The sequence below is a fragment of the Pseudomonas sp. GW821-FHT02A11 genome, from assembly GCF_059421985.1.
This window is the reverse complement of sequence record NZ_JBWKWB010000009.1, coordinates 171156-221662: the sequence shown is the minus strand read 5'-3', so window position 1 is coordinate 221662 and position 50507 is coordinate 171156. Positions and strand designations below refer to the sequence as shown.

General features: G+C 60.3%; 42 protein-coding genes and 1 pseudogene (1 of these 43 only partly in view). 22 read left to right on the top strand and 21 right to left on the bottom strand.

The window, feature by feature from the left end; all coding sequences use genetic code 11:
• Positions 1-516: 516 nt before the first annotated feature.
• The 6 genes from msrQ to AC07V9_RS15800 all read right to left on the bottom strand — a co-directional run bounded on the left by msrQ (position 517) and on the right by AC07V9_RS15800 (position 6539).
• On the bottom strand, positions 517-1137 hold the full coding sequence (gene msrQ / locus AC07V9_RS15825; RefSeq protein WP_495016605.1) for a protein-methionine-sulfoxide reductase heme-binding subunit MsrQ: 621 nt from the start codon (positions 1135-1137) through the stop codon (positions 517-519).
• Complete coding sequence (gene msrP / locus AC07V9_RS15820; RefSeq protein ID WP_495016604.1) at positions 1137-2153, bottom strand: protein-methionine-sulfoxide reductase catalytic subunit MsrP; 1017 nt, start codon at positions 2151-2153, stop codon at positions 1137-1139. The genes msrQ and msrP overlap by 1 nt, the downstream gene beginning before the upstream one ends.
• Positions 2154-2226: 73 nt before the next feature.
• Positions 2227-3075: a CDP-diacylglycerol--serine O-phosphatidyltransferase gene (gene pssA, locus AC07V9_RS15815; protein WP_495016603.1), complete on the bottom strand. Its 849-nt coding sequence runs from the start codon at positions 3073-3075 to the stop codon at positions 2227-2229.
• Positions 3076-3226: 151 nt separating this feature from the next.
• A complete protein-coding gene (gene ilvC / locus AC07V9_RS15810; protein ID WP_495016602.1) occupies positions 3227-4243 on the bottom strand; it encodes a ketol-acid reductoisomerase in 1017 nt (338 codons plus the stop codon).
• A 78-nt stretch (positions 4244-4321) separates the two neighbouring features.
• Positions 4322-4813, bottom strand: coding sequence for an acetolactate synthase small subunit (ilvN, locus tag AC07V9_RS15805; protein ID WP_093469284.1), 492 nt, complete (start codon positions 4811-4813; stop codon positions 4322-4324).
• Position 4814: 1 nt separating this feature from the next.
• Positions 4815-6539 carry an acetolactate synthase 3 large subunit gene (locus tag AC07V9_RS15800; protein ID WP_495016601.1) on the bottom strand — a complete coding sequence of 575 codons (1725 nt, stop codon included), beginning with the start codon at positions 6537-6539 and terminating at the stop codon, positions 4815-4817.
• Positions 6540-6947: 408 nt separating this feature from the next.
• Between AC07V9_RS15800 and AC07V9_RS15795 the strand changes: the two genes are divergently transcribed.
• A complete protein-coding gene (locus AC07V9_RS15795) occupies positions 6948-7373 on the top strand; it encodes a DUF4124 domain-containing protein (RefSeq protein WP_495016600.1) in 426 nt (141 codons plus the stop codon).
• 3 nt (positions 7374-7376) lie between these two features.
• Here the strand turns inward: AC07V9_RS15795 and AC07V9_RS15790 are convergent, their stop codons facing one another.
• From AC07V9_RS15790 to mrcB, 3 genes are read right to left on the bottom strand one after another with little or no spacing between them, the layout of a single operon-like run.
• Positions 7377-7706: a YqcC family protein gene (locus AC07V9_RS15790; protein ID WP_495016599.1), complete on the bottom strand. Its 330-nt coding sequence runs from the start codon at positions 7704-7706 to the stop codon at positions 7377-7379.
• On the bottom strand, positions 7699-8454 hold the full coding sequence (locus AC07V9_RS15785; RefSeq protein ID WP_495016598.1) for a tetratricopeptide repeat protein: 756 nt from the start codon (positions 8452-8454) through the stop codon (positions 7699-7701). The genes AC07V9_RS15790 and AC07V9_RS15785 overlap by 8 nt, the downstream gene beginning before the upstream one ends.
• Positions 8455-8470: 16 nt before the next feature.
• On the bottom strand, positions 8471-10792 hold the full coding sequence (gene mrcB, locus AC07V9_RS15780) for a penicillin-binding protein 1B (protein WP_495016597.1): 2322 nt from the start codon (positions 10790-10792) through the stop codon (positions 8471-8473).
• A 132-nt stretch (positions 10793-10924) separates the two neighbouring features.
• Between mrcB and AC07V9_RS15775 the strand changes: the two genes are divergently transcribed.
• The 3 genes from AC07V9_RS15775 (at position 10925) to AC07V9_RS15765 (ending at position 13430) form a co-directional block, all read left to right on the top strand.
• Positions 10925-12460: a bifunctional aminoglycoside phosphotransferase/ATP-binding protein gene (locus tag AC07V9_RS15775; RefSeq protein WP_495016596.1), complete on the top strand. Its 1536-nt coding sequence runs from the start codon at positions 10925-10927 to the stop codon at positions 12458-12460.
• Positions 12461-12571: 111 nt separating this feature from the next.
• A complete protein-coding gene (locus tag AC07V9_RS15770; RefSeq protein ID WP_495016595.1) occupies positions 12572-12916 on the top strand; it encodes a pentapeptide repeat-containing protein in 345 nt (114 codons plus the stop codon).
• A 241-nt stretch (positions 12917-13157) separates the two neighbouring features.
• Complete coding sequence (locus AC07V9_RS15765) at positions 13158-13430, top strand: TfoX/Sxy family protein (RefSeq protein ID WP_495016594.1); 273 nt, start codon at positions 13158-13160, stop codon at positions 13428-13430.
• Between the two features lie 201 nt (positions 13431-13631).
• Here AC07V9_RS15765 and deoC read toward each other — a convergent pair whose 3' ends face one another.
• The 5 genes from deoC to AC07V9_RS15740 form a co-directional block, all read right to left on the bottom strand.
• Positions 13632-14393: a deoxyribose-phosphate aldolase gene (gene deoC / locus AC07V9_RS15760; RefSeq protein WP_495016593.1), complete on the bottom strand. Its 762-nt coding sequence runs from the start codon at positions 14391-14393 to the stop codon at positions 13632-13634.
• Between the two features lie 149 nt (positions 14394-14542).
• A complete protein-coding gene (locus AC07V9_RS15755; RefSeq protein WP_495016592.1) occupies positions 14543-15442 on the bottom strand; it encodes a ChaN family lipoprotein in 900 nt (299 codons plus the stop codon).
• 13 nt (positions 15443-15455) lie between these two features.
• On the bottom strand, positions 15456-16223 hold the full coding sequence (locus tag AC07V9_RS15750) for a heme ABC transporter ATP-binding protein (RefSeq protein ID WP_495016591.1): 768 nt from the start codon (positions 16221-16223) through the stop codon (positions 15456-15458).
• A complete protein-coding gene (locus AC07V9_RS15745; RefSeq protein WP_495016613.1) occupies positions 16223-17206 on the bottom strand; it encodes a FecCD family ABC transporter permease in 984 nt (327 codons plus the stop codon). The genes AC07V9_RS15750 and AC07V9_RS15745 overlap by 1 nt, the downstream gene beginning before the upstream one ends.
• Before the next feature lie 50 nt (positions 17207-17256).
• The gene (locus AC07V9_RS15740; RefSeq protein ID WP_495016590.1) at positions 17257-18153 is read right to left on the bottom strand and encodes a heme/hemin ABC transporter substrate-binding protein; all 897 of its coding nucleotides are present in this window, start codon (positions 18151-18153) and stop codon (positions 17257-17259) included.
• Positions 18154-18303: 150 nt separating this feature from the next.
• Between AC07V9_RS15740 and AC07V9_RS15735 the strand changes: the two genes are divergently transcribed.
• Positions 18304-18633 carry a Rieske (2Fe-2S) protein gene (locus AC07V9_RS15735; RefSeq protein WP_495016612.1) on the top strand — a complete coding sequence of 110 codons (330 nt, stop codon included), beginning with the start codon at positions 18304-18306 and terminating at the stop codon, positions 18631-18633.
• On the opposite strand, the gene sfsA is transcribed toward AC07V9_RS15735, so the two are convergent.
• A complete protein-coding gene (gene sfsA, locus AC07V9_RS15730) occupies positions 18611-19354 on the bottom strand; it encodes a DNA/RNA nuclease SfsA (protein WP_495016589.1) in 744 nt (247 codons plus the stop codon). The genes AC07V9_RS15735 and sfsA overlap by 23 nt on opposite strands.
• A complete protein-coding gene (locus AC07V9_RS15725; protein WP_495016588.1) occupies positions 19354-20526 on the bottom strand; it encodes a pyridoxal phosphate-dependent aminotransferase in 1173 nt (390 codons plus the stop codon). The genes sfsA and AC07V9_RS15725 overlap by 1 nt, the downstream gene beginning before the upstream one ends.
• Before the next feature lie 351 nt (positions 20527-20877).
• Between AC07V9_RS15725 and dksA the strand changes: the two genes are divergently transcribed.
• The 11 genes and pseudogenes from dksA to pgi all read left to right on the top strand — a co-directional run bounded on the left by dksA (position 20878) and on the right by pgi (position 33776).
• A complete protein-coding gene (dksA, locus tag AC07V9_RS15720; protein ID WP_495016611.1) occupies positions 20878-21321 on the top strand; it encodes an RNA polymerase-binding protein DksA in 444 nt (147 codons plus the stop codon).
• Between the two features lie 176 nt (positions 21322-21497).
• Positions 21498-22385, top strand: coding sequence for a tRNA glutamyl-Q(34) synthetase GluQRS (gene gluQRS / locus AC07V9_RS15715; RefSeq protein WP_495016587.1), 888 nt, complete (start codon positions 21498-21500; stop codon positions 22383-22385).
• A gap of 126 nt (positions 22386-22511) precedes the next feature.
• Positions 22512-22688, top strand: coding sequence for a hypothetical protein (locus AC07V9_RS15710; protein WP_002552060.1), 177 nt, complete (start codon positions 22512-22514; stop codon positions 22686-22688).
• On the top strand, positions 22672-25626 hold the full coding sequence (locus AC07V9_RS15705) for a sensor histidine kinase (RefSeq protein WP_495016586.1): 2955 nt from the start codon (positions 22672-22674) through the stop codon (positions 25624-25626). The genes AC07V9_RS15710 and AC07V9_RS15705 overlap by 17 nt, the downstream gene beginning before the upstream one ends.
• 22 nt (positions 25627-25648) lie before the next feature.
• A complete protein-coding gene (locus AC07V9_RS15700; RefSeq protein ID WP_495016585.1) occupies positions 25649-27088 on the top strand; it encodes a sigma-54-dependent transcriptional regulator in 1440 nt (479 codons plus the stop codon).
• Positions 27089-27868: 780 nt separating this feature from the next.
• Positions 27869-29266, top strand: coding sequence for a polynucleotide adenylyltransferase PcnB (locus AC07V9_RS15695; RefSeq protein ID WP_495016584.1), 1398 nt, complete (start codon positions 27869-27871; stop codon positions 29264-29266).
• On the top strand, positions 29266-29754 hold the full coding sequence (folK, locus tag AC07V9_RS15690; protein WP_495016583.1) for a 2-amino-4-hydroxy-6-hydroxymethyldihydropteridine diphosphokinase: 489 nt from the start codon (positions 29266-29268) through the stop codon (positions 29752-29754). Before AC07V9_RS15695 ends, folK begins: the two co-directional genes overlap by 1 nt.
• Positions 29755-30148: 394 nt before the next feature.
• Complete coding sequence (gene panB / locus AC07V9_RS15685) at positions 30149-30949, top strand: 3-methyl-2-oxobutanoate hydroxymethyltransferase (protein ID WP_495016582.1); 801 nt, start codon at positions 30149-30151, stop codon at positions 30947-30949.
• Positions 30946-31797, top strand: coding sequence for a pantoate--beta-alanine ligase (gene panC, locus AC07V9_RS15680; RefSeq protein ID WP_495016581.1), 852 nt, complete (start codon positions 30946-30948; stop codon positions 31795-31797). The genes panB and panC overlap by 4 nt, the downstream gene beginning before the upstream one ends.
• Before the next feature lie 53 nt (positions 31798-31850).
• Positions 31851-31946, top strand: a pseudogene (locus AC07V9_RS15675) (aspartate 1-decarboxylase); the annotation flags it as partial.
• A 165-nt stretch (positions 31947-32111) separates the two neighbouring features.
• Positions 32112-33776, top strand: a complete 1665-nt coding sequence (pgi, locus tag AC07V9_RS15670) for a glucose-6-phosphate isomerase (RefSeq protein ID WP_495016580.1) — start codon at positions 32112-32114, stop codon at positions 33774-33776.
• A 79-nt stretch (positions 33777-33855) separates the two neighbouring features.
• On the opposite strand, the gene AC07V9_RS15665 is transcribed toward pgi, so the two are convergent.
• Positions 33856-34590, bottom strand: coding sequence for a hypothetical protein (locus tag AC07V9_RS15665; RefSeq protein ID WP_495016579.1), 735 nt, complete (start codon positions 34588-34590; stop codon positions 33856-33858).
• Positions 34591-34637: 47 nt separating this feature from the next.
• On the opposite strand from AC07V9_RS15665, the gene AC07V9_RS15660 reads away from it, so the two are divergent.
• Together AC07V9_RS15660 and AC07V9_RS15655 are read left to right on the top strand one after the other, a co-directional pair.
• Positions 34638-35507: an oxygenase MpaB family protein gene (locus AC07V9_RS15660; protein ID WP_495016578.1), complete on the top strand. Its 870-nt coding sequence runs from the start codon at positions 34638-34640 to the stop codon at positions 35505-35507.
• A 274-nt stretch (positions 35508-35781) separates the two neighbouring features.
• Positions 35782-36960, top strand: coding sequence for an acetyl-CoA C-acetyltransferase (locus AC07V9_RS15655; protein WP_495016577.1), 1179 nt, complete (start codon positions 35782-35784; stop codon positions 36958-36960).
• A 148-nt stretch (positions 36961-37108) separates the two neighbouring features.
• Here the strand turns inward: AC07V9_RS15655 and mgtA are convergent, their stop codons facing one another.
• On the bottom strand, positions 37109-39847 hold the full coding sequence (gene mgtA, locus AC07V9_RS15650) for a magnesium-translocating P-type ATPase (protein ID WP_495016576.1): 2739 nt from the start codon (positions 39845-39847) through the stop codon (positions 37109-37111).
• Between the two features lie 567 nt (positions 39848-40414).
• Between mgtA and AC07V9_RS15645 the strand changes: the two genes are divergently transcribed.
• The 3 genes from AC07V9_RS15645 (at position 40415) to AC07V9_RS15635 (ending at position 44817) form a co-directional block, all read left to right on the top strand.
• Positions 40415-41431, top strand: a complete 1017-nt coding sequence (locus AC07V9_RS15645) for a class I SAM-dependent rRNA methyltransferase (RefSeq protein ID WP_495016575.1) — start codon at positions 40415-40417, stop codon at positions 41429-41431.
• 113 nt (positions 41432-41544) lie between these two features.
• A complete protein-coding gene (locus tag AC07V9_RS15640) occupies positions 41545-44499 on the top strand; it encodes a DUF748 domain-containing protein (protein WP_495016574.1) in 2955 nt (984 codons plus the stop codon).
• 3 nt (positions 44500-44502) lie between these two features.
• Positions 44503-44817, top strand: a complete 315-nt coding sequence (locus tag AC07V9_RS15635) for a DUF2845 domain-containing protein (protein WP_495016610.1) — start codon at positions 44503-44505, stop codon at positions 44815-44817.
• 135 nt (positions 44818-44952) lie between these two features.
• On the opposite strand, the gene AC07V9_RS15630 is transcribed toward AC07V9_RS15635, so the two are convergent.
• The 3 genes from AC07V9_RS15630 to AC07V9_RS15620 are packed head-to-tail and all read right to left on the bottom strand — an operon-like array spanning position 44953 to position 49877.
• Positions 44953-46326: an HlyD family type I secretion periplasmic adaptor subunit gene (locus tag AC07V9_RS15630; protein ID WP_495016573.1), complete on the bottom strand. Its 1374-nt coding sequence runs from the start codon at positions 46324-46326 to the stop codon at positions 44953-44955.
• Positions 46316-48469, bottom strand: a complete 2154-nt coding sequence (locus tag AC07V9_RS15625; RefSeq protein WP_495016572.1) for a type I secretion system permease/ATPase — start codon at positions 48467-48469, stop codon at positions 46316-46318. The genes AC07V9_RS15630 and AC07V9_RS15625 overlap by 11 nt, the downstream gene beginning before the upstream one ends.
• A 58-nt stretch (positions 48470-48527) precedes the next feature.
• Positions 48528-49877, bottom strand: coding sequence for a TolC family outer membrane protein (locus AC07V9_RS15620; protein WP_495016571.1), 1350 nt, complete (start codon positions 49875-49877; stop codon positions 48528-48530).
• A gap of 401 nt (positions 49878-50278) precedes the next feature.
• Here AC07V9_RS15620 and AC07V9_RS15615 point away from each other — a divergent pair, with 401 nt between their 5' ends.
• Positions 50279-50507, top strand: the start of a protein-coding gene (locus AC07V9_RS15615) for a retention module-containing protein (protein ID WP_495016570.1). It continues 13931 nt past the right edge of the window; only the first 229 of its 14160 coding nucleotides appear in the window; it begins with the start codon at positions 50279-50281; its stop codon lies off the right edge, out of view.

Below are 50507 nucleotides of genomic sequence, written 5' to 3'. Positions count from 1 at the left end.
AACTCTTCAGTTCAATACTGCAATCGGGTTTTGAGAAAACCCTATAAACTTGGCTCAGCAATCGTTGGTTAAACCATGATTTCTCGTGGAGTAACGTGCGATGCTGATAATCAGTTGACTTCAGTCTTACAGCGCAAGCACCCACACGAATTGCTTGATTCAGTTGTTAAAGAGCGGTGGGTCAAGAGCGTTTCGTCTCAACCGAGGCGCGCATTCTACAGCAGCGTCTCATCTTGTCAAGCGGTTATTTTCAGAAGTTTTCAAAATTTCTTGATCAACTTCAACCACTTGCGCTTCGTTCGATGCTTCATCTCACGTCAGCGGGAGGCGAATTCTACAGCGTTACCACTTGCTGTCAACCACCTTTTTCACCGCTTGCGATCAGAGCGTTTCGACCGAAGCACCTCCTCGCTATCGCGAACCTGTAACTCATTGAATCTAAAGAAGTTTTAGGTTCCGACTGCGCCGGAAGTGGGGCGAATTATAGAGAGATTCGGAGGGGCGTCAAGCACTTATTTAAACTTTTGTTACAGCCCCTGCCCTTCTACTGGAAAGGCGCGGAATTCGCCTCGCAATTGCGGGGATTCTCAGCACTAACAGCAGCACACCCATCAACGCATAGACAGCCCACTCTTTAAGATCGGCCCTGACGATCCAGAGGAAATGCAGCAACCCCAGTCCGAGGATCAGATACGCCAGCCGATGCAGCTTCTTCCAGCGCGCACCAAACCGACGCTGACTGTAGCGGTTGGACGTGATCGCCAGCGCCAGCAACCCCAGAAACGCCAGGGTGCCAACAATAATGTAAGGCCGCTTGACTAGCTCGACACCCAACTGTGCCCAATCGAAACCCAGAATAAAGAAGCCATACCCCAACATATGAAGCAGCGCGTAGGTAAAGCACCACAAGCCCAACTGACGACGCACCAGCACCCACCCTGCCCAACCGGTGATTCGCTGCAGCGGCGTCATCGCCAACGTGATCAGCAACAGCACCAGCGTTCCCAGACCGAAGCGATCCACCAGCGCTTTGCCAGGATCAGGGCCCAGGTCGAGAATCCATGCCTGGTGCAGCCATATGACGGGTGGAATGCACACTGCCACAAAGACGGCCAGGCGCCAGAACAGATAACGCATCAATATTTCGTCCGCAGATCCATGCCTGTATAGAGAGAAGCGACTTGCTCCCCGTACCCGTTGAACATTTCCGTTGGCCGAATATTGGGACTGAATAACCCACTCGGCAGCCGCCGCTCACGGGCCTGAGTCCAGCGCGGATGATCGACGGTCGGGTTCACGTTGGCATAGAAACCATATTCATTTGCCGCAATGCTCTGCCAAGTAGTCTTGGGTTGCTCGCTGACCAGACTGATGCGCACGATGGACTTGACGCTCTTGAAGCCATACTTCCATGGCACAACCAGACGCAACGGTGCGCCATTCTGATTGGGCAACTCGCGCCCATACATACCCACGGCCAGAATCGCCAAAGGATTCATGGCCTCATCCAGACGAAGCCCTTCTACATAAGGCCAGTCGATCAGGGCAAAGCTGGAGCGCTGTCCCGGCATCATTTTCGAATCCTGCAGGGTTTCGAAGCGTATGAACTTGGCCTCGGAGGTGGGTTCGACCTGCTTGAGCAGTTCGGAAATCGGGAAACCCATCCACGGGATCACCATTGACCACGCCTCGACACAGCGCAAACGGTAGATCCGCTCTTCCAGTTGGTAAGGCTTCATGAAGTCTTCAAGGGCGTAGCGACCCGGCTTACCCACCTCACCATCGATCACAACGGTCCAGGGCTCGGTCTTCAGGGAGCCTGCGTTTTGCGCGGGATCACCCTTGTCGGTGCCGAACTCGTAGAAGTTGTTGTAGTGGGTGGCGTCCTTGTACGGGGTGATGGCCTCGTTCTGGACAGTCACGGCCTGCCATTTGGTCGAAGGCAGTTTATCCTTGAACCAGCCCGGCGCGCTCCCGGCGTCGACCCCATCGTATTGAGAAACCGGGTCGGCTGCTTGCACCCAGGAAGGCAACGCGCTGACGGCGAGCCCCGCCAAGGAAGCGCCCAACACGGCGCGGCGGGAGAGATAGATTGATTCAGGCGTGACATCCGACTCTTTGCAGGCGGATGCGGAAGGGATCTTGATGAGCATGGCGACTCCGCAGCCAAGGTGATTGGCTCAACCTTATAGGCTGCGAAGTGCCCTGTGAAATGAATCTATGACTCTATTTGTGACGACGCAGGCGCAACAGGTACTGAACCGGGCCAGACGCTGCATAGCCGAGGAAAATCAGCAGCAGGATGCGCGGCGGATCGCTGAACACCACCGCGAACACCAGCACCACCGCGAGAATCGCCACGAAAGGCACCCGCCCCTTGAGGTCCAGCTCCTTGAAGCTGTTGTACTTGATGTTGCTGACCATCAGCATGCCGGCAGCCGCCACCAGCAGCGCCACCAGAAAGGACAGCTTGGAACCCTGGATGCCGTAATCGCTGAATGCCCAGACCGTCCCTGCAACGACACCTGCCGCCGCCGGGCTCGCCAGACCGATGAAGTAACGCTTGTCGGCCTTGCCCACCTGGGTGTTGAAGCGCGCCAGACGCAGCGCCGCCCCCGCCACATAAATGAAAGCGACCATCCAGCCCACCTTGCCCATGTCGCCCAACGCCCAGCCGAACGCCAGCAATGCCGGCGCGACGCCGAACGCGACCATGTCCGACAGGGAATCGTATTCAGCGCCAAACGCGCTCTGGGTGTTGGTCATGCGCGCAACACGGCCGTCCAGACCGTCGAGCACCATCGCAACGAAAATGGCGATGGCCGAGAAGGCGAAGTACTTGCTCGCCCCTGCCGCGTCGCCTGCGCTCAAGGCGCTCTGCGCGCTCATGGCACTGATGATGGCGTAGAAACCGGCAAACAGGTTCGCCGTCGTAAACAGGTTGGGCAGCAGATAGATGCCGCGATGACGGACTTTGCGCCCTTCGTCGTCGTGGCCCTCTTCTATATGTTCATCGATCGGTAGCAGGCTTTCGGCGTCAGAGGCCTTGTTCGGCTCTTCGGGACGTTCGCTCATGGACATTACCTTGCAGCTATGAATTTTCGACAGGTGCTCGCGGCGACATGCGCCAGCAAACGATGCAGCTTTATACCAGATGAACCCCCGGAACGAAAAAACGCGACCCGAGGGCCGCGTTCTTCGTAAACCGCAATCAGGCTACAGAACGTTAGTTCTTGGTCTGGTCAACGATTTTGTTCTTGGCGATCCAAGGCATCATCGAGCGCAGTTGCTCGCCGATGATTTCGATGCCGTGGGCCTTGTTGTTGCGGCGCTTGGCAGTCATCGATGGGTAGTTGGCAGCACCTTCGGCGATGAACATCTTGGCGTATTCGCCGTCCTGGATGCGCTTCAGAGCGTTACGCATGGCCTGACGGGATTCGGCGTTGATGACTTCAGGGCCGGTCACGTACTCGCCGTATTCGGCGTTGTTGGAGATCGAGTAGTTCATGTTGGCGATACCGCCTTCGTACATGAGGTCAACGATCAGCTTCAGTTCGTGCAGGCACTCGAAGTAGGCCATTTCCGGCGCGTAGCCAGCTTCAACCAGGGTTTCGAAACCGGCTTTGACCAGCTCGACGGTACCGCCGCACAGCACGGCTTGTTCGCCGAACAGGTCAGTTTCGGTTTCGTCCTTGAAGGTGGTTTCGATGATGCCGGTACGGCCGCCGCCAACGCCCGAAGCGTAGGACAGAGCGACGTTCTTGGCATTGCCCGAAGCGTCCTGATAGATAGCGATCAGGTCAGGGATACCGCCGCCTTTGACGAATTCGGTACGTACAGTGTGACCCGGCGCTTTTGGCGCGATCATGATCACGTCCAGGTCAGCGCGAGGCACGACCTGGTTGTAATGAATCGCGAAACCGTGGGAGAAAGCCAGGGTGGCGCCCTTCTTGATGTTCGGCTCGATTTCGTTCTTGTACAGCTGGGCCTGGAATTCGTCCGGGGTCAGGATCATGACCAGGTCGGCAGCAGCAACGGCGGAAGCAACGTCAGTCACTTTCAGGCCATGGGCTTCAGCCTTGGCGACAGTAGCCGAACCTTTACGCAGGCCAACGGTGACATCAACGCCGGAGTCTTTCAGGTTGCACGCTTGAGCGTGGCCCTGGGAGCCGTAACCGATGATGGCAACTTTTTTGCCCTGGATGATGGAAAGGTCGCAGTCTTTGTCGTAATAAACTTTCATGAAATTCCCCTGTTATCTTGGCCGTTGAGGCCATGCGCTAAATTATTTGGGCCGCGAGGCCAGTTGCTCAAAAGTGGGTCAGATGCTCAGCACTTTGTCGCCGCGGGCAATGCCCGTGACGCCGCTGCGTACGGTTTCCAGGATGGCGGTGGTGCCAATGGCCTGAATAAAGCTATCCAGTTTGTCGCTCGTCCCTGTCAGCTGCACGGTGTAGACACTGCTGGAAACATCAACGATCTGGCCGCGGAAGATGTCCGTGGTGCGCTTGATCTCGGCGCGCTGGGCGCCGGTGGCCTTGACCTTGATCAGCATCAGTTCGCGCTCGATGTGAGCACTCTCCGACAGATCGACCAGCTTGACCACTTCAACCAGCTTGTTGAGGTTCTTGGTGATCTGCTCGATCACCTCATCATGGCCGACGGTGGTCAGCGTCAGACGCGACAGGGTCGGGTCTTCGGTTGGCGCCACGGTCAGGCTTTCGATGTTGTAGTTGCGCTGCGAAAACAGGCCAACGACGCGAGACAGAGCACCCGGTTCGTTTTCCAGCAAAAGCGAAATGATGTGCCGCATGTTAGGTACGCTCCGTCTTGCTCAGCCACATATCGCGCATCGAGCCGTCTCTGATCTGCATCGGATAGACGTGCTCGGCAACATCGACCTGGATGTCGAGGAACACCAGGCGATCTTTCATGGCGAACGCTTCTTCCATCTTGGGCTTGAGGTCTTTCAGATCGGTGATCTTCATACCGACGTGACCGTAGGCTTCGACCAGCTTCACGAAGTCAGGCAGCGACTCCATGTAGGAGTGCGAGTGGCGACCGCTGTAGCTCATGTCCTGCCACTGACGGACCATGCCCAGCACGCCGTTGTTGAGCAGGATGATCTTGACCGGCAGGTTGTACTGCAGGCAGGTCGACAGTTCCTGAATGTTCATCTGGATGCTGCCTTCGCCGGTAACGCAGGCGACGTGGGCATCCGGGAAGCTCAGCGCAACGCCCATGGCGGCCGGAAGACCGAAGCCCATGGTGCCCAGACCACCGGAGTTGATCCAGCGATTGGGCTTGTTGAAGCGGTAGTACTGCGCCGCGAACATCTGATGCTGGCCCACGTCGGAGGACACGTAAGCGTCCCCTTTGGTGACTTCGCACAGGGTTTCGATCACGGTCTGCGGCTTGATCAGGCTCCCATCGCCACGGTTGTACGGGAACAGGTCGCCACCGGCACGCCACTCGTCGATCTGCTTCCACCAGGTCGCAACGGACTCCTTGCTCGGGGCCTCGCCGATTTCCTTGAGGGTCGCCACCATTTCGGTCAGCACGCTCTCCACGGGACCGACGATAGGCACGTCTGCCTTGATGGTCTTGGAGATCGAAGCCGGGTCGATGTCGATGTGGATGATCTTGGCGCCCGGGCAGAAACGCGAGGCACCGTTGATGACGCGGTCATCGAAACGCGCGCCGACCGCGAGAATCACGTCCGAGTGGTGCATTGCCAGGTTGGCGGTGTAGCTGCCGTGCATACCGAGCATGCCGACGAACTGGCGATCAGTACCTGGATACGAACCAAGGCCCATCAGGGTGTTGGTCACTGGCGCGTTCAGCAGTTGCGCCAGTTCGGTCAGCGGCGCGGAGCCGTTGCCCATGACCACGCCGCCACCGGCGTAGATGATCGGACGCTTGGCGGCCAGGAGCATTTCCACAGCCTTGCGGATCTGACCCGAGTGCCCGCGAACGGCCGGGCTGTAGGAACGCAGCTTGGCTTTTTTCGGGAAAACGTATTCGAACTTCTCGGCCGGGTTGGTCATGTCTTTCGGGATGTCGACAACGACAGGACCAGGACGACCGGACTGCGCCAGGTAGAAGGCTTTTTTCAGGACTTCCGGGATTTCCGACGGGTGTTTGATCATGAAGCTGTGCTTCACGATCGGACGGGAGATACCGATCATGTCAGTTTCCTGGAACGCGTCGGTACCGACCATGGTGCTTGGAACCTGGCCCGACAGCACGACCATCGGGATGGAGTCCATGTAGGCGGTCGCAATACCGGTGATGGCGTTGGTGGCACCGGGACCGGAAGTCACCAGCACCACGCCAGCCTTGCCGGTGGCGCGCGCGTAGCCGTCGGCCATGTGAGTGGCAGCCTGTTCGTGACGAACAAGGATGTGGCTCACGGCCGGCTCTTTGAACAGCGCGTCGTAAATATGCAGGAGGGCACCGCCGGGGTACCCATAGATATGCTCAACGCCTTCGTCACGCAAAAAGCGGACGACCATTTCAGCGCCAGATAAAAGCTCCACGTTGTTCACCTCTAAAACGCCAGAATACCGTCCACAAAAGAGGAGACGGGTCTTAATAGGTTTACTGCCAGCAGAGCATGAGCGACGGTGGTCGCCGACTACGTCAGCACTGACTGAGCAAGTATTGGGATCGCCCCTTAAGTGTTTCGGGGTCTTCCCACCCAGCGCGAGGTAACGCGTTGCGGGTGTAACAGGTCGACGCGGGTGTGCGCCTCATGATCTGCCGAGACGGTCTGCTTCTGGCAGTCCCTCTACAGCGGACTTTGGATTGTTCTGATTCGCCTCTCTCAAGTCAAGTCATCGATGCGCTTTCTTCACTCACCTGCCACGAAAAAGCACCGAATGAGGTCGTCGTCACCTGTGTGTGGTAGGTTTCCACCGCACAGCAAACGAAGTTAAGGAAGCCGTATGCGCTGGAAGAAGCTCGCCGCCACCCTGACGTTGGCAGTCACTTGTGTCACTGGTCATGCGGCGCAGATTTATAAGTGGGTCGATGCCCAGGGGGTCACTCATTTCGACGCCCAGCCGCCTGTCGGGCAACCAGCACAGGAAATCGAATCGCAAAAGCCGGTCACGCCCCCACCCGCCTCGCCCGTACAGCCGGATGCCAATCAGGAGCAGCAAGCGGCCGATGCGAAGGTGAAGAGGCAGGTAGCCGCTCAGGATGCCCAGCGCAAGGAATACTGCCAGCGCCAGCGCACCAATCTCGCCCAGTTACAGAACAACCCGCGAGTGCGTGAAGAGGTTAACGGGGAGCTTCGGCGGTTTACCGAAGAAGAGCGTCAGGCGCGTATCGCCGAGGTCAAGAAGTCCATCGACGACACGTGCAACTGAGGATCACACGGATTCGGTGATCAAACGATCGAACTGCGCCAGCAGCGCTTGCAGCGCGCGGGTTTCCTGAGCACGACTGGCATAGACCATCTGTGCCATTTCCAGAATACCCGACGCATTGGGCAGCGCCAGATCCTGTTCCAGGATGACTTTCATTCGGGGCAGGAAAATCCACTGCAGCCACTGATCGAAATCCAGCGTGTCGACGCAGAACGGCTCACGACTCGACAGTGCCTCGTCGCTGGGTGGCACGTCTTTCCACCAGCCCAGCACACGCAGTTCGCGCTCGATCAGCAGCAGTTGATCGGCGATCTTCGGAAAGCGTTTATCCATTGGCCTTCTGCCGAGCCAGCGCGGCGCCCGCCGCATCGCCTTGTTTCTCGCGGGCCTGGGCGATCAGACCCCACAGGCTGGCTTGCAGGCTGGCACGACCATTGGCGTAGGTCAGACCACGACGGGCCAGTTGTTCGGCCTGAGGGGCATCGCCCTGGGCCAGACGCACTTGCGCCAGGCGATACAGCACCTGAGGCTCGCGCGGAGCGACACGTTGCGCTCGCTCAAGGCTCGACGACGCGCCATTGAGGTCGCCACTGCTCTGCTGTTGCTGAGCCGTGGTCAGCAGCGCGAGTACCGGACCATCGAGTTGCTCGTCAGCCGACAGCCCGCCGCTCGATGCCGAAGGAATACCCGTCGGCGCTGACGACGGCATGTTGTAGGTGTTACTGGTCGCGGCAGGCGGCGTGTAGGTGTTGTCGGCCGGCGCCTGATAAGCCGGGGACGTGGTGATCGGCGCGCTGCTGATTGGCGCCGAGCTCGGCGGCACGAACGTCGAAATCGGTGCTGCGCTGGCATTGGCCCCACCGGGCACCATGACCGTTACGCCGGAATCTTCTTGAATCGATTGCGCTTGCGCCGGGCTCTGCACCGGAGCGCGATAGGTGTTGTTACGGTTTGCCGAGACCCGCTCGCTGTTGGACACGCGAGAACCGGAGTCCACCACCGGGATATTGCTGCGCGTCTGACTGGCGCAACCGTTGAGCAAAGCCAGAGCTGTTAAAGCCGGAATCCACCACTTGTTCACTTCACACCCTCTTCGCTTAGTTCAACCAGCCTTTGACCCAGTCCATCACCGATTCGGCAGGCGCCGACGGGCCACCACAGGTCGGGCCGGGTTGCGGCTCACTGCCGCGAATATACGGCATCTGCACGGCGCCCGGGCAGCTTGCATCGGTGCCTTGGCCGGTGGATGCATTGACCCACGCCTGAACGACGTTGTCGGGCATGGCCATGTCCAGCGGCAATGGGTCAGCCTTCTTCATGAAGCTGGTCCAGATCTGCAAGGCACCGGTAGCGCCGGTAAACGGCGTCTTGCCGTTGTCGTCGCGGCCCATCCACACGATCGCCAGCAAGTCCTGGCTGAAGCCTGCGAACCAACTGTCGCGCGAATCGTTGGTCGTACCGGACTTGCCCGCCAGGTTCAGCGTGCTGGGCAATACGTTGTACACCGACTTGCCCGTACCTTCGCGCATCACGCGCTGCATGGCGTTCTGCAGCAGATAGATGGAGCCCGGATCGAAGCGCTGCTGGATCTGGAACGGATAACGTTTGAGCGGCTCCCCCTCGGCAGTCAGCACGCTGCGAATCCCGCGCAATGGCGTGTTGAAACCGCCGCTGGCGATGGTCTGGTACATAGTCGCCACTTCGATCGGGCTCAGCGCACCTGCCCCCAGCAGCATCGACGGGAACGTCGGCCAGTCGCGGGTCACGCCCAGCTTGGTCAGGGTCTTGAAGACGTTCGGCACGCCCAGATCCAGACCCAGCTTGGCGCTGGACAAGTTGTAGGAATGCGCCAGCCCCTGGTACAGGAAAATGTTGCCGTGGGCCTTGTGGTCGAAGTTCTGCGGCTTCCAGATCTGGCCGTCAGCGCCTTTGACCTGGAACGGCTCATCCGGCACCCAACTGGTCAGGGTGTACTGCTGCGGACGCTCGAGCGCGGTCAGGTAAATCGCGGGTTTGACCAGCGAGCCGATCGGACGCACCGCATCCAGCGCGCGGTTGAAGCCCGCGAAACCGGCCTGACGGCTGCCGATCAGCGCTTGCACTTCACCGGTTTCCGGGTTGGTCACGACCATCGCCGTTTCCATATCATCCGCGCCCTTGCGCCCGGCAATCTTGGCGAAGCTTTCGCGCACGGCCGCTTCGGACTTCATCTGCAGGATCGGGTCGAAACTGGTGAAGATGCGCAGGCCTTCTTCGGTCAAGTCTTCGTCGCGGTAGTCCTGACGCAGCTGGCGTTTGACCAGATCGAGGAAGTCCGGGAACGAGCTGTCCGCCAGCGACCCCATCTTCGTCACACCCAGTGGCATTTTTTTCGCGGCGGCCACGGCCTCGGCCGAAGCAACACCCTGCTGCTCCAGCAGATCGAGCACCAGATTGCGGCGCTCAAGGGCACGATCCGGATTGCGACGCGGGTTGTAATAGGAAGGCCCCTTGACCAGACCCACCAGCAACGCCACTTGATGCAGCTTGAGTTCCGACAGCGGCTGGCTGAAGAAATACTGGCTGGCCAGACCGAAGCCGTGGACCGCGCGCTGACCGTCCTGACCGACGAACACTTCGTTCAGGTAAGCCTCGAGGATTTCCTGCTTGCTGTAGTGCATCTCCAGCAGCACGGCCATCATGATTTCGGTCAGCTTGCGCGTGATGCTGCGCTCGTTGGTCAGGTAGAAGTTCTTGACCAACTGCTGAGTCAGTGTCGAACCGCCCTGACGCAACTGCCCCGCCGATGCGTTGACCCAGAAAGCCCGCACGATCGACTTGGGCGACACACCCAGATGGTGATAGAAATCACGGTCTTCGACGGTCACGAGCGTGTCGAGCAGGTAAGGCGGCGCCTGATCGAGCTTGATCAGAATGCGGTCTTCGAGGTTTTTCGGGTACAGACCGCCAATCAGCAGCGGTTCGAGCCGCGCCACGGCCAGTTTGGAGCCGTTGGCGGCAGTCAGGTCGGCGACGTAATCGCCGGAGAACCGCACATGAATTTGCTGGGCCGGGTCTGCGCCTTCATAAAACTGAAAACCACGGGTATTCAGGTCGACGTTATTGCCGTTCACGGCCGCAGCGCCTGGCCCGTTGGCGACGCTTTCGCGGCGATAGCCCAAGGCGTCGAGTTCGAGCAGGAAGTCATCACGCGACAGCTTCTGGCCGACGAACAGCTCAAGCGGACGGGCGTAGACCTTGGCCGGAATCGTCCAGCGCTTGCCGGAGAATTTTTCCTGGACGATGGAATCCAGGTAAACAGCGAAGCAGGCCAGTACCACCAGCCCGACAAGACTGAGTTTCAGGGCCCAGCCCAACAGACTGCGCATGCGGCTGTTGGTGGGTTTAGGGGATTTTTTTGCAGTGCGGGATCGAGTCATGGCGGCGGATTATACGCACTTTCAAAGTCATCGGCAGACCACCTCACAGCGGTTTGCAGCGATGCGCCGAGCGGCCATAATGGCCACCTTTAGTCATTTCAATATCGACTTCTCATCTTTCAAGGATCGTCCGTGAGCCAGACACTGATAGCAGCGCTTCAAAATCCTGCCCTGTTTCCCCATCCGGTGGAGCAATTTCAGGTCATCGAAACGCATATTTCATGGGTGCTGCTCACTGGCCCCTACGTTTATAAGATCAAGAAACCGATGAACTTCGGCTTCCTCGATTTCACTACCCTGTCGGCTCGCGAACATTTCTGCCATGAAGAGCTGAAGCTCAACGGTCGCCTGACTGAAGATTTGTATCTGGAAGTTTTGCCGATTACGGGCAGCGCTGAAGCGCCGCAGCTTGGCGGTGAAGGCGAGGTCATCGAATACGCGCTGAAAATGCGTCAGTTCTCCCAAGACGGCCTGCTCAGCACCCTGCAGGCCAAGGGTGAGCTGACCACTGCGCACATCGACGAAATGGCCCGGCAGATCGCCGAATTCCACCTGAACACGCCGCGAGTGCTGTCAGAAAGCCCGCTGGGCTCGCCTGAGTACGCGATGGCGCCCGTCACTCAGAACTTTGAGCAGATCCTGCCGTTTCTTTCCGAGAAGGCCGACCTCGTTCAGCTCAATGCACTGGAAGCCTGGGCGAACGCCAGCTACGAGCGCCTGAAAGAGTTGATGGGCCGCCGCAAGGCCGAAGGCTTCATCCGCGAATGCCACGGCGATATCCACCTGGGTAACATCACCCTGATCGACGGCAAGGTCGTGATCTTCGACTGCATAGAATTCAACGAGCCGTTCCGCAAGACCGACGTCTATGCCGACATCGGTTTCCTGGCCATGGACCTGGAAGACCGCGGCCTGAAGAGCCTGTCCCGCCGCCTGATCAGCCAGTATCTGGAGCACACCGGCGATTACGAAGGCCTGGAACTGCTCAACTTCTATAAAGCCTACCGCGCATTGGTTCGCGCCAAGGTCGCCCTGTTCAGCCTCTCGCCCGATGCCGATCACGTGCAGCGCGCCACCACCCTGCGCCAGTACCGCAACTACGCCAACCTGGCAGAAAGCTACAGCGCCATTCCTTCGAACTTCCTGGCGATCACCCATGGCGTGTCGGCTGTCGGCAAAAGTCACGTGGCCATGCGTCTGGTTGAAGCGCTGGGGGCCGTTCGTCTGCGCTCGGATGTCGAACGCAAGCGTTTGTTCGGCGACAGCCAGGACCTGTATTCGGCGGACGTCAGCAGCAAGACCTATCAACGCCTGAACGAGCTGGCAGCGGTTGTCCTGCGCGCCGGTTTCCCGGTGGTGATCGACGCGACCTACCTCAAACACGAGCAGCGCCTGACCACTGCCAATGTCGCCGAAGCGACCGGCGCGCCGTTCCTGATTCTCGACTGCGCTGCGCCAAAGGCAGTGATCGAAGGCTGGCTGGCCCAGCGTCAGGCGCAGAACGATGACCCGTCCGACGCCACGATGGAGGTCATCGACGCGCAGTTGGCCAATCGCGAGCCTTTGACGGCTGACGAAATCCTGCGCAGCCGTCACGTTGAGACCAATCTCAGCGGCGATCTGGACAAGCTCGTAACCGACATCCGTCAGTGCCTGCCGGGTCTGTAAACCCGAGCGCAAGCGCAGCGCACCAATCATCGAATCGTGAAGAACATCACTTCACGACTCGATGATGGTGGCATTATAATGGCGTCAGAATTCCAACAAGGTGACGCCAGGATGAACCAGCCCAAACAGCTCGACTCGCCGCTTTTCGCGCTGCTGCGAAAAGATGACGTGAACGCCTTCAATCTCCAACGTCCCAAAACCGGCCCTATCGATCTGGTCGGCGGCGATTTTCGCGGCCTGGATCTGCGCGAACTCAACGCTGACGAGATCGACTTCTCGGACGCCTACTTTCGCTCGGCCGACTTGCGAGGCGTGGACTTCCGTACAGCCTCACTGGAAGGCGCCAGCATTGCCCACGCGCAAATCTCCGGGGCCTACTTTCCGGCTGAACTGAGCGCTGATGAAATCCTCATGTCCGTCAATTTCGGTACCCGCCTGCGTTACCGCACCCGCTGAGTCATACCGACGCTCGCGCTCGCGAGGCGTCTATTTCCTGCCCTGCATGCGCAGACATGCCGGGCCTGCGCCAATCGAATTCCCTCGTTTGAAGCTACCGCCTGGCGGTTGGGCCGGTATTTGCCGATGAATCCAGTCGAGTGCGAAATAACCCGCTCTACACTGATTGCATGGCTTGCATAGGCAGTGTTTACAAGTCCAGGAGGTCAGGACCAAGGAGCTACACCCGCAAGGAGGCATCATGGAAGACGAACTGTTACAGATGAAAAATCTGGGCAAGACATCCGCACAATGGCTACACGCATCCGGCATTCACAGCGTCGCCGACCTACGTCGACTCGGAGCCATCGGTGCTTATCGAGCGGTCAAGACCCGCGGGTTTCGATCACGCAAGTCATTGCTCTATGCCATTGAGGGCGCGCTGCTCGACCAGCACTGGCGCGACCTGCCTCCTGAACGCAAGGAGGAACTAATCGAACAATTGTCCGGGAATGGGGGCCAACACCGACTGTAACGGGCAATCCTGAAAATAGTTTGAGATTGCCTGTTGACTTACAAATGAGAATCACTATGATTATCACATCCAGTCGCGAGACTGGCTGGTAACCTGAAAGGCTCCTTGGTTCGGACTCTCAGATTATCTCCTCATCAGGCTAATCACGGTTTTTGACCCGGCTTTTTGCCGGGTCTTTTTTTGCCTGTGTGATTTGCCCGCTCAAGGCCGCACCCCAAGATGCGCCAGCAGGTCATCCAGCAGGCTGTTAGCCCCTAGTCGCAAGCGCCCCGGCTCCAGCCAGCCCGGCCCGAATCGCGCCTGCGCCATCTCCAGATACAGCCGCGCCTCGCTCAATGTGCGCACATTGCCAGACGCCTTGAACCCCACTTGCGAGCCCAGTTCGGCAATGGCCTCGATCAGAATCCGTGCCGCCTGCGGTGTGGCACAGGCAATCTGTTTGCCGGTACTGGTCTTGAGAAAGGCTGCCCCCTCACGAATGGCCGTGCGGCAGGCGCTGTGGATAATTTGCGGATCGCGCAGCACACCGGTTTCCAGAGTGACGGTCAGCCTGCCGCGCTGTCCGCATTTGGCCCTGCACGCGGCGATCATTTCACCACCGAGCCGCTTGTCGCCGCTCATCTGCGCGTTGAAGGGGTAGACCAGATCGATTTCGTCGACACCTGCCAGCATCGCGGCGTGGGTTTCCGATTCAACACTGCTGATCGAAGCCCCTCCGTTCGGGAAATTCACGACGGCGGCCACCTTGACTTCCCGCGCATTGAGGCTGTCGAGCGTCCTGCGTGCCAGCCCGGCGAATCGGGGCGATACGCAAACCGCTGCAACGTTTCCCACGGGAGTCAGCGCCCGTTCACACAACGCGACAATTCGCTCGGAACAATCATCCGCATTCAACGACGTCAGCTCAAGCAACCCTAATGCCTTGCGAGCAACCTCTTCATCACTTTCATTCGCCCTGTTCATGCCACCCTCCTCGTCACCCGGCCAGATCCGGGGCTGCGACGATAATCCAGGGCGAGGGCGCGTGAGCGGCCACAAGGAGGCTAGAGAGTGGGCCTACGTGACTATCAGAAATATCCTAAGGAATTTGCCTGCAAAAATACGCGGATCCGTCAGCGAGAAGGGGCTCGCATCCGGGCGCAGTAATCCTGATCGGGGATCGCCGCGGTAAACCAAACGTAATCGGCGCTGTGAGGTTCGACCTCGCTGCCCACCTGAGCGAACAGCAAGACGACCGATGTATCGGTGCTCCCCAGATCGGCCATGTGCAGGGGTACGCCAAGGTCTTTGCGGACGTGATAGCTGCCGGCAAACAGCAGCGCAGGCGCAGGCGCGTCCATCACGCTGCGGGCCATGCGTCGATCCCGCTGTTGCTGGACGGACAGCATGGCGGGCAGCGCATCCTCGGGCAGCAGGCCGCAGTGAGATTCGCGAACCTGAGAGAGCAGCTGTTCAAGAACCGTGCTGCTGGTCGACAGCGTGCCGCTCAACGCTGGGCGCTGGTGATAAATCGCCCCCACTTCCTGCGCGCCAAGGTTGGCTGATAGCAGCGGGTACGGCTGAGCCAGGGCAAAACGCACCACCGGACCATATAGCGCCCAATCCCAGCCCTTCTGCCAACCAAGGGCGGCGGGAAAATCGGCGGGATAGCTGCCCTGCTGAATCTGTTTTTGCACAGCGTCGACTGTCGCTTGCTGGTCGGGCGTGAGCATCTCCAGCAACAGGCTGCCTTGCTTGCGTTGATCGGCAAGCGCCTGCAACAGCCACAGTTGCAGCGCATGGTGATCGGGGTTGTCATGCTGCTCGCCGACCAATACCCGCGACGCGTCCGCCAGCCGGACGACGAGTTGTTGCGGGGTCAGGGTTTGCCCGCTGTTGAGGTCCCGAATCATGCCCAGATCCACGTGCTCACGCCCCTCGGGGCTCTGCCAGCTGGGAAGAGGCGGTAACGTTGGCGGCGACTGGCACGCGCTTGCCAACGACAACACCAGCAAAAACAGGTGACGACGCACACGAACTCCTTGCTCAGCGCGCGATGATCAGCGGATGGCCCCGCTCGGGATGTCGCTGCACCAGCACCTCCAGCCCGAACACGGCCTTGAGCGCATCAGGCACCAGCACCTCTTCGGGGGAACCCAGCGCGTAAGGACGCCCCGACTCCAGCAACAGCAGGCGATCGCAATAGCGCGCGGCCAGGTTCAAGTCGTGCAGGATCACCATCACAGCGCCCCCACGATTGGCAAACTCGCGCACGGCCTGCAGCGTCGTGTGCTGATGCAGCGGGTCGAGCATCGAGGTCGGCTCGTCGAGCAACAGCGTCTGCCCACCCTCGCCCGGCCACAACTGCGCCAGCACACGGGCCAGATGCACCCGCTGACGTTCACCACCCGACAGCGCCAGGTAACTGCGATCGTGCAAATGCCAGGCATCGGCGGCCTCAAGTGACGCCTGAATGATCTCGACATCTCGTTGCAGGCCGCTGTCGTGGGGCAAACGGCCCATCGCTACCACTTCATGCACCTTGAACGCGAAGCTCAAGGTCGAACTCTGCGGTAACACGGCCAGGCGTTTCGCCCGTTGCTGGCCCGACCAGTGCGAAAGCGGCTGGTCATCCAGCCAGAGCTGCCCGGCGCTGGTCTTCAGTTCCCCACACAATGCGCCCAGCAGCGTGCTCTTGCCAGCACCGTTCGGCCCCAACACACCGAGCATCTGGCCGGGTTCCAGCCTCAGGTCGATACCCGCCAGCACACATTTGCCGTCCCGATGAACGCTGAGGTTTTCGGCTTTCATCATTAGGTACGGCCTCGCACCAACAGAAACAGAAAAAACGGCGCGCCGATCAGCGCGGTAACAATCCCGATGGGCAGTTCAGCCGGCGCCAGCACCAGACGGGCGAAGACGTCGGCCAGCAGCAACAGGCTCGCCCCGGCCAATGCCGAGGCAGGCAACACCACGCGATGATCCGGGCCTGCAATCAGACGCACCAGATGCGGCACGATCAAGCCGACAAACCCGATCAGTCCTGCTGCTGCAACGGCAGCGCCGACACCCAGGGCGATGCACAGCACCAGTTCGCGCTTGAGCCGTTCCACCTCGATGCCTAAGTGCCGCGCCTCCGACTCACCGAGCAGCAGCGCATTCAACGCTTTGGCCCTGCGCGGCAACCAGAGGATCACCAGCACGCAGACCAGCAGCAGCGGCCAGAGCCTCGCGTAACTGGCGCCGTTGAGGGTGCCCAGGTTCCAGAACGTCAGGGTGCGCAACGTCGCGTCATCGGCCAGGTAGGAAAACAGGCCGATGATCGACCCGGCCAGCGCCGTCATCGCCACCCCCGCCAATAACATGATTCCGACGCTGGTCTGGCCATCTCGACGTCCCAGTCGATAGACGATGCCAGTCACGATCAGCCCCCCGGCAAATGCCGAGATCGACAGCAAATACGGAGCGATCATCGAGGAAATTCCGCCGTACCAAGCGCCCGCAACAATCGCCACGGCCGCACCCAGCGCAGCGCCGCTGGAGACGCCGACCAGACCGGGATCAGCCAGCGGGTTTCGAAACAGGCCCTGCATCGCCACGCCGGACAACGCCAGCACGGCGCCGACCGCCAGCCCGAGCAGCGTCCTTGGCATGCGAATTTGCCCGAGGATCAGCTCGGCCTGCTCCAAATGGTCACCCGAAACCGGGACGCCCAGCAGGCGTAGCCCGGCTCGCAGGGTGTCCATGAGCGGCAGGCTCACGGGCCCCAGCGCCAGCGAAAGCCAGATCGCCAGCACGCATATGATGCCCAGGACAATGAACAGGGTGCGAGGCCGCAGCATGGCCCTCATTGCGCGGGCGTGACCTTGGCATTGAGCGAGGTGTCTGCCGGGTAGAAGGCTTTGGTCAGGGTTTTCATTGCCTCAGGCAAACGTGGGCCCAGGCCGCCGACCAGCAGCGTGGGGTCGACTTCGATCAGGCGGTTATTGCGTGCAGCCTGGGTGGCTGCCAGCAGAGGGTTCTCCTTGAGCAGGGCATCGCGGGAGGCGGCGTTGTCTTGCGCGCGATCCGTGAATACCAGCACCTCAGGATTCAAGCCGGCCATGGCTTCGGTGGAGAAAATTTTGTAACCGGCGTGGGTCGCAAGGTTACGGCCACCTGCCTGTTTGATCAGCCAGTCACCCACAGTGCCGACCCCCGCCACCATAGGGCGAGAGCCCGCATGGCTGACCAACAGCAGCACGCCTGGCGCCGATTGATGCTGTTGCGCCTGCGCGACCCAGGTGTGCTGGCTCTCCAACTGCTGGGCATACTGTTCGCCGGCTTCGCGGGCCTGGGTTTCTTTGCCGAGTAATGCACCGAGTTTTTGCAGATTGCCCTGCAGCGCGCTGATTTCAGCGCCTGCGGAGAAGACTTCAACCTTCACGCCCGCCGCGCGCAATTGTTCCAGCACAGGGGGCGGCCCCATTTCTTCCGTCCCCAGCAGAATATTCGGACGCAAACTCAGGATGCCTTCCGACGACAACTGACGTTGATAGCCGATGCTCGGCAATGACTTGATGGATTCAGGGTGTTGGCTGGTGGTGTCGATGCCCACCAGATGCGACTCCCCGCCCAGCGCTACGACCCACTCCGTCAACGCGCCACCGGCACTGACCCAGCGCTGCGGCTGTGCATCGGCCATCGCCAGCTGCGTGAATGTAATTCCGATCAGAACAGCAGTCAGCTTGGCGATCAAGCGCATGAGAGGAAGCGTCCTTTATAGAGAGGGGGCGCGTCTGGAGAAGCCTGGAATCGACGCGTCATTTGCAGAGCTGTCAGACTAGGCGGCCCGCGACAGCGGGGCAATTTGATAATGACTTGCATTTACACGTCAAGCGCGAAGGAGGCTCCGCTGAAACACTTGTGTAACGCAATGGATCTGGACGAAGGAAAAAGCCGTGCATTCGAGGTCGATGGCTTCTCCCTGCTGGCCGTGAGGCGTGCCGGGCAGGCCTACGTCTACCAGAATCGCTGCCCTCATCGCAGCGTGCGACTGGAGTGGGAGCCTGACCAGTTTCTTGATGCCAGTGCCAGCCTGATCGAGTGCGCGACCCATGGCGCGCTGTTTCTGATCGAAAGCGGCGAATGCATCGCAGGGCCGTGCGAGGGTAAATCACTGATCGCCATCGAGTGCGGCGAAGACGCTCAGGGGGTCTGGATCAAGCTGCCGGCACGGGACTGAGGGCGACCGCTTGAGCCAGATGCACCTCCAATCGACGATCAACCCGCACCTCTTCAGGCGTTAGCATCACGCCATACGCAAGCACTTCGACGCCTGCGGCCACCGCATCCCTCAAGGCTGCGGCATACCCCGCGTCTATTTCCTCGGCAGGCCGAACGGCTTCGATCCCGGTCAAGTTCACGCAATACAGCAGCACCGCACGCACACCCTCTCGCGCCAGCGCCGCCAACTCGCGCAGATGCTTGGCGCCGCGCTGGGTCACCGCGTCGGGGAAGGCTGCGACGTTGCTGTCGTCAAACCCCAGTGTCACGCTTTTGACTTCCAGATACAGCGAGCCCTGCGGGTAGTCCAGGCGGAAGTCGACGCGACTGTTTTCCTGGCCGTAGGCGACTTCGCGCTTGAGCGCGGTAAAGCCGTTCAGCTCAGTGATCACACCCGCCAGCAGCGCTTCTTCGACCAGCTTGTTGGCTCGCCCAGTGTTGACGCAGGCGAAGCGCCCTTGAGGGGTTTCGCTGATTTCCCAGGTACCGGGCAGCTTGCGTTTTGGGTCATTGGAGCGGCTGAACCACACGCGCCCGCCGGGCATCATGCAGTTGAACATGGAGCCAGTGTTGGGGCAGTGAATGGTCAGCCGCTCACCGTTGGGGGTTTCGATATCCGCCAGAAAACGTTTGTAACGCTGCAGCAGACGGGCTTCTTCAAGTGGCGGAGAAAAGCGCATCAGCCTTGCCAACTCCGCAGTCCGCGCCCGATTCGCTCGACTGCTTGCTGCAACCGCTCCAGGCTCTGGGTATAAGCAAAACGCACATGGTGGCCGGCCTGGTGACGGCCAAAATCCAGGCCTGGCGTGAACGCGACGTACTCGGTCTCCAGGAAATGTCGGCAGAACGCAAAGGCATCGCCACCAAAGGCGCTAATGTCGGCGTAGAGATAGAAGGCGCCTTCGGGTTCTACCGCGATGTTGAAGCCCAACTCGCGCAAGGCGGGCAGCAGGAAATCCCGGCGCTTGCCGAACTCGGCGCGACGCTGTTCGAGGATTTCCAGGGTCTGCGGTTCGAAACAGGCCAGTGCCGCAGACTGCGCCATGCTGGGTGCACTGATATAGAGGTTTTGCGCGAGTTTTTCCAGATCACCGATCGCCGCTTCAGGCGCAACGAGCCAGCCGAGGCGCCAGCCGGTCATGCCGAAATACTTTGAAAAACTATTCAGGACAAAGGCGTCGTCATCGACTTCCAGCACACTGCTGGCATCGGTGCCGTAGGTCAGGCCGTGGTAAATCTCGTCCACCACCAGATGCCCGTCCCGCGCCTTGAGCGAAGCGGACAGCGCCGCCAGTTCATCGCGATGCAGTAACGTGCCGGTCGGGTTGGCCGGCGAGGCCACCAAGGCGCCGACGCTGTCTTGATTCCAGTGTTGGGCGACCAGTTCCGGCGTCAGTTGATAGCGCACCTCGGGACCGACCGGCACAAGCTGCGCCGCGCCCTCAATCAAACGCAGAAAGTGCCGGTTGCAGGGGTAACCCGGATCGGCCAGCAGCCAATGCTTGCCGGGGTCGACCAGCAGGCTGGAGGTCAACAACAGCGCGCCTGAGCCGCCGGGAGTGATGAGAATCCTCCCCGGATCGATGCTCACGCCGTAGCGCTGCTGATAGAAGCCCGCGATGGCTTCGCGCAATTCGGGCAGCCCGCGGGCGGCTGTGTAACGGGTCTTGCCCGCCGCGAGCGCGGCCTGCCCGGCCTTGATGATGGGCTCGGCGGTGGTGAAATCGGGCTCGCCGATTTCCAGGTGAATGACGTCGTGCCCCGCCGCCTGCAGTTCATTGGCACGGGCCAGCAGCGCCATCACATGAAAGGGTTCGATGGCGCGGCTGCGCGCACTGTAGGGCTGGGGCATCGGTCTTCCTTTATTCACAAGTATCGAAACAGGCCGTCGATTCTACTCAACCGCCTGCAATGCGACAGGCTTTATCCACCCGCCCCTGTCGCAAAAGTGCCGACGATCCACAAATCGCGACGTTATCGTCCAAGGGGCTAGACTGATGGCACTGCAAAATAATATAAAACCGGGCGCTTTGGCTGTGGTCATAGTTCACGGGCGCGTTGTAGAGCCAGGCTCGACAACCGGGAGTAGCGCGCTCCGATTCGATCTGGTAAGTTCGCCCGCTTGCAGCCGCAGGGCCGGCAGGTGTCGGCGATGGATCATTACCCTGCGCAATGGCTTAGAAGAGTGAGAGGCGGTCCGTTCATGCCCACCGAAGAAAAGCAAAAAAACAACCAAACGATTAGCGGTTTCGCGCCTTACGTTGAAACCAAAGGCGAGGAATACATGGGTGCGCCCATGCGTGCTCACTTCGTCAAGATCCTGAACAAGTGGAAACAGGACTTGATGCAGGAAGTCGACCGCACGGTTGACCATATGAAAGACGAAGCGGCCAATTTCCCTGACCCTGCCGATCGTGCAAGTCAGGAAGAAGAGTTCGCTCTGGAACTGCGTGCTCGTGACCGTGAGCGCAAGTTGATCAAGAAGATCGATAAGACGCTGCAACTGATCACCGACGAAGAATATGGTTGGTGCGAATCCTGCGGCATCGAGATCGGCGTCAAGCGTCTTGAAGCCCGCCCGACTGCCGACCAGTGTATCGACTGCAAGACGCTGGCTGAAATCAAGGAAAAACAGGTCGGTAAATGACCCTGTTTTTTTGCATGAGACAAAGGACGCTTCGGCGTCCTTTGTCGCTTTAACGGTTCAGATGCTGCCTTCGGTCCCACAGCCGTAGCGGTGAAGCTTTGGGTAGTCCACTTCCTACATGAACCGTGGCAGCGTCCGGTTTTTTGGACCTGTGATTTCCAGTACCATCACCGCCCATGAAATCCCCTTCCTATATAGGGCGCTTTGCGCCAACTCCGAGCGGTTATCTGCACTTCGGCTCGCTGGTCGCAGCGCTGGCGTCGTATCTGGATGCACGCGCGGTCGGTGGTCTGTGGCTAATGCGCATGGAAGACCTGGACCCGCCCCGTGAGGAGCCCGGCGCACAGGCCGCAATCCTCGATACGCTGGAAACCTACGGCTTCGAGTGGGACGGCGAGTTGGTCAGGCAAAGCGATCGCCGCGATGCCTATCAGGACATCATCAACCGCTGGTTCAGCTACGGCCTGGCCTACGCATGCACCTGCTCGCGCAAGCAGCTGGAAGACTATCAGGGCATTTACCCCGGCCTTTGTCGCAATGCGGGGCATTCGCCAGATAACGCTGCCATCCGCATTCGCGTGCCGGAACTGGAATACCGCTTCAAAGACCGGGTGCAGGGCGCATTCGCGCAACACCTGGGGCGTGACGTCGGTGACTTCGTGATTCGTCGTCGCGATGGCCTGTACGCCTATCAACTGGCAGTGGTGCTCGACGATGGCTGGCAGGGCGTCACCGACATCGTGCGCGGCGCCGACCTGCTGGATTCCACGCCCCGTCAGCTTTACCTGCAAGAACTGCTGGGCCTGCCGCAACCGCGCTACCTGCACGTTCCGCTGATCACCCAACCCAACGGGCATAAGCTGGGCAAGTCCTACCGCTCGCCGCCGCTGCCCGCTGATCAGGCGACTCCACTGTTGATGCGAGCCTTGCGCGCCCTTGGCCAGCCGGCGCCAGGCGAGTTGTCGTACGCCACCCCACGTGAAGTGCTGGGCTGGGGAATCGCTCACTGGAATGCCGAATTGATCCCGCAGGTCGCCACGATCGAGGAAGCTCGAATAGACTGAGCCAGAGCGGTTGCCCCGAAATGCAGCACAAAGCTGGCCGAAACGTCGCTTGCAGCCGGATAGCCATCCGTTACCATGCCGCTCCTTCGGGCTCATGTCTTCGTCACACTCAACCTGGGAGGCCAAATGTACATCTACCGATTGGTCCTGCTCCTGGTGGTAGGCATCTACCTTTTCTCCCCGGCCATCATGGACTGGTGGATCGACGCGACAGGCGCTTGGTACCGGCCTTACATGCTGTGGCTGATCCTGATCGTGGTGACTTTCATTCTGCAGAGCCAACGAGATGCCGATGAGCTTTAGCCTGACCCAGATGATTCTGGTCAGTGCTGCCTACCTGCTGGTGCTGTTCGGCGTGGCCTGGATCAGCGAGCGCGGCCTGATCCCGCGCTGGATCATCCGCCACCCATTGACCTACACCCTTTCGCTGGGGGTCTACGCCAGTGCATGGGCCTTCTATGGCACCGTGGGCCTGGCCTACGAATACGGCTACGGCTTTCTGTCCAGTTATCTCGGGGTCTCGGGCGCGTTTCTACTGGCGCCGGTGCTGCTTTATCCGATTCTGAAAATCACCCGCACCTATCAACTGTCGTCGCTGGCAGACCTGTTCGCCTTTCGCTTCAGAAGCACCTGGGCGGGGGCGTTGACTACGGTTTTCATGCTGATCGGCGTATTACCGCTCTTGGCCCTGCAGATTCAGGCGGTGGCGGACTCCATCGGCATCCTCACCCGGGAGCCGGTGCGTAACTACGTCGCCCTCGCCTTCTGCGTCATCATTATCCTGTTCACCATCTTCTTTGGCTCGCGCCACATCGCCACCCGGGAAAAACACGAAGGGCTGGTGTTCGCCATTGCCTTTGAATCGGTGATCAAGCTGGTGGCCATCGGCGGGATCGGCGTCTACGCGCTGTATGGCGTGTTTGACGGCCCGCAGAGCCTTGAACAATGGCTGCTGCAGAACCAGAGCGCGCTGGCCGCTCTGCACACGCCGCTGCAAGAAGGCCCGTGGCGCACGCTGTTGCTGGTGTTCTTCGCCTCGGCCATCGTGATGCCGCACATGTATCACATGACCTTCACCGAAAACCTCAATCCGCGCTCGCTGGTCAGCGCCAGCTGGGGCCTGCCGCTGTTTCTGCTGTTGATGAGTCTGGCGGTGCCGCTGGTGCTGTGGGCCGGGCTGAAACTCGGCGCCACCACCAGCCCGGAATATTTCACCCTTGGCATCGGCATCGCCGCGCACAACCCGGCGCTGGCACTGTTGGCGTACGTCGGTGGGCTGTCAGCAGCGAGCGGTCTGATTATCGTCACCACGCTGGCGCTTTCGGGCATGGCCCTGAACCATCTGGTGCTGCCGCTCTACCAGCCGCCCGCCGAAGGCAATATCTATCGCTGGCTGAAATGGACCCGCCGTGGCCTGATCGTCGCCATCATCATGGCGGGCTACGGGTTTTACCTGCTGCTGGGCGCCAAGCAGGACCTGGCCAACCTGGGCATCGTCGCCTTCGTCGCCACGTTGCAGTTCTTGCCGGGCGTCTTGTCGGTGCTGTACTGGCCAGCGGCCAACCGCCGGGGCTTCATGGCGGGGTTGGTCGCCGGGATCGTGGTGTGGATGGTCAGCATGCTGTTTCCGCTGATCGGCAACTTCCAGGGCTTCTACATCCCCCTGCTGAACATGATCTACGTGCTGGATGACACCAGTTGGCACATGGCCGCCATCGCATCCCTGGCCGCCAACGTACTGGTGTTCACCCTGATTTCGCTATTCAGCAACCCCAGTCCCGAGGAGGCCAGCGCCGCCGAGGCCTGTGCCGTAGATAACGTACGTCGCCCGCAACGCCGCGAGCTGCACGCCGTGTCCCCTCAGGAATTCGCCACGCAACTGGCCAAGCCGCTGGGCGCCAAGGCCGCTCAGAAGGAAGTCGAGCAGGCCCTGCGTGATCTGTATCTGCCGTTCGACGAGCGTCGCCCTTATGCGCTACGCCGCCTGCGCGACCGGATCGAAGCCAACCTGTCCGGACTGATGGGGCCGAGTGTTGCGCAGGATATGGTTGAAACCTTCCTGCCCTACAAGTCGGGCAGCGAAAACTACGTCACCGAAGACATTCACTTCATCGAAAGTCGCCTTGAGGACTATCACTCGCGCCTGACCGGCCTTGCCGCCGAACTCGATGCCCTGCGCCGTTATCACCGCCAGACCCTGCAGGAACTGCCCATGGGCGTCTGCTCGCTGGCCAAGGATCAGGAGATCCTGATGTGGAACAAGGCCATGGAAGAGCTCACCGGCATTGGCGCCCAGCGCGTCGTCGGTTCGCGCCTCGAGACCATCGCCGACCCGTGGCGTCAGTTACTGCTGGGCTTCATCAACGTGCCGGACGAACACTTGCACAAGCAGCGTTTGGCGCTGGACGGCCAGACCCGCTGGCTCAACCTGCACAAAGCGGCCATTGATGAGCCCCTCGCGCCCGGCAACAGCGGGCTGGTGATTCTGGTGGAAGACCTGACCGATACGCAGATGCTCGAAGACAAACTCGTGCATTCCGAGCGTCTGGCAAGCATCGGCCGCCTTGCCGCAGGCGTCGCCCACGAGATCGGCAACCCGATCACCGGCATCGCCTGCCTTGCGCAAAACCTGCGCGAAGAGCGTGAAGAAGACGGCGAACTCACCGAGATCAGCAGCCAGATCCTCGAACAGACCAAACGCGTGTCGCGCATCGTGCAATCGCTGATGAGCTTCGCCCACGCGGGTGGCCATCAGCATTCCGACGAAGCGGTGTGTCTGGCCGAAGTCGCCCAGGATGCCATCGGTCTGCTCGCGCTCAACCGGCGCAATTTCGAAGTGCAATTCTACAACCTGTGCAACCCGAACCACTGGGTCGATGGCGACCCGCAACGGTTGGCCCAGGTGCTGATCAACCTGCTCTCCAACGCCCGTGACGCCTCGCCTGCGGGCAGCGCGGTGCGGGTCAAGAGCGAAGCGTCCGAACATACGGTCGATTTGATCGTCGAAGACGAAGGCACTGGAATTCCGAAAGCAATCATGGACCGCTTGTTCGAACCGTTCTTCACCACCAAGGATCCGGGGGAAGGGACAGGCCTGGGGCTCGCACTGGTCTATTCCATCGTTGAAGAGCATTATGGACAAATCACCATCGACAGCCCGGCTGACCCCGAGCAACAACGCGGAACCCGTATTCGGGTGACATTACCGCGACATGTCGAAGCGACGTCCGCTGTGAACTGAGACCGTCGAGAGTACCGAATCAATGCCGCACATTTTGATCGTCGAAGACGAAACCATTATCCGCTCTGCCTTGCGTCGCTTGCTGGAACGTAATCAGTACCAGGTCAGTGAAGCCGGATCCGTGCAGGAAGCTCAGGAACGTTTCAGCATCCCCTCGTTTGATCTGATCGTCAGCGACCTGCGCCTGCCTGGCGCTCCGGGCACTGAACTCATCAAGCTCGGCCAGGGCAAACCCGTTCTGATCATGACCAGCTACGCCAGCCTGCGCTCGGCCGTGGACTCCATGAAGATGGGCGCGGTGGACTATATCGCCAAGCCTTTCGATCACGACGAAATGCTTCAAGCCGTCTCGCGCATCCTGCGTGACCGACAGACGGTACAGAGCCTGCAAGCCGAACGCGCCGCGGCGCCTGGCAAGGCGTCGTCCGCTGACAAGGCTGGCCCGGACAACAGCAACGGCGAGATCGGCATCATCGGCTCCTGCCCGCCGATGCAAGACCTGTACGGCAAGATCCGCAAGGTCGCGCCGACAGACTCCAACGTGCTGATTCAAGGTGAATCCGGCACGGGTAAAGAGCTGGTCGCCCGCGCGTTGCACAATCTTTCTCGCCGCGCCAAGGCGCCGATGATCTCGGTGAACTGCGCGGCGATCCCCGAAACGCTGATCGAGTCCGAGCTGTTCGGTCACGAGAAAGGCGCGTTTACCGGCGCCAGCGCAGGTCGCGCGGGTCTAGTGGAGGCGGCTGACGGCGGCACGCTGTTCCTCGATGAGATTGGCGAACTGCCACTTGAAGCCCAGGCTCGTTTGTTGCGCGTTTTGCAGGAAGGCGAGATTCGCCGTGTCGGCTCGGTGCAGTCGCAAAAAGTCGACGTGCGCCTGATCGCGGCGACTCACCGCGATCTCAAGAGCCTGGCCAAGGTCGGCCAGTTCCGTGAAGACCTCTATTACCGTCTGCACGTGATCGCCTTGAAGCTACCTGCCCTGCGCGAGCGCGGCGCCGACGTCAACGAGATCGCCAACGCCTTCCTCGCTCGCCAGAGCGCCAAGGCGGGCCGCAATGATCTGCGCTTCGGCCCGGATGCGGAACAAGCCATTCGCCAGTACTCCTGGCCCGGTAACGTTCGCGAGCTGGAAAACGCGGTCGAGCGCGCAGTGATCCTGTGCGAAAGCCCGGAAATCTCCGCAGACCTTTTGGGTATCGACATCGAACTGAGCGATCTGGACGTTGACGAGTTCATCGGCCTGGCGCCGCAGCAACCCTCGTCGAACTCCACGGCCCATGAACCGACCGAGGACCTGTCGCTGGAGGATTACTTCCAGCACTTCGTGCTCGAACATCAAGACCACATGACCGAGACCGAACTGGCGCGCAAACTCGGCGTGAGCCGCAAGTGCTTGTGGGAACGTCGTCAGCGCCTGGGCATTCCCCGTCGCAAGACCGGCGTGGCCAGCGAAACCTGAGAGAAATCTTGCGCGCAGGGCTCTGGCACGCGGCATAGCGGGACTTGTGAAAAAACTGTTACCTCAACAGCGACACGTAACAAAAGCCGGGGCGTACGGTAACGTAGTCCCGGTTTTTTTTGGCTACAAGAAAATAGCGTCATTTTGCCACACCCCCGGATTCAAAGGCTTCCAACGCATTTTGAAAAAGTTGGCACGCGTTCTGCAATATCCTTAGTACAAGAACAACAAAAATCAGTCACCCGCAAAACAACACAATAAAAACAAGACGAATCGACTCACGCATAACAAGAACAACACGGCGGAGGCGCAGCTAACTGATTCTTTTGGAGAGGCGTTGCATTTGGGACTTGTCCCGCAACCAGGCCGAGAACAACAAAAAACTACCCCAAGGTAGAGCCTGAACTGGTTGGATCGATCGATCACTGCAGCACAGCGACCAAAGCAATCCGTTTGCTCTTGACTCCCGATTGGGAGGTTTCACAGGCGATAAGCCGTGAATTGGGCGCTCAACAAAAACAAAAAGCCCAACAAACAATAAAAATAAGAGCACGCACTTTGGGGGAGCTTCGGCTCCCCCAGTAGCTTCCGAAACACCCCTTCTGCAATACAAATCCGCGCCTGACACCTCCGAAACAGCCGTTTCAGCCCCGCTTCTGCTGCCCGCCGAGCACGTTCGTGCAGCGTCCTACACCATCCCTCGACTAAATGCTAGAATCCCCGCCCATCGTGCGGCCATTCAGCGTCATTGGCCGAAATTTCCTTCAAACAGTGCATCCCATGCTGAAGAAGCTGTTCCAGTCATTCCGTTCTCCTCTGCGCAAGCCGCAGCAACATGTGCGTACAACGCCTGAAGTGCTCAGCAGCAGCCAGCATTCGTTGCAGCGCCAGCAGTTCAGCCGTTATGCGGTGAATATCGTCGAGCGTCTGCAAAACGCGGGCTATCAGGCCTATCTGGTGGGCGGTTGCGTACGAGACCTGATGCTGGGCATTACGCCAAAGGACTTCGACGTCGCCACCAGCGCCACGCCTGAGCAAGTCCGGGCCGAGTTTCGCAATGCGCGCATCATTGGCCGTCGCTTCAAGCTCGTTCACATCCATTTCGGCCGCGAAATCATTGAAGTCGCGACCTTCCGCGCCAACCACCCTCAAGATGAAGAAGACGAAGACACCAATCAGTCTTCGCGCAACGAGAGTGGGCGGATTCTGCGGGACAACGTTTACGGTACGCTGGAAGAAGACGCGCAACGCCGCGACTTCACCATCAACGCCCTGTATTACGATCCGGTCACCGAGCGCGTGCTCGATTACGCCAACGGCGTACACGACATCCGCAACCGGCTGATTCGCCTGATCGGCGATCCGCAGCAGCGCTATAAAGAAGACCCGGTGCGCATGCTGCGTGCCGTGCGTTTCGCCGCCAAGCTGGATTTCGGCATCGAGAAGCACAGCGCTACGCCGATTCGCCCACTGGCGCCGATGCTGCGGGATATTCCCGCCGCGCGCCTGTTCGAAGAAGTGCTCAAGCTGTTCCTCTCCGGCTACGCCGAGCCGACCTTCGAGATGCTGGTGGACCTGGAGCTGTTCGACCCGCTGTTCCCGGCCAGCTCCAAAGCCCTGGAATACAACCCGACCTACACCCACACGCTGATCAGCGAGGCCTTGGCCAATACTGACCTGCGCGTTAAGCAGAACAAACCGGTGACACCGGCGTTCCTGTTCGCAGCCTTGCTATGGCCTGCCCTGCCTGCGCGCGTGCTGCGCCTTCAAGAGCGTGGCATGCCACCGATTCCGGCGATGCAGGAAGCCGCTCACGAACTGATTACCGAACAGTGCCAACGCATCGCGATCCCGAAGCGCTTCACCATGCCGATTCGCGAGATCTGGGACATGCAGGAGCGTCTGCCGCGTCGTTCGGGCAAACGTGCCGACCTGCTGCTGGACAACCCGCGCTTCCGCGCAGGCTACGACTTCCTGCTGCTGCGTGAATCCGCAGGCGAGGAAACCGATGGCCTGGGCGAATGGTGGACCGACTATCAGGACGCCAACGAATCCGGCCGTCGCGACATGATTCGCGACCTGGGCAGCAAAGGCGAAGCCACCGGCCAAGGTCCGCGCAAACGTCGCCGCAGCGGTGGTGGCAAGCGCAAACGCGCAGGCGCGGACGCAGCGGAATAATGGCGCAGGTGGAACGGGTTTACATCGGCCTGGGCAGCAACCTGGCCGATCCTGCCGAGCAACTGCGCGAAGCCCTGAAAGCTTTGGGTCAGTTGCCTCAGACCAGCCTGTCAGGCGTTTCCTCTTTCTATGTGAGCGATTCGTTGCTGCCCGGCCAGCCGCGCTACACCAATGCGGTCGCGGCATTGGATACGACGCTTGAGCCCCTGGCGCTGCTCGATGCGTTGCAAGGCATCGAGAACGGCCAGGGCCGCGAGCGCCTTGAGCGCTGGGGACCGCGGACGCTGGACCTCGATATTCTGCTGTTCGGTGATCGCGTCATCGACGAGCCACGGCTCATGGTTCCGCATTACCACATGCATGCCCGGGCGTTTGTGCTGTATCCGCTGGCAGAGCTCGCGCCGGGGATTACCCTGGCCGATGGCCGTTCGCTGGATGATTTGTTGGCGCAATGCCCGTTTGAAGGGCTGGAACGATTGCCCGGCTGAATGTGACACCTGTACGGCCTTCTTCGCTGCCGTCGTAACCTCCGACGTCTCCTACAACGACCGCGCCGGACCGAGACACTTCGGCCCACCGGGGACCTGTGGGAGCTTCTGGAGTTTGCGACAGTGGTGAATGCGATCCATCAGGCGCAGTTGCAATTGCAGACGCCCACGATCGTTGCCGTTACCCTTCGGTAACATCCCCTCAAACCGGTAACACCCGGAATTGACTTCCCGCCCCCTCCTCACGAAGATAAGCGTCCCGAAGCCGGGCGACCGGCTTATAGGCGCCAGACAGGTTTATCCAAACATCGCGAAACGACGATGTGCCTGCATTTGCAGATGAATCACGCGTTGCTCGCCGCCGTATTCACCGCGCCTGAATGAGGATTTTTTCATGCCAGATATCACCGTTACGTCCCTGCTGGGCTTGAAGCAGAAAGGTGAAAAAATCACCATGCTCACCTGCTACGACGCAACCTTCGCCCACGTTGCCAGCCAGGCCGGTGTCGAAGTGCTGCTGGTCGGCGACTCGCTGGGCATGGTGCTGCAGGGCCACGACAGCACGCTGCCCGTCACCACTGCCGAGATGGCCTACCACGTTGCCAGCGTCAAACGCGGCAATCAGGGCGCGCTGATCCTGGCCGACCTGCCGTTCATGTCCTACGCCACCGCCGACCAGACCTTCGCCAACAGCGCGATGCTGATGCAGGCCGGTGCGCACATGATCAAGGTCGAGGGCGCAGCATGGCTGGGCGATTCCATTCGTCTGCTGGCCGAGCGCGGGATTCCGGTGTGCGCCCACATGGGCCTGACGCCCCAGGCGGTCAATGTGCTGGGTGGCTATAAAGTGCAGGGCCGTCTGGAAGCGCAGGCGCGGCAGATGCGCGCTGATGCGATCACCCTGGAACAGGCTGGCGCGGCGATGATTCTGCTCGAATGCGTGCCCAGCGAACTGGCCCAGGAAATCACCCACGCGGTGAAGATTCCAGTGATCGGCATCGGCGCCGGCAGCGCCACCGACGGTCAGGTGCTGGTGCTGCACGACATGCTCGGCCTGTCCCTCAGCGGCCGCGTGCCCAAGTTCGTGAAGAATTTCATGGCCGGCCAGCCTGACATCCAATCGGCCATCGGCGCCTATGTCAGTGCCGTCAAAAACGTCAGCTTCCCTGCTCCAGAACACGGATTCTCGGCATGAACACTGTAAAAACCGTGCGCGAATTGCGCGCAGCCGTCGCGCGAGCACGCAGCGAAGGCAAACGTATCGCGCTGGTCCCCACCATGGGCAACCTGCACAGCGGCCACACCGCGCTGGTCACCAAAGCCGCCCAGCGTGCCGACTTCGTGGTAGCGAGCATCTTCGTCAACCCGCTGCAGTTCGGCCCCAGCGAAGACTTGGCCACCTACCCGCGCACCCTGGCAGCCGATCAGGAGAAGCTGCTGCAAGCCGGCTGCCATCTGCTGTTCACGCCCACGGTCGACGAAATGTACCCCCACGGCATGGCCGACCAGACCATCGTGCGCGTTCCGGTCGTGTCTGAAGGCCTGTGCGGCGGCAGTCGCCCGGGACATTTCGACGGCGTTTCAACGGTAGTCAGCAAGCTGTTCAACATGGTCCAGCCGGACATCGCGATCTTCGGCCAGAAAGATTTCCAGCAACTGGCCGTGGTCAGTGCGCTGGTGCGAGACCTGAACATGCCGATTCAGATCATCGGCGAGCCTACCGTGCGCGCCGCCGATGGGCTGGCGCTTTCCTCGCGCAACGGCTACCTGACCGAGACCGAACGCGCCACCGCCCCTGCCTTGTATCGTGTGATCAAACAGATCGGCGAGGCGCTGCACGAGGGTAAAAGGAATTACGAAGAACTGTTGGTCGAGGGCAAGAAGGCGCTCGAGGCTGCCGGTCTGCGCCCCGATTACCTGGAGATCCGTCAGGCCGTGACCCTGCGCCCGGCCACAGCCGAGGACCAGGATCTGGTAGTGCTTGGCGCCGCCTTCCTGGGCAAGACCCGTCTGATCGACAACCTGCATCTGGCGCGCGAGTAACCCTCGCGCAGCAACACTGAGCACAAGTGTATTCGCAACTATGCTCACAACCCGAGGCCGCGCTTGTGAAATTCATGTGGCGCAGGCTTTATATGGCCTCGGGCGATGAACTTAGCCACACCCGCAATGCCATATCGGTACTGTTCGCCCGACAACGGCGAGATTACCTTGTGAGAAAAAGTACCGAGCAAAGGGAAAGCGAGGCGCAGACATCGGCGTTGCCGGGGATTAGTCTCTGACGCATTAACGAATTCGTGTCCAATCCTGGCTTTTCAGTGTCCACAGGCAGTTCAAGTACAAGGAAACCCGCAGCGATGGCGTACTACCGCACTCCTCATGACGTCACTACCCTGCCCGCCTGGCAGGCGCTCACCGATCACCGCAAAGCGATGCAGAATTTCAGCATGCGCGAAGCGTTCAACGAAAACCCGCAGCGCTTCAACGAATTCTCTCTGAGCAGCAGCGGACTGTTCCTCGACTACTCGAAAAACCTGATCACCGCCGAAACGCGTCAGCTGTTGGTCAATCTGGCCAACGAAGTGGGCTTGAAGGACGCGATCAAAGCGCAATACGACGGCGAGCTGGTCAACTCTTCCGAAGGCCGCCCGGCCTTGCACACCGCGCTGCGTCGTCCGGTGGGCGACAAGCTGCTAGTCAACGGCATCAACGTGATGCCCGAAGTGCACAAGGTGCTGAACCAGATCACCGATCTGGTGGGCCGCATTCACGACGGCCTGTGGCGCGGTTACACCGAAAAGCCGATCACCGACGTGGTGAACATCGGCATCGGTGGCTCATTCCTTGGCCCGGAGCTGGTGTCCGAAGCGCTGTTGTCCTACGCGCAGAAAGGCGTTCGCTGCCACTACCTGGCGAACATCGACGGCACCGAACTGCACGAGCTGACCAGCAAGCTGCGCGCCGAGACCACGCTCTTCATCGTCTCGTCCAAGACCTTCAGCACCCTGGAAACCCTGAAGAACGCCACCGCCGCACGCGCTTGGTATCTGGCTCAGGGTGGCTCCGAAGCCGAGCTGTATCGTCACTTCATTGCGGTATCGAGCAATAACGCCGCCGCTGTGGCGTTCGGTATCCGTGAAGAAAACATCTTCCCGATGTGGGATTGGGTCGGCGGTCGTTATTCGCTGTGGTCGGCCATCGGTTTGCCGATCGCGCTGGCGGTGGGCATGTCCAATTTCAAGGAACTGCTGTCCGGTGCCTACACCATGGACCAGCATTTCCAGAACGCGCCGTTCGAACAGAACATGCCAGCGCTGCTGGGCCTGCTGGGCGTCTGGTACGGCAATTTCTGGGGCGCGCAAAGCCACGCAATCCTGCCGTACGACCACTACCTGCGTAACATAACCAAACACTTGCAACAGCTGGACATGGAATCCAACGGCAAGAGCGTTCGCATGGACGGTGAACCGGTCAAGACCGACACCGGCCCTGTGATCTGGGGCGGCGTGGGCTGTAACGGTCAGCACGCCTACCACCAGTTGCTGCACCAGGGCACCCAGCTGATTCCGGCCGACTTCATCGTGCCGATCGTCAGCTTCAACCCGGTCTCTGACCACCACCAGTGGCTGTACGCCAACTGCCTGTCCCAGAGCCAGGCACTGATGCTGGGCAAGACCCGCGCTGAAGCCGAGGCCGAACTGCGCGCCAAAGGCATGTCTGAAGACGAAGTTCAGCGCGTGGCGCCGCACAAGGTCGTGCCGGGCAACCGTCCGAGCAACACCATCGTCGTCGAGCGCATCAGCCCTCGTCGTCTGGGTGCGCTGGTTGCGATGTACGAGCACAAGGTCTTCGTACAGAGCGTGGTCTGGGGTACCAACGCCTTCGACCAATGGGGCGTGGAACTGGGCAAGGAATTGGGCAAGGGCGTTTACAGCCGCCTCGTCGGCACGGAAGAAACCGTGGCTGAAGATGCGTCGACTCAAGGCCTGATCAATTATTTCCGCGGTCGTCACCGCGGCTGATCCTGCCTCGTTGCAACAACTCGAACCCGCCCCCTCGCAAGAGGGGGTGGGTTTTGTGCATCTGGCGGGCGGGAAGTGTTCAGTCTTCTATTTCCGAGAGCACCGTTGGATCGAGGTCGATGGTGTGCTGTCGTGGGTTGCGCTCGCAGACGAACACGTCATCCTTTGGCCCTTCTTTAGGCCCCAAATGACGAAGATGCATTCGAGTGCCGCACCACGGGCAGTCCGCCGTCAGCCTGTTCAGGTACAACCGACCCTTGTTGCTCATCTCCAGATAGTGCCTGGCCCCCAGAAAGTGTTCGAACTTGCAGCGCCGCAACACCGCAGAGATGACCACGGCGCTCATACCAATCCCCAACCAGAACATGAAAAACGTCGACCAGGAACTGGCCGTTCCCTGAAACAGCGTGAAATACAACCCGATGACGCTGGCACTGCCCGAGAGATACCCGAAGGTCGAGACCTTCTCACTGCTTACCCCTCGACCGCCAAGTGCCGGATGCCTCTGAATGTTCAGCTGCTCGGGCGTGAACATCGGGCGCTCATTGCGGTTGATGTTGACGTGGGCGCCTCTGAAGTCGCCGACGCCGACATTAAGGCTGCTGTCGCCGCTCTGCGAGCCATGATTTTCGTTGGGCAAGGCGCTCTCCTGCTTACGGATATGACAAAAGACAGGCGATTGTTCAGCACTGGCCTCGGGGCAACCATTCAACCTTGTCTTCCATACTTGTAGGACTGGGTAGGATTTCCTGTCATCCGTTGCCGTCAGCCAATGAGCGCAGACCTTGCCGAAACCTCGCTCCGGTAAGATCATGCGGCGCACCCTGCGCAAGCGCGCTCACTTACCCGACTGACTGGCCCATGGAATTCATCCGCACACGCATCGAAACCCAGGTCATGAGCATGACCGGTCTGGCGCTGGGCCAGCTGGACATGGAAAACCCCAAAGGCGACCCGGGTCTGTTCGGGCCGCAGGCGGTGTGCTGGCAGGTGCACGGCGATTTCCCAAGCATGCTGATCGGCGGCATCTGCGCCCTGATGCTGCAAATGCTTCATCCTCGCGTCCTGGCGGGGGTGTGGGACCACTCCAACTTTCGCGAGGACATGCTCGGTCGGCTGCGGCGCACCGGGCAGTTCATCTCCGGCACCACGTTTGGCTCGACCCATGACGCCAACTGGCTGATCGACAAAGTGCGCAGTATTCATTCGCAGATCAGCGGTACCGCGCCGGACGGTAGCCTCTACAAGGCTGATGATCCGAACCTGCTGACGTGGGTCCATGTGGCAGAGGTGAGCAGTTTCATGGCGGCGCATTTGCGTTACCTGAACCCCGATCTTTCCCTTCAGGAGCAGGATCGCTATTACGCCGAAACCGCGCTGGTGGCCGAGCGGCTGGGAGCACAAAACGTACCTCGCTCGACGCGCGCCATCGCCGAGTATCTGGAGGACATGCGCTCGGAACTGCTGTGCGACGAGCGCACCCGCGAGGTGCTGCGCATCCTGCGCCACGCTCCGGCCCCCAGCCGCCTGGCCAAACCCATGGGCAACCTGATGATGCACGCCGGGATCGAACTGCTGCCCGAGTGGGCCTGCGCGATGTTCGATATCCGCATGAGCCCCTTCAAGCGCAAGATGATTCGTGCGGGGGTGAACCGTACCGCGCCGATATTGCGCTGGGCTGTGCGTAACGCGTCAGTGCATCGGGCGCGGCGCAGGATGGGCATTAGCTGACACTCTGTTTAAAACCTGTGGGAGCGAATTCATTCGCGAAAAATGGTTCAGCCGACAGAGATGTGGGGGTTGTGCCAATGCCTCGCGAATGAATTCGCTCCCACAGGGTCAGCGGCGTTCTTTCGGCCAGCATCGCGGCAAAACGACAAAGGGCTTAAATTACCGCCATCATTCATGCCACCATGTGCGCCTTTGATTCCCCTGTCCCGGACCGCTCTTTTCAGCTTTCAACCCGGTCCCGGCACGTAAAACCACAACAGTGAGGATTCGCCCCATGCAAGACGTCGTAATCGTTGCCGCTACCCGCACCGCGGTCGGCAGTTTCCAGGGCTCGCTGGCGAATATTCCTGCAGTGGATCTGGGCGCTGCGGTTATCCGTCAGTTGCTGGCCCAGACCGGGCTGGACCCGGCGCAGGTCGACGAAGTGATCATGGGGCAAGTCCTCACCGCCGGTGCCGGTCAGAACCCTGCGCGTCAGGCGTCGATCAAGGCCGGCCTGCCGTTCGCGGTGCCAGCGATGACGCTGAATAAAGTCTGCGGTTCGGGTCTCAAGGCCCTGCACCTGGGCACTCAGGCGATCCGCTGCGGCGACGCCGACGTGATCATCGCGGGCGGCCAGGAAAGCATGAGCCTGGCCAACTACGTGATGCCGGGCGCGCGCACCGGTCTGCGCATGGGTCACGCCACCCTGGTCGACACCATGATCAGCGACGGCCTGTGGGATGCGTTCAACGACTACCACATGGGCATCACCGCCGAGAACCTGTCGGAAAAGTACGATATCAGCCGTGAGGCGCAGGACGCTTTCGCAGCCGCCTCGCAACAGAAAGCCGCTGCGGCCATCGAAGCCGGGCGTTTTGTCGATGAAATCACCCCGATCCTGATTCCCCAGCGCAAAGGCGACCCGATCGCCTTCGCCACCGACGAACAGCCCCGTGCAGGCACCACCGCCGAATCCCTGGGCAAGCTCAAGCCAGCCTTCAAGAAAGACGGCACAGTGACTGCGGGTAACGCCTCGTCGCTAAACGATGGCGCTGCTGCCGTCATTCTGATGAGCGCGAAAAAGGCCGAGGAACTGGACCTGCCCGTGCTGGCGCGCATTGCGGCGTATGCAAACGCAGGCGTCGACCCGGCGATCATGGGCATTGGCCCGGTCAGCGCCACCCGTCGTTGCCTGGACAAAGCGGGCTGGTCGCTGGACGAGCTGGACCTGATCGAAGCCAACGAAGCGTTTGCCGCGCAATCGCTGTCGGTGGGTAAAGAATTGGGTTGGGACATGGCCAAGGTCAACGTCAATGGCGGCGCCATCGCCATCGGCCACCCGATCGGTGCGTCGGGCTGCCGCGTGCTGGTGACCCTGCTGCATGAAATGATCAAGCGCGATGCCAGGAAGGGCCTGGCGACGTTGTGCATCGGTGGGGGTCAGGGCGTGGCGTTGGCGTTGGCGCGGTAATTCCACCCACACCGCAACTCCCCCTGTGGGAGCGAATTCATTCGCGATTGGCCAGTACACCCGACGCATATCTGTCGACTGTACCAAAGCATCGCGAATGAATTCGCTCCCACAGTTTGATCTCGGCCCGCCGTCAGGTCGGTGTCCCTCATTGCCAGCCAAACCTGCGCAGGTAAAAACCCTTCACCGCCTGAGTCAGCCCCACATACGCCAGCAAAATCACCGGCAGGATGACGAAGTACAGCGGCGGCAGCGCCTGCAGTTTGAAGTAGTGCGCTAGCGGTCCCATCGGCAGGAAGATCCCCACCGCCATGATCACCCCGGTCATCACCATCAGCGGCATGGCCGCGCGGCTTTGCAGGAACGGGATTTTCGGGGTACGGATCATGTGCACGATCAGCGTCTGAGTCAGCAGCCCCACCACGAACCAGCCTGACTGGAACAGGGTTTGGTGCTCAGGCGTGTTGGCGCCGAACACGTACCACATCACCGCAAAGGTGGTGATGTCGAAGATTGAGCTGATCGGCCCGAAGAACATCATGAAACGCCCCACGTCCGCAGGCTGCCAGCGTTGCGGTTTTTTCAGCAGTTCCTCGTCGACGTTATCGAACGGAATGGCGATCTGCGAAATGTCGTACAGCAGGTTCTGCACCAACAGATGCATCGGCAGCATCGGCAGAAACGGGATGAACGCACTGGCCACCAGCACCGAGAACACGTTGCCGAAGTTGGAGCTGGCGGTCATTTTGATGTACTTGAGCATGTTGGCGAAGGTGCGACGCCCTTCCAGCACACCCTCCTCCAGCACCATCAGGCTTTTTTCCAGCAGGATGATGTCGGCCGCTTCCTTGGCGATGTCTACCGCGCTGTCCACGGAAATACCGATGTCGGCGGTGCGCAGCGCAGGCGCGTCGTTGATGCCGTCGCCCATGAAACCCACCACATGACCGTTGGCCTTGAGCAGCCGCACGATGCGCTCCTTGTGGGAGGGCGTCAGCTTGGCGAACACGTTGGTGGTTTCCACCGCCACTGCCAGCTCAGCGTCGCTCATGCGTTCAACGTCACCGCCCAGCAACAGGCCCTGACGTTCCAGCCCCACTTCACGGCAGATCTTCGCGGTCACGCGCTCGTTGTCGCCGGTCAGGACTTTCACCGCCACGCCATGTTCCGCCAGGGCCTTCAGCGCAGGCGCGGTGCTTTCCTTGGGTGGATCGAGGAAGGCCACGTAACCGATCAGGGTCAGGTCGCTTTCATCGGCCAGGCCATAGGTGTCGCGCCCCGCTTCCATGGGGCGCGCAGCCACGGCCACAACGCGCAGGCCCTCTTCGTTGAAGCCGGCAGTGACCTGCACAATGCGCTCCAGCAGTTCCGGGGTCAGCGCTTCATCTGCTTCGCCGTGACGCACGCGATTGCACACCCCCAGCACTTCTTCCAGCGCGCCTTTGCAGATCAGCAGATGCGGCTGGCCTTGCTCCTGGACCACCACCGACATGCGTCGACGGTTGAAGTCGAACGGCACTTCATCGACTTTGCTGAAGGCCGTGCCTACTTGCAGTTCGCGATGGATTTCCACGTGTTCCAGCACCGCGACGTCCAGCAGGTTTTTCAGGCCGGTCTGGTAGTAGCTGTTCAGGTAGGCCATTTCCAGCACGTCATCGGACTCATCGCCCCACACGTCCACATGGCGGGCGAGGAAGATTTTGTCCTGGGTCAGCGTGCCGGTCTTGTCGGTGCACAGCACGTCCATGGCGCCGAAGTTCTGGATGGCGTCCAGACGTTTGACGATGACTTTCTTGCGCGACAGGAACACCGCGCCCTTGGCCAGCGTCGAGGTGACGATCATCGGCAGCATTTCCGGGGTCAGGCCCACGGCGATCGACAGCGCGAACAGCAGCGCTTCCATCCAGTCGCCTTTGGTGAAGCCGTTGATGAACAGCACCAGCGGAGCCATGACGAACATGAAGCGGATCAGCAGCCAGCTGACCTTGTTGACCCCGGCCTGAAACGAAGTGGGCGCGCGGTCGGTAGCGCTGACGCGTTGAGCCAGCGCGCCGAAATAGGTGCTGTTGCCGGTGGCCAGAATCACCGCGGTTGCCGCGCCAGACACGACGTTGGTGCCCATGAACAGAATGTTTTCCAGGTCCAGCGGGTTGCCGGTGTCGACTTCCTGGCGGCGGGCGAATTTCTCCACCGGCATTGATTCACCGGTCATCGCCGCTTGACTGACGAACAGGTCCTTGGCGCTGAGTACACGGCAGTCGGCGGGAATCATGTCACCGGCCGATAGCACGATCAGATCGCCCGGCACCAGTTGCTTGATCGGCAGTTCGATGCGCTGCGACTTGCCGTTCCCAGGCGTGCTTTCCTGCTCGGCATCTTCACGGCGCAGCACGGTGGCGGTGTTGCTGACCATTGCCTTGAGCGCGTCGGCCGCCTGGTTGGATCGGGTTTCCTGCCAGAAGCGCAGCAGCGTCGACAGCACCACCATGGAGAAAATCACGGTCGCAGCTTTCATGTCCTCGGTCAGCCAGGAGATGAAGGCCAGCAAGGTCAGCAGCAGGTTGAACGGGTTTTTGTAGCAGTGCCACAGGTGCACCCACCCAGGCAGCGGCTGTTCGTGTTCGACCTCGTTGAGGCCGTATTGCTGACGCAGGGCCAGTGCTTGGTCTTCGCTCAGGCCGTCGTGTTGGGTGTGCAGCCGTGCGAGCAACTCGGGCACGTCGCTGCTGGCACCCCGAGTGAGGGTTTGCGCCAACGTTGGCGGGACTTCGCGGCTGACGGTGGCGTCGGTCAGGCTGTCGAGCATCGCCAGCCGACGGAAGTGCCGGGCGAAGTGACGCGTGCGCAGAAAGCCTGCGAAGAACTCTTTCAGGGCGTTGAATTTCATGACTGTGTCCCCTGGACTGAAGGGCTACTGCTCATGGAGATTCAGAAGGCACAGCCGAGCGCGATGCGCGCTGTTCACGTGTGAACGGCGCACAACGGTAAGCCCGCGCGATCGAAAAACGGCGCGCGGCGCTTGGGCGTCAGGGAAAGGACAGGAAAAACAATCGCCTGCCGTTTCTCGCGTTGGTCAGCGAGATAACGGCAGTGAAAGGACTGCGCGTTATCTTGCCGAGAATTGGCCGGTCATCGAAACCGGCTGACGTCTGTCACTCGAACAAGTACCCACTGTGGGTCTCCGCATCTGTTGAAAACGGGCGAAGAATACGCCCGGCTTTTATGAGAGTAAACCGCCATCACAGCCCCTGCGCAGACTATTGCGCGGGGATTCAGGGACGGTTCAGGAAGGACGCCAGGACCTGTAGGAGCGCGCTTGCCCGCGACGGCGTCGCGTCTGACAACATTGTCGTCACAGGCACACCGCAATCGCGGGCAAGCGCGCTCCTACAGAGACTGGGGCTGGTCTGCCTGCTAGAATTGCGCGCCTTATTCCTGCCCCAAGGCGCCGAGCATGTCCTCCTTGAATCAGGCGCTCAGCGTCGCCCTCGAAAACCGCCAGCCCCTGCTCGCCGAGCTGCATGCTCAAGGCACCGACTGCTATCGCCTGTTCCACGGCAGTCAGGAAGGCGTAAGTGGCTTGACCATCGACCGCTACGGCCCGCAACTGCTGGTGCAAAGCTTCCACAGCACGCTGGACCGCGACTCGTTGCTGGCGGCACACGGGGCAATCAACGCGTATCTGGGGCAAGAGCTGATGCTGGTCTATAACGACCGCTCCCAGGGCAACTCGCGGATTGATCGTACAGACCCTGTCTATAAAGCCGACGATGCCGCGCTGGAAGATCTGATCGGTCACGAGTGGGGCCTGAACTATCGGGTTCGGGGTCGCCACGCAGGCCAGGACCCGCTGCTGTTTCTCGATCTGCGCAATGCACGCGGCTGGGTCAAGGCCCACGCCAAGGGTAAGAGCGTGCTCAACTTGTTCGCCTACACCTGCGGCGTGGGCCTGAGCGCGGCAGCCGGTGGCGCCCGTGACGTGTGCAACCTGGATTTCGCCGAAGGCAATCTGGCGGTGGGTCGCGAGAACGGCAAGCTGAACCCCGAGCTGCCCGAGATGCAGTTCATTCAGTCCGATTACTTCCCGGCGATTCGGCAACTGGCGGGCCTGCCGATCGCCTCCCGTCGCGGCCAGAAGCTACCCAGTTACGCGCGGCTGGAGCAACGTCAGTTCGACCTGGTCTTGCTCGACCCTCCGGCTTGGGCCAAAAGCGCGTTCGGCACGGTTGATCTGCTGCGCGACTACCAGAGTCTGCTCAAACCGGCCCTGCTGACCACTGCTGAAAACGGCGTGTTGATCTGCTGCAACAATCTGGCGAAGGTGAGCATGAACGACTGGCGCGATCAGGTGTTGCGTTGCGCGACCAAGATCGGCCGCCCGGTTCGCGACTGCCAGGTGCTCACGCCTGGCGCCGACTTTCCGTCGATGGATCAACAGCCCCCACTCAAGACCTTGATCTTGCAGCTTTGATCACGGACTGATCGCACGGAAATTTCCTACAACCAGCAAAGGCAATCGACTTCGGAACCAGATTGGCGTGCCATACTCAAAGGCACCTCATATCGAGAGAGTTGGCGACCTGTATGCCCAAAGGATTGAAACGCGCCATCGGCGCCTTGCTGGCCGCCTTCGCCATTTACAGTTTGCTGGGGTTCTTTATCCTGCCCGGCATCGCGCTGCGGGTGATCAATCAGCAGCTGGCGAACTATTCCACGGTTCCTGCGGCGCTCACCCGCCTCGAACTCAATCCCTACACCCTTGAAGTGACGCTTTGGGGCCTGAACATCGGCGCCCCGGGCAAAGAGCAGATCGGCTTCGAGCGCCTGTACGCCAATCTGCAGATCGACAGCGCCTGGACTAAAGCCCTGCACCTGACAGCCGTGGAGCTGGACAAGCCCAAGACCGAGCTGCTGTTTTCCAAAGACGGCACGCTCAACCTGGCCGGGCTGTTCAAATTGCCCCCGAGCGAGACCGCCAAGCCAGACGAGCCTCCAGGCAAGCCGTTCCCGCTGCGCATCGACGAGATCAAGCTGGCCGACGGTTACGTGCATTTCCAGGACCTGCGCCCCGGCGAACCCATCGAGTTTCTCTACGACACACTGAATTTCGAGCTGAAAAACCTCAGTACCCTGCCCGAAGACAACGCCGACATGACCCTCATCGCCGCAGGTCCTGAAGGCGGCCAGATCGACTGGGTGGGCAAAATCAGCCTGGTGCCGATTAGCTCCGAAGGCACCCTGAAAGTCACCGACGGCAAGATGAAGCTGTGGTGGCCTTACGTGCGGGACGCCCTGCCGCTGGTGCTCAAGGACGGCGTGCTCAACCTCGAAACCCACTACACGCTCAACCTGGCCAAAGAAACCGAAATGCGCCTGGACAACACGTCCATCAAGGTCGCGCCGTTCGCCATCGATGCGCCCGACGGTCGTCCGTTGGTGCGCCTGAAAAATCTTGAAGTCAGCGAAACCTCGCTGGATCTCGCCAAGCAGCTGGTCACCGTTGGCAAGATTCGCGGTCAGGGCCTTGAAACCTGGGCTGCGCGGGAAGCCGACGGACAGCTCGACTGGCAGAAACTGTTCGCCAGCCAGCCCTCGAAGAATGAGCAGAAAAAGGCCGAAGTCGAGAAGCAGCAACCCGCCACCGCGTCGGGCGCCGAAACCACGGCGAGCAAAGAACCCGCAGCGCCGAGCAAGCCCTGGCAGGTGCTGTTGCGCGACACCCAGCTGCGCGATTACCGCGTGCATCTGGCTGACAAAGTGCCCAAGGAGCCTGTTGCGCTGGAGGTCGGCCCGCTCAATCTGGACCTGACCCACTTCGACAGCCTCAACAAATCGCCCTTCAACCTCAAGCTCGACACCGGGCTGGGCAAACAGGGCAAGCTGACAGCCGAAGGCGAGGTCAATCTGGCACCGGTTCGCGCCAAGCTCAACGTCACCACCCGCGACATCGACCTGCGTCTGGCTCAGTCTTACGTCACCCCGTTCATCCGCCTTGAAGTGCGCAGCGGCATGCTCAACACCGATCTGGCCGTTGACCTCAAGAGCACCGAACCGCTGGCACTGGGCATCACCGGCAAGGCTCAGGTCGATCAGTTGCACACCCTGGACACCCTCAAATCCCGGGACTTCGTGAAGTGGCAGCAACTGAATGTCGAGGGCCTGAACTTCCAGCTCGGCGACAGCCTGAGTATCGCGACGGTGAACATCGAGCAGCCCTACGCGCGTTTCGTGATCGCCGATGACCGCACCACCAACATCGACGACCTGCTGATTCCCCAGCCTGCCGACGCGCCCAAAGCGGCGCCGCAAACCAGGACCGCCTCGGCCAGCAAACCGATGGGCATCCATATTGGCGAGGTGAATATCAACAACGGCTCGGCCAACTTTGCCGACTTCAGCCTCACCCCCAACTTCGCCACGGCCGTGCAACAGCTCAACGGCAAGATTGGCACGCTGGACAATCGCCAGGACAAACCGGCGCCGGTGGACATCAAAGGCAAGGTCGATCGCTACGCGCCAGTGACGATCAAAGGCGCGCTCAACCCCTTCAACCCGCTGGCCAGCCTCGACATCGCCACCAGTTTCAAGCGAGTCGAGCTGACCACGCTGACGCCTTACTCCGGCAAGTTCGCGGGCTATCGCATTCGCAAGGGCCGACTGAATCTGGACCTGCATTACCTGATCACCAAAGGCCAGCTCAAGGCCGAAAACAAGGTGGTGGTCGAACAGCTGCAACTGGGCGAGAAGGTCGACAGCCCGGACGCCGTGAACCTGCCGCTAAAGCTGGCGATTGCCTTGCTCAAGGACGTCGACGGCAAGATTTCCATCGAGCTGCCGGTGACCGGGGACCTGAACAACCCGCAATTCAGCGTGATGCCGATTGTCTGGCAGACCCTGCGCAATCTGGTGGTCAAAGCCGCTGCGGCACCGTTCAAGTTCATTGGCGGCCTGGTCAGTGGCGGCGGCTCGCAGGATCTGGGCACAGTGTCGTTCGCGCCGGGTTCGGATGAGCTCAGCGGCGACGCCCAGTCTTCCCTCGACAAACTGGCAGCGGCCTTGAAAGAACGCCCTGCCCTGCGCCTGGAAATCGAAGGCACCAGCGCCGAGGCCAGCGACGGCCCGCTGATTGCGCAGCAACGTCTGGAGCGCGAATACCAAAGCACCTACTACAAGATCCTGCAGCGCCGCGGCGACAAGGTGCCTGCCCAAGCGGGTGACCTGAAAGTGCCGGATGACGAGAAGCCGCCGATGCTCGAAGGCATCTATCGCACGCGCCTGAAACAGCAGCCACCGGCCGAATGGGTCGATCTGGGCAAGGAAGAACGGCAGAACAAGCTGCGCGAAGCGGTACTCAAATCCTGGAGTTCAAGCGCCCTGCTCCTGCGTCAACTCGGCCAGGCACGCGCAAGCAGCATCAAGGACTATCTGGTGGACAAGGGACAACTGGCCGATGACCGGGTCTATTTCGTTGACGCCGCCCTCGGTCAGCCGGAAAAAGACGGTCGCGTCATCAGCCCCCTGCATCTGGACAGTGAGTAACGAATTTTGAAGAAGGTGTTAACCACGACCGTGGCAGCCCTCGGTCTGGCAGCGTTGAGCGGTCTGGCCCAGGCCGACACGTTGCGTTGCGGCAGTCAGTTGATCAGTGTTGGCGACAGGATGTTCGAAGTGCAGCAGAAATGCGGCCAACCGGTGAGTCAGGACATCATTGGCTACAAGGAAACGGTCAATCATTTCCGCCAGGTCGATCAGGTGCAGGTTCAGGAATGGATCTACGGGCCGAACAACGGGATGTTCCAGTATTTGCGCTTTGAAGGCGGGAAACTGGTGCGCATCGATAGCAAGCGCGGCAAGTGATCCGCACGAGGGGATCGGTCTTGAACCTGCGGGAGCGAATTCATTCGCGAGGCTTGGGTACAAACGACGGATCTCCATCGGCTGTATTATTTTCGCGAATGACTTCGCTCCCACAGGGTAAGCCGGTAGCGTGCTTTAACGCTCGTGCAGCGCCTCGGAACGTGCCTTCAGGACTGGCTTGAGCAGGTAGCTGAGAATGCTCTTCTTGCCGGTAATGATGTCCACCGAAGCGACCATCCCCGGGATGATCAGCAGGGGATGCTCATCGGTGCCCAGGTGACTGCGGTCAGTGCGCAATTTGATCACGTAGAAGGTGTTCTTCTTCTCTTCATCCTGGATGGTGTCGGCGCCGATCTGTTCCAGCTTGCCTTTGAGGCCACCGTAAATGGTGTAGTCATAAGCGGTGAACTTGATCATCGCTTCCTGGCCCGGATGCAGGAACGCGATGTCCTGCGGACGGATGCGTGCTTCGACCAGCAGGGTGTCGTCCAGCGGCACGATTTCGGCGATGTCGCTGCCTGGCTGAATCACGCCGCCAACGGTGTTGACCAGCATCTGCTTGACGATACCGCGCACCGGCGAGGTGACCATAGTGCGGTTGACGCGGTCTTCCAGGCCTTTGGCCGTGGACTGCGCTTTCGAAAGGTTGGTGCGCGCCTCGTTCAACTGAGTCAGGGCATCGCTGCGGAACTTGCCGCGCGTCTCGTCGATCTTGCGCTGCACTTCGGCAATCGCCGCTTGAGCACGAGGAATCGCCAGGGACGTGCCGTCCAGCTGACCACGGGTTTCAACTTCCGAACGCTTCAGACGCAGGATGTCCACCGGCGATACCGCGCCTTGGGCAACCAGAGGCTCGGACATGCCGATCTCTTGGCGCAGCAGGTTCAGGCTGTTGCGGTACTGCTCCTGCTTGGAGCCGAATTCGCGCAACTCTTGCTGACGTTGAATCAGTTGCTGCTGCAGACCGCCCACTTCGTCAGCCAGTTGCTGACGACGACTCTTGTAGAGCGACTCTTCGTTGGCTGCCTGATTGGCCGCCGACTTGCGCGCATCGGCGCTGATGTTCAGCGGACGATCATCCACCTCGGCGCTCAGGCGCTCCACACGCAGTTCCATCGCCACGCGGTCGGCTTCGGTTTCGCCGACGTTGGAGGCAAAACGGGTGTCGTCCAAGCGAATCAGCGGCGCGCCGGCTTCGACGATTTCGCCGTCGCGAGCATAGATCTGCGCGACGATGCCGCCCTCGAGGTTCTGGATCTTCTGGATCTTGGTCGACGGAATCGCCTTGCCTTCGCCCTTGGTCACCTCATCGATGACCGCGAAGTTGGCCCACAGGATCAGAAAGGTGAAGAACGCGATGACCGCCCAGATGGTCAAGCGCACGATGCGCGGCGCGTCATCGACCAGTGCCTTTTCCACTTCAGGCATCGGCTGCCCTTCGAGGGACGGCGAACCTTTGAAATAACCGAACAGACCACCGCCGGAATTTGGACCCGATTTAAGCAACACTGATCTGCCCCTTCTTCAACGCTTCCATCACGGCGGCTTTCGGGCCGTCGGCGAGAATCTGGCCACGGTCGATGACCAACAGGCGGTCGACCAGAGAGAGCAGCGAGGCTCGGTGGGTCACAAGGATCACGGTTTTGTTCTCGATGACGGCTTGCAGGCGCTGCTTCAAGCGCTCCTCGCCGGTGTTGTCCATGGCGCTGGTGGGTTCGTCCAGCAACAGAATCGGCGGGTTGAGCAACAGCGCGCGCGCCAGGGCGACGTTCTGGCGCTGGCCGCCGGACAGGTTCTGGCCACGCTCACCGACCTGCAGTTCGTAACCTTGCGGGTGCAGGCGAGCGAACTCGTGCACACCTGCCAGCTCGGCAGCCTGCAGGACCATTTCGTCGTCGACATAGCGCGCGCCGGACACCAGGTTGTCGCGCAGGGAACCGGCCAGCAGCTGGATGTCCTGGGCAACGTAACCGATGTTGTGGCGCAGCTCGCTGACGTCGATCTGGCGAATGTCCACGCCGTCGACCAGCAGCGAGCCTTCGTCCGGTTGATACAGGCCGACCAGCAGTTTGGCCAGGGAGCTTTTGCCCGAGCCACTGCGGCCGATGATGCCGATCTTCTCGCCCGGACGAACCACCAGATTGATGTTTTTCAGCGCCAGGTGCTGCTGGTTCGGGTAGGTGAATTCGACGCCACGAAATTCCATCGCACCCTGCAGAACCTGCCGACTCATCGGGCGCTCTTCGAAATTGCGCTCCTGCGGCAGCTCCATCATCTGGTCGACGGAGACCATGGTGACCTTGGCCTGTTGATAACGGGTCAGCAACCCGGACAGCTGCGCCAATGGGCCCAACGCACGACCGCTGAGCATGTAGCACGCCACCAGGCCGCCCATGCTGAGGTTGCCGTCGATGATCATGTAAACGCCGAAGCAGATCATCGCCACGCCGGCGAGTTGCTGGATCAGCAGGGTGATGTTCATCGCCAGACCCGAGAGGATCTTGACCCGCAGCTCCAGACGGCTAAGGGTGCCGATGGTGTGTTCCCAGTGGTACTGACGCTCGCTTTCGGCGTTGTTGACCTTCACCGCATCGAGGCCCGAGAGGGTTTCGATCAGGCTCGACTGACGCTCGGCGCCCAACGCCATGGTGCGTTCCAGCGTTGCAGTCAGCGGCTTTTGCAGCAAGTGGCCGATGCCCAGCGCGAGGGGGAACGCCACCACCGGGATCCACACCAGATGGCCACCCAGCAACGCGATGACCAACAGAATGATGAGGGTGAACGGCAGATCGATGAGGCTGGTCAGGGTCAGCGACGTGAGGAAGTCACGCATGCCTTGGAACTCATGAATGTTCTGCGCATAGCTGCCGACTCGCGCAGGACGGAACTTCATCGCCATGCCGACGATGCGTTCGAACAGCGTCGCGGAGATGATCAGGTCGGTCTTTTTGCCAGCCAGGTCCAGGCACAGGCTGCGCAGTCCTTTGAGAATCAGGTCGAACAGGTAGGCGCCGCAGATACCGGCCGCCAGTACCCACAACGTTGCGGTGGCCTGGTTCGGCACCACGCGGTCGTAGACGTTCATGACAAACAGAGGTGCGGCCAGCGCGATCAGGTTGATCACCAGGCTCGCGGCGATCGCATCGGCGTACAGCCAGCGCGACAGCTTGAGGGTATCTTTGAACCAGGAACGCGCTCGAGGAATGAGCGAACCCTTGGTCACGTCAAATTTATGCTGCGGTTGAGCGAAGAAGACTTTGCCGCCGTAGTCCTTGGCCAGCGCTTCGCGCTCGACATGAACTTCGCCGCCGTCGCTTTCGCTGATCAGCAGGCGAGCGACATCACCGTCCCAGCCCAGAAGCACCGCGCAGCGGCCTTCCTTTAATAGCAACATGGCTGGCAGGGCAATGGTGGGGATCTGGTCCAGCTTGCGAACCAGAAGACGCCCCTGCAAACCGGCCCGAGCGGCCGCACGAGGCAGCAGATCGGGGCTCAGGCGCTGGTCTGGCAACGGCAGGCCGGTGCTCAGCATCGCCCGGCTCGCCGGTTTGTGATGCAGGGCGCAGAGTGTCAGCAACCCATCCAGCAAAGGATCGTCATGCTGGCTGCGTGGATCATGACCTAGTTGAGCAGAAGGTAATTCCAAATCCACGCTGACACTCTCATTAACAGTTAAAAGTAACTGGCTCCTGACCCAGGTGCGTCAAGAATCAGTTCATACCCGGCAATTTGACCGACGGCTTTATATCATTCTGCACAACCGATGCCAGCGGAGCGACGACGCCCTGACTTTTCAGCAGGGTGCCGATGTCGGCCTGAATGCGGTACTGGGTGTAGGTTTTCAGGCTCTGCAGCTGCACCAGGCGCTGTTGCGCGGTGAACAGTTCGTTCTCGCTGTCGAGAAGGTCGAGCAGAGTACGCTCTCCCAGACTGAATTGCTGCTGATACGACGTACGGACGCTGGTTGCCCGATCAACGTACTGCTGAGCGATCGGCACTTGTTGCGATGCGTTGTTGTAGGCGTTCCAGGCCAGGCCCAGTTCTTCGTTCAACTGGCGCAGAGCATTGTTGCGGATGTCCAGTGCTTGCGAGGCCAGGTAGGACTTGGAGCTCAGGTCAGCCTTGTTGCTGCCACCGGCATACAGGTTGAATTGCATGCGCACCATCGCTTCCCAGCCATTGTTGTGGCCTTCGTCGCCACCGACGTTGTTGTCGGCGTTGCGACCCAGGTCCAGGTCGAAACGTGGGGTGAAGGTCGACTTGGCAGCCGCGTATTGTTTTTCGGCAGCGGCGATGTCCGATTCAGCCGAACGCAGCACCGGGCTGTTTTCGATCATCTGCTGACGGGCTTCCTGCAAATCGGCAGGCATCAGGGCGAACGGCGCTGGCTTTTCCAGTTGATCAGGCAGCTGACCAATGGCGCTCAGGTAGTTGGTCTGGGCGTCAGCGAGGTTGGTCTGCTCGGTGATCAGGTTGTTCTGGGCCTGGGCCAGACGGGCATCGGCCTGATCCATGTCTGCCATTCGGCCGACACCCCGGCTGGTGCGCAACTTGATCTGATCGTAGATACGCTCGTGACTTTTAAGATTTTCTTGCGCCAGGCGAACCATTTCGCGCTGTGTAAGAACATCGATATAAACCTGCGCAACTGTCAGTGCAGTGCGCTCGGAAGTATTTAACAAAGAATACGCCCGAGAATTGGCGGTGGCTTGTTGACGCCCAACTTCGTTACTTGTTGCAAAACCATCAAACAGCATTTGACGAAGACGAATGGCCGACTCACCGCGGTTCAATGTTTGCCAATGGTCACCATTGTTCTGCGCACGGGTGGTGGGGGTGTCGGAACCCGCCCGACCGTAGCCTGCCGTTACGTCGACACGTGGCAGATAACCACCCTTCGCTGCTCGGACCGCGTAGTCCTGCGCAATGCGAGCGTTAACCCCTGCCTGCACCTCGGGATGTACTTCCATGGCCTTCTGCATGGCTTCTGGCAGGGTTTGTGCCTGCACGAAGCCGACCGTCAAAGCAAAGGGTACTGCGGTGAGAAACTGGACACGCATGATGGTTCATCCCGAGAACGTACTTGTTCGAAAACGCGGCAGTCACTGCCGCATTGCATAGAAAGGCTTGTGTAAGAGATCGGCGGCGTCAGGCTGTTCTGAAGGGGTCTGGGAGCGAACAACAGAAATACGCGATCTCAGAAAATATCAATGTGACATTACGGGTGCGATTGTTTAGGATGTCGCCGAATAGGTCAATAGTTTGGCAGAAAGTTAATTAACAAGCCGATACCGGCCTGAAAATAAATTGGCGTCAAATAACCAGCACTAACTAAATCAAGTACTTAGTTGTTTGCACAAAAGTTTTGATCATTTTTAAGTAATCCAATATGAAGCGGCGTAGCGAACAGCCGGTCGGCATGATGGATACCAACTGAACGGAAACTCGGAGAGTCACCCCCATGAGCAGTGTTGTTGCCATCGTCAAAAGCATTGTTGGCCAAGTAGTCGCAGTCTCCCCGGAAGGGATTCGTCGTGTGCTGATCGAGGGTGACCGGCTTCTGGCCGGCGAGCAGGTGCTGACAGGCCCGGAAGGCTCCGTCACGCTGCAACTGCCTGACGGTCGTCAGCTGGATATGGGTCGTGACAGTCAGTGGAGTTCAGAAACGCCGACTTCCACCACCAACATTG

What these genes read in the sequence shown, in the direction of transcription:
- mrcB (WP_495016597.1), bottom strand. Translation starts at nt 10,792, where the DNA reads ATGACTCGATCCCGCACTGCAAAAAAATCCCCTAAACCCACCAACAGC.
- AC07V9_RS15750 (WP_495016591.1), bottom strand. Translation starts at nt 16,223, where the DNA reads ATGATGAAAGCCGAAAACCTCAGCGTTCATCGGGACGGCAAATGTGTG.
- ilvN (WP_093469284.1), bottom strand. Translation starts at nt 4,813, where the DNA reads ATGCGGCACATCATTTCGCTTTTGCTGGAAAACGAACCGGGTGCTCTG.
- deoC (WP_495016593.1), bottom strand. Translation starts at nt 14,393, where the DNA reads ATGAACAGGGCGAATGAAAGTGATGAAGAGGTTGCTCGCAAGGCATTA.
- AC07V9_RS15665 (WP_495016579.1), bottom strand. Translation starts at nt 34,590, where the DNA reads ATGATCTTACCGGAGCGAGGTTTCGGCAAGGTCTGCGCTCATTGGCTG.
- ilvC (WP_495016602.1), bottom strand. Translation starts at nt 4,243, where the DNA reads ATGAAAGTTTATTACGACAAAGACTGCGACCTTTCCATCATCCAGGGC.
- AC07V9_RS15740 (WP_495016590.1), bottom strand. Translation starts at nt 18,153, where the DNA reads ATGCGCTTGATCGCCAAGCTGACTGCTGTTCTGATCGGAATTACATTC.
- pgi (WP_495016580.1), top strand. Translation starts at nt 32,112, where the DNA reads ATGGCGTACTACCGCACTCCTCATGACGTCACTACCCTGCCCGCCTGG.
- pssA (WP_495016603.1), bottom strand. Translation starts at nt 3,075, where the DNA reads ATGAGCGAACGTCCCGAAGAGCCGAACAAGGCCTCTGACGCCGAAAGC.
- dksA (WP_495016611.1), top strand. Translation starts at nt 20,878, where the DNA reads ATGCCCACCGAAGAAAAGCAAAAAAACAACCAAACGATTAGCGGTTTC.
- AC07V9_RS15765 (WP_495016594.1), top strand. Translation starts at nt 13,158, where the DNA reads ATGGAAGACGAACTGTTACAGATGAAAAATCTGGGCAAGACATCCGCA.
- sfsA (WP_495016589.1), bottom strand. Translation starts at nt 19,354, where the DNA reads ATGCGCTTTTCTCCGCCACTTGAAGAAGCCCGTCTGCTGCAGCGTTAC.
- gluQRS (WP_495016587.1), top strand. Translation starts at nt 21,498, where the DNA reads ATGAAATCCCCTTCCTATATAGGGCGCTTTGCGCCAACTCCGAGCGGT.
- panC (WP_495016581.1), top strand. Translation starts at nt 30,946, where the DNA reads ATGAACACTGTAAAAACCGTGCGCGAATTGCGCGCAGCCGTCGCGCGA.
- folK (WP_495016583.1), top strand. Translation starts at nt 29,266, where the DNA reads ATGGCGCAGGTGGAACGGGTTTACATCGGCCTGGGCAGCAACCTGGCC.
- mgtA (WP_495016576.1), bottom strand. Translation starts at nt 39,847, where the DNA reads ATGAAATTCAACGCCCTGAAAGAGTTCTTCGCAGGCTTTCTGCGCACG.
- AC07V9_RS15620 (WP_495016571.1), bottom strand. Translation starts at nt 49,877, where the DNA reads ATGCGTGTCCAGTTTCTCACCGCAGTACCCTTTGCTTTGACGGTCGGC.
- msrP (WP_495016604.1), bottom strand. Translation starts at nt 2,153, where the DNA reads ATGCTCATCAAGATCCCTTCCGCATCCGCCTGCAAAGAGTCGGATGTC.
- AC07V9_RS15655 (WP_495016577.1), top strand. Translation starts at nt 35,782, where the DNA reads ATGCAAGACGTCGTAATCGTTGCCGCTACCCGCACCGCGGTCGGCAGT.
- msrQ (WP_495016605.1), bottom strand. Translation starts at nt 1,137, where the DNA reads ATGCGTTATCTGTTCTGGCGCCTGGCCGTCTTTGTGGCAGTGTGCATT.
- AC07V9_RS15700 (WP_495016585.1), top strand. Translation starts at nt 25,649, where the DNA reads ATGCCGCACATTTTGATCGTCGAAGACGAAACCATTATCCGCTCTGCC.
- AC07V9_RS15640 (WP_495016574.1), top strand. Translation starts at nt 41,545, where the DNA reads ATGCCCAAAGGATTGAAACGCGCCATCGGCGCCTTGCTGGCCGCCTTC.
- AC07V9_RS15660 (WP_495016578.1), top strand. Translation starts at nt 34,638, where the DNA reads ATGGAATTCATCCGCACACGCATCGAAACCCAGGTCATGAGCATGACC.
- AC07V9_RS15705 (WP_495016586.1), top strand. Translation starts at nt 22,672, where the DNA reads ATGCCGATGAGCTTTAGCCTGACCCAGATGATTCTGGTCAGTGCTGCC.
- AC07V9_RS15795 (WP_495016600.1), top strand. Translation starts at nt 6,948, where the DNA reads ATGCGCTGGAAGAAGCTCGCCGCCACCCTGACGTTGGCAGTCACTTGT.
- AC07V9_RS15710 (WP_002552060.1), top strand. Translation starts at nt 22,512, where the DNA reads ATGTACATCTACCGATTGGTCCTGCTCCTGGTGGTAGGCATCTACCTT.
- AC07V9_RS15645 (WP_495016575.1), top strand. Translation starts at nt 40,415, where the DNA reads ATGTCCTCCTTGAATCAGGCGCTCAGCGTCGCCCTCGAAAACCGCCAG.
- AC07V9_RS15790 (WP_495016599.1), bottom strand. Translation starts at nt 7,706, where the DNA reads ATGGATAAACGCTTTCCGAAGATCGCCGATCAACTGCTGCTGATCGAG.
- panB (WP_495016582.1), top strand. Translation starts at nt 30,149, where the DNA reads ATGCCAGATATCACCGTTACGTCCCTGCTGGGCTTGAAGCAGAAAGGT.
- AC07V9_RS15725 (WP_495016588.1), bottom strand. Translation starts at nt 20,526, where the DNA reads ATGCCCCAGCCCTACAGTGCGCGCAGCCGCGCCATCGAACCCTTTCAT.
- AC07V9_RS15695 (WP_495016584.1), top strand. Translation starts at nt 27,869, where the DNA reads ATGCTGAAGAAGCTGTTCCAGTCATTCCGTTCTCCTCTGCGCAAGCCG.
- AC07V9_RS15770 (WP_495016595.1), top strand. Translation starts at nt 12,572, where the DNA reads ATGAACCAGCCCAAACAGCTCGACTCGCCGCTTTTCGCGCTGCTGCGA.